This is a genomic window from Streptomyces sp. HSS9-12 (genome assembly GCF_054963655.1).
On sequence record NZ_JBUEGC010000001.1, the window covers coordinates 109668 to 167193 of the forward strand.

The 57526-nt window shown below is 68.7% G+C and carries 53 protein-coding genes, 2 tRNA genes and 1 pseudogene (2 of these 56 only partly in view); 34 read left to right on the forward strand and 22 right to left on the reverse strand.

Going from position 1 to position 57526, the window contains the following annotated elements; translation table 11 throughout:
• Window positions 1-16, reverse strand: the start of a protein-coding gene (dnaB, locus tag ACY34J_RS00595) for a replicative DNA helicase (RefSeq protein ID WP_462724368.1). The gene continues 1460 nt to the left of window position 1, outside the view; only the first 16 of its 1476 coding nucleotides appear in the window; it begins with the start codon at window positions 14-16; its stop codon lies beyond the left edge, outside the window.
• A gap of 525 nt (window positions 17-541) precedes the next feature.
• On the opposite strand from dnaB, the gene ACY34J_RS00600 reads away from it, so the two are divergent.
• A complete protein-coding gene (locus ACY34J_RS00600) occupies window positions 542-1882 on the forward strand; it encodes an MATE family efflux transporter (protein WP_462724265.1) in 1341 nt (446 codons plus the stop codon).
• Between the two features lie 274 nt (window positions 1883-2156).
• Here ACY34J_RS00600 and rplI read toward each other — a convergent pair whose 3' ends face one another.
• The 4 genes from rplI to rpsF form a co-directional block, all read right to left on the reverse strand.
• Window positions 2157-2603: a 50S ribosomal protein L9 gene (gene rplI / locus ACY34J_RS00605; protein ID WP_462724266.1), complete on the reverse strand. Its 447-nt coding sequence runs from the start codon at window positions 2601-2603 to the stop codon at window positions 2157-2159.
• Between the two features lie 16 nt (window positions 2604-2619).
• Complete coding sequence (gene rpsR, locus ACY34J_RS00610) at window positions 2620-2856, reverse strand: 30S ribosomal protein S18 (protein WP_003978893.1); 237 nt, start codon at window positions 2854-2856, stop codon at window positions 2620-2622.
• A 63-nt stretch (window positions 2857-2919) separates the two neighbouring features.
• Window positions 2920-3489: a single-stranded DNA-binding protein gene (locus tag ACY34J_RS00615; protein WP_462724267.1), complete on the reverse strand. Its 570-nt coding sequence runs from the start codon at window positions 3487-3489 to the stop codon at window positions 2920-2922.
• A 71-nt stretch (window positions 3490-3560) separates the two neighbouring features.
• A complete protein-coding gene (gene rpsF, locus ACY34J_RS00620; RefSeq protein ID WP_462724268.1) occupies window positions 3561-3851 on the reverse strand; it encodes a 30S ribosomal protein S6 in 291 nt (96 codons plus the stop codon).
• 264 nt (window positions 3852-4115) lie between these two features.
• Between rpsF and ACY34J_RS00625 the strand changes: the two genes are divergently transcribed.
• From ACY34J_RS00625 to ACY34J_RS00635, 3 genes are all read left to right on the forward strand, one after another.
• A complete protein-coding gene (locus ACY34J_RS00625; RefSeq protein WP_462724269.1) occupies window positions 4116-4463 on the forward strand; it encodes a hypothetical protein in 348 nt (115 codons plus the stop codon).
• A 126-nt stretch (window positions 4464-4589) separates the two neighbouring features.
• The gene (locus ACY34J_RS00630) at window positions 4590-5708 is read left to right on the forward strand and encodes a lipid II:glycine glycyltransferase FemX (protein ID WP_462724270.1); all 1119 of its coding nucleotides are present in this window, start codon (window positions 4590-4592) and stop codon (window positions 5706-5708) included.
• 85 nt (window positions 5709-5793) lie between these two features.
• Entirely contained in the window at window positions 5794-6825 is a 1032-nt protein-coding gene (locus ACY34J_RS00635) for an alanine racemase (protein ID WP_462724271.1), read from the forward strand.
• 110 nt (window positions 6826-6935) lie between these two features.
• Here ACY34J_RS00635 and ACY34J_RS00640 read toward each other — a convergent pair whose 3' ends face one another.
• The 3 genes from ACY34J_RS00640 to ACY34J_RS00650 form a co-directional block, all read right to left on the reverse strand.
• Window positions 6936-7241 (reverse strand): restriction endonuclease, encoded by a 306-nt coding sequence (locus ACY34J_RS00640; protein ID WP_462724272.1) that lies wholly within the window; start codon window positions 7239-7241, stop codon window positions 6936-6938.
• A 12-nt stretch (window positions 7242-7253) separates the two neighbouring features.
• Window positions 7254-8732, reverse strand: coding sequence for a glycosyltransferase family 87 protein (locus ACY34J_RS00645; protein ID WP_462724273.1), 1479 nt, complete (start codon window positions 8730-8732; stop codon window positions 7254-7256).
• Between the two features lie 99 nt (window positions 8733-8831).
• Window positions 8832-11486: a transglycosylase domain-containing protein gene (locus ACY34J_RS00650; protein ID WP_462724274.1), complete on the reverse strand. Its 2655-nt coding sequence runs from the start codon at window positions 11484-11486 to the stop codon at window positions 8832-8834.
• Between the two features lie 363 nt (window positions 11487-11849).
• On the opposite strand from ACY34J_RS00650, the gene ACY34J_RS00655 reads away from it, so the two are divergent.
• The 3 genes from ACY34J_RS00655 (at window position 11850) to ACY34J_RS00665 (ending at window position 15168) form a co-directional block, all read left to right on the forward strand.
• Complete coding sequence (locus tag ACY34J_RS00655; protein ID WP_462724275.1) at window positions 11850-12605, forward strand: PadR family transcriptional regulator; 756 nt, start codon at window positions 11850-11852, stop codon at window positions 12603-12605.
• 50 nt (window positions 12606-12655) lie between these two features.
• Window positions 12656-13738 carry an inositol-3-phosphate synthase gene (locus ACY34J_RS00660; RefSeq protein WP_462724276.1) on the forward strand — a complete coding sequence of 361 codons (1083 nt, stop codon included), beginning with the start codon at window positions 12656-12658 and terminating at the stop codon, window positions 13736-13738.
• A 113-nt stretch (window positions 13739-13851) separates the two neighbouring features.
• On the forward strand, window positions 13852-15168 hold the full coding sequence (locus tag ACY34J_RS00665; RefSeq protein ID WP_462724277.1) for an MFS transporter: 1317 nt from the start codon (window positions 13852-13854) through the stop codon (window positions 15166-15168).
• A 49-nt stretch (window positions 15169-15217) separates the two neighbouring features.
• Here the strand turns inward: ACY34J_RS00665 and ACY34J_RS00670 are convergent, their stop codons facing one another.
• On the reverse strand, window positions 15218-16681 hold the full coding sequence (locus ACY34J_RS00670; RefSeq protein WP_462724278.1) for a CCA tRNA nucleotidyltransferase: 1464 nt from the start codon (window positions 16679-16681) through the stop codon (window positions 15218-15220).
• 179 nt (window positions 16682-16860) lie between these two features.
• On the opposite strand from ACY34J_RS00670, the gene ACY34J_RS00675 reads away from it, so the two are divergent.
• The 7 genes from ACY34J_RS00675 to trxA all read left to right on the forward strand — a co-directional run bounded on the left by ACY34J_RS00675 (window position 16861) and on the right by trxA (window position 26319).
• Window positions 16861-19200: a DUF6049 family protein gene (locus ACY34J_RS00675; protein WP_462724279.1), complete on the forward strand. Its 2340-nt coding sequence runs from the start codon at window positions 16861-16863 to the stop codon at window positions 19198-19200.
• A 45-nt stretch (window positions 19201-19245) separates the two neighbouring features.
• Window positions 19246-21351, forward strand: coding sequence for a murein biosynthesis integral membrane protein MurJ (gene murJ, locus ACY34J_RS00680; RefSeq protein ID WP_462724280.1), 2106 nt, complete (start codon window positions 19246-19248; stop codon window positions 21349-21351).
• Window positions 21352-21463: 112 nt separating this feature from the next.
• Window positions 21464-23200 (forward strand): protein kinase family protein, encoded by a 1737-nt coding sequence (locus tag ACY34J_RS00685; RefSeq protein ID WP_462724281.1) that lies wholly within the window; start codon window positions 21464-21466, stop codon window positions 23198-23200.
• Between the two features lie 37 nt (window positions 23201-23237).
• On the forward strand, window positions 23238-23927 hold the full coding sequence (gene sigM / locus ACY34J_RS00690; protein ID WP_462724282.1) for an RNA polymerase sigma factor SigM: 690 nt from the start codon (window positions 23238-23240) through the stop codon (window positions 23925-23927).
• Entirely contained in the window at window positions 23924-24841 is a 918-nt protein-coding gene (locus ACY34J_RS00695) for an anti-sigma factor (RefSeq protein WP_462724283.1), read from the forward strand. The genes sigM and ACY34J_RS00695 overlap by 4 nt, the downstream gene beginning before the upstream one ends.
• Window positions 24842-24974: 133 nt before the next feature.
• Window positions 24975-25949 carry a thioredoxin-disulfide reductase gene (trxB, locus tag ACY34J_RS00700; protein ID WP_462724284.1) on the forward strand — a complete coding sequence of 325 codons (975 nt, stop codon included), beginning with the start codon at window positions 24975-24977 and terminating at the stop codon, window positions 25947-25949.
• A 40-nt stretch (window positions 25950-25989) separates the two neighbouring features.
• Window positions 25990-26319 (forward strand): thioredoxin, encoded by a 330-nt coding sequence (gene trxA, locus ACY34J_RS00705; protein WP_462724285.1) that lies wholly within the window; start codon window positions 25990-25992, stop codon window positions 26317-26319.
• 80 nt (window positions 26320-26399) lie between these two features.
• On the opposite strand, the gene ACY34J_RS00710 is transcribed toward trxA, so the two are convergent.
• The 9 genes from ACY34J_RS00710 to rpmH form a co-directional block, all read right to left on the reverse strand.
• Window positions 26400-27017 (reverse strand): GNAT family N-acetyltransferase, encoded by a 618-nt coding sequence (locus ACY34J_RS00710; protein WP_462724286.1) that lies wholly within the window; start codon window positions 27015-27017, stop codon window positions 26400-26402.
• A 306-nt stretch (window positions 27018-27323) separates the two neighbouring features.
• Window positions 27324-28433 carry a ParB/RepB/Spo0J family partition protein gene (locus ACY34J_RS00715; RefSeq protein WP_462724287.1) on the reverse strand — a complete coding sequence of 370 codons (1110 nt, stop codon included), beginning with the start codon at window positions 28431-28433 and terminating at the stop codon, window positions 27324-27326.
• On the reverse strand, window positions 28430-29548 hold the full coding sequence (locus ACY34J_RS00720) for a ParA family protein (protein WP_462724369.1): 1119 nt from the start codon (window positions 29546-29548) through the stop codon (window positions 28430-28432). The genes ACY34J_RS00715 and ACY34J_RS00720 overlap by 4 nt, the downstream gene beginning before the upstream one ends.
• A 305-nt stretch (window positions 29549-29853) precedes the next feature.
• On the reverse strand, window positions 29854-30582 hold the full coding sequence (gene rsmG, locus ACY34J_RS00725; protein WP_462724288.1) for a 16S rRNA (guanine(527)-N(7))-methyltransferase RsmG: 729 nt from the start codon (window positions 30580-30582) through the stop codon (window positions 29854-29856).
• 101 nt (window positions 30583-30683) lie between these two features.
• Window positions 30684-31193, reverse strand: coding sequence for a Jag family protein (locus ACY34J_RS00730; protein ID WP_462724289.1), 510 nt, complete (start codon window positions 31191-31193; stop codon window positions 30684-30686).
• A 12-nt stretch (window positions 31194-31205) separates the two neighbouring features.
• A complete protein-coding gene (yidC, locus tag ACY34J_RS00735) occupies window positions 31206-32309 on the reverse strand; it encodes a membrane protein insertase YidC (RefSeq protein ID WP_462724290.1) in 1104 nt (367 codons plus the stop codon).
• Window positions 32310-32312: 3 nt separating this feature from the next.
• The gene (gene yidD, locus ACY34J_RS00740; protein ID WP_462724291.1) at window positions 32313-32630 is read right to left on the reverse strand and encodes a membrane protein insertion efficiency factor YidD; all 318 of its coding nucleotides are present in this window, start codon (window positions 32628-32630) and stop codon (window positions 32313-32315) included.
• Window positions 32627-33091 carry a ribonuclease P protein component gene (gene rnpA, locus ACY34J_RS00745; protein WP_462724292.1) on the reverse strand — a complete coding sequence of 155 codons (465 nt, stop codon included), beginning with the start codon at window positions 33089-33091 and terminating at the stop codon, window positions 32627-32629. The genes yidD and rnpA overlap by 4 nt, the downstream gene beginning before the upstream one ends.
• A 24-nt stretch (window positions 33092-33115) precedes the next feature.
• On the reverse strand, window positions 33116-33253 hold the full coding sequence (gene rpmH / locus ACY34J_RS00750) for a 50S ribosomal protein L34 (protein ID WP_003956500.1): 138 nt from the start codon (window positions 33251-33253) through the stop codon (window positions 33116-33118).
• A gap of 438 nt (window positions 33254-33691) precedes the next feature.
• Here rpmH and dnaA point away from each other — a divergent pair, with 438 nt between their 5' ends.
• From dnaA to ACY34J_RS00805, 11 genes are all read left to right on the forward strand, one after another.
• Complete coding sequence (gene dnaA, locus ACY34J_RS00755; RefSeq protein ID WP_462724293.1) at window positions 33692-35581, forward strand: chromosomal replication initiator protein DnaA; 1890 nt, start codon at window positions 33692-33694, stop codon at window positions 35579-35581.
• Between the two features lie 851 nt (window positions 35582-36432).
• Window positions 36433-37563, forward strand: coding sequence for a DNA polymerase III subunit beta (dnaN, locus tag ACY34J_RS00760; protein WP_462724294.1), 1131 nt, complete (start codon window positions 36433-36435; stop codon window positions 37561-37563).
• A 104-nt stretch (window positions 37564-37667) separates the two neighbouring features.
• Window positions 37668-38546, forward strand: coding sequence for a phosphogluconate dehydrogenase (NAD(+)-dependent, decarboxylating) (gnd, locus tag ACY34J_RS00765; RefSeq protein ID WP_462724295.1), 879 nt, complete (start codon window positions 37668-37670; stop codon window positions 38544-38546).
• Between the two features lie 48 nt (window positions 38547-38594).
• On the forward strand, window positions 38595-39731 hold the full coding sequence (gene recF, locus ACY34J_RS00770; protein WP_462724296.1) for a DNA replication/repair protein RecF: 1137 nt from the start codon (window positions 38595-38597) through the stop codon (window positions 39729-39731).
• Complete coding sequence (locus ACY34J_RS00775) at window positions 39728-40294, forward strand: DciA family protein (RefSeq protein ID WP_462724297.1); 567 nt, start codon at window positions 39728-39730, stop codon at window positions 40292-40294. The genes recF and ACY34J_RS00775 overlap by 4 nt, the downstream gene beginning before the upstream one ends.
• Before the next feature lie 292 nt (window positions 40295-40586).
• A complete protein-coding gene (gyrB, locus tag ACY34J_RS00780; RefSeq protein WP_462724370.1) occupies window positions 40587-42647 on the forward strand; it encodes a DNA topoisomerase (ATP-hydrolyzing) subunit B in 2061 nt (686 codons plus the stop codon).
• A gap of 66 nt (window positions 42648-42713) precedes the next feature.
• Window positions 42714-45347, forward strand: a complete 2634-nt coding sequence (gene gyrA, locus ACY34J_RS00785) for a DNA gyrase subunit A (RefSeq protein ID WP_462724298.1) — start codon at window positions 42714-42716, stop codon at window positions 45345-45347.
• 11 nt (window positions 45348-45358) lie between these two features.
• Window positions 45359-46090: a DUF3566 domain-containing protein gene (locus ACY34J_RS00790; protein WP_462724299.1), complete on the forward strand. Its 732-nt coding sequence runs from the start codon at window positions 45359-45361 to the stop codon at window positions 46088-46090.
• 73 nt (window positions 46091-46163) lie between these two features.
• Window positions 46164-46237 (forward strand) — tRNA-Ile (locus ACY34J_RS00795).
• A gap of 153 nt (window positions 46238-46390) precedes the next feature.
• On the forward strand, window positions 46391-46525 hold the full coding sequence (locus ACY34J_RS00800; protein WP_003958712.1) for a DLW-39 family protein: 135 nt from the start codon (window positions 46391-46393) through the stop codon (window positions 46523-46525).
• A gap of 226 nt (window positions 46526-46751) precedes the next feature.
• Complete coding sequence (locus ACY34J_RS00805; RefSeq protein WP_462724300.1) at window positions 46752-48170, forward strand: hypothetical protein; 1419 nt, start codon at window positions 46752-46754, stop codon at window positions 48168-48170.
• Between the two features lies 1 nt (window position 48171).
• Here ACY34J_RS00805 and ACY34J_RS00810 read toward each other — a convergent pair whose 3' ends face one another.
• Both ACY34J_RS00810 and ACY34J_RS00815 read right to left on the reverse strand, forming a co-directional pair.
• Window positions 48172-49521 (reverse strand): serine/threonine-protein kinase, encoded by a 1350-nt coding sequence (locus ACY34J_RS00810; RefSeq protein WP_462724301.1) that lies wholly within the window; start codon window positions 49519-49521, stop codon window positions 48172-48174.
• Window positions 49522-49545: 24 nt separating this feature from the next.
• A complete protein-coding gene (locus ACY34J_RS00815; protein WP_462724302.1) occupies window positions 49546-50094 on the reverse strand; it encodes a helix-turn-helix domain-containing protein in 549 nt (182 codons plus the stop codon).
• Between the two features lie 170 nt (window positions 50095-50264).
• Here ACY34J_RS00815 and ACY34J_RS00820 point away from each other — a divergent pair.
• A tRNA-Ala gene (locus tag ACY34J_RS00820) sits at window positions 50265-50337 on the forward strand.
• A 76-nt stretch (window positions 50338-50413) separates the two neighbouring features.
• Here ACY34J_RS00820 and ACY34J_RS00825 read toward each other — a convergent pair.
• Complete coding sequence (locus tag ACY34J_RS00825; protein WP_462724303.1) at window positions 50414-51121, reverse strand: DUF5324 family protein; 708 nt, start codon at window positions 51119-51121, stop codon at window positions 50414-50416.
• Between the two features lie 271 nt (window positions 51122-51392).
• Here ACY34J_RS00825 and ACY34J_RS00830 point away from each other — a divergent pair, with 271 nt between their 5' ends.
• Both ACY34J_RS00830 and ACY34J_RS00835 read left to right on the forward strand, forming a co-directional pair.
• Entirely contained in the window at window positions 51393-51920 is a 528-nt protein-coding gene (locus ACY34J_RS00830; RefSeq protein ID WP_462724304.1) for a peptidylprolyl isomerase, read from the forward strand.
• Between the two features lie 172 nt (window positions 51921-52092).
• On the forward strand, window positions 52093-52992 hold the full coding sequence (locus tag ACY34J_RS00835; RefSeq protein ID WP_462724305.1) for a rhomboid family intramembrane serine protease: 900 nt from the start codon (window positions 52093-52095) through the stop codon (window positions 52990-52992).
• A 287-nt stretch (window positions 52993-53279) separates the two neighbouring features.
• Here ACY34J_RS00835 and crgA read toward each other — a convergent pair whose 3' ends face one another.
• Complete coding sequence (gene crgA, locus ACY34J_RS00840) at window positions 53280-53531, reverse strand: cell division protein CrgA (RefSeq protein WP_462724306.1); 252 nt, start codon at window positions 53529-53531, stop codon at window positions 53280-53282.
• Window positions 53532-53672: 141 nt separating this feature from the next.
• On the opposite strand from crgA, the gene ACY34J_RS00845 reads away from it, so the two are divergent.
• The 6 genes and pseudogenes from ACY34J_RS00845 to ACY34J_RS00870 form a co-directional block, all read left to right on the forward strand.
• Window positions 53673-54452, forward strand: coding sequence for a DUF881 domain-containing protein (locus ACY34J_RS00845; RefSeq protein ID WP_462724307.1), 780 nt, complete (start codon window positions 53673-53675; stop codon window positions 54450-54452).
• A gap of 187 nt (window positions 54453-54639) precedes the next feature.
• Window positions 54640-54871: pseudogene (locus tag ACY34J_RS00850) on the forward strand (class E sortase); the annotation flags it as partial.
• A gap of 73 nt (window positions 54872-54944) precedes the next feature.
• On the forward strand, window positions 54945-55118 hold the full coding sequence (locus ACY34J_RS00855) for a hypothetical protein (protein WP_462724308.1): 174 nt from the start codon (window positions 54945-54947) through the stop codon (window positions 55116-55118).
• Entirely contained in the window at window positions 55118-55756 is a 639-nt protein-coding gene (locus tag ACY34J_RS00860) for an aminodeoxychorismate/anthranilate synthase component II (RefSeq protein WP_462724309.1), read from the forward strand. The genes ACY34J_RS00855 and ACY34J_RS00860 overlap by 1 nt, the downstream gene beginning before the upstream one ends.
• On the forward strand, window positions 55753-57102 hold the full coding sequence (locus ACY34J_RS00865) for a class E sortase (RefSeq protein WP_462724310.1): 1350 nt from the start codon (window positions 55753-55755) through the stop codon (window positions 57100-57102). Before ACY34J_RS00860 ends, ACY34J_RS00865 begins: the two co-directional genes overlap by 4 nt.
• Before the next feature lie 122 nt (window positions 57103-57224).
• On the forward strand, window positions 57225-57526 hold the 5' end (the start) of the coding sequence (locus ACY34J_RS00870; RefSeq protein WP_462724311.1) for a class E sortase. The gene runs 445 nt beyond the window's last position; 302 of the gene's 747 nt are visible here — the first part of the coding sequence; it begins with the start codon at window positions 57225-57227; its stop codon lies off the right edge, out of view.

Sequence of the window (57526 nt, forward strand, 5' to 3'; positions counted from 1 at the left end):
CCCAGGGGTCGCCCATGTCCATGTCCTGCTGGCTCACCCCGGCCCCTCCTCTCGCCCGCAACGCGGGCCCATCGGGCCCCGGCGCATCCGCTTGACGTGCCTAACTAACGTTCTACGGCACGGCTCTGACACATCAGAGCGCCCGACTCCGCTTATGGCGCCTCGGCTGAGGCCGGGGAGCTGTCCCCGGAAGGCACGACGAGACCGGAACTGGAGGGCAGGCGCCGGACAACGGTAGGCCCGGCGGGGGCATCCGCCAATTTGGTTATCCACAGGCCGTGTGGACGGTGCGCCCCAACCTGTGGAGAAGCTGGCCCAACCTGTGCACAGGGCGGGGGAAAGCGCTGTGGACAAACACACAATCGCCTCGCGATCACTGTCGCGACCTGCGGTTTCGGCATCCACCGGCTGTGCAGAAGAAAAACTTCCCCAGCCGAACCAAGATCGCGACAAACGGCACAGAGGAGAGCGTGCCACCAGGCGGTTGGTAAGGACTGCAATGGGCTTGCATCTCTTACCTGTGGACGATTAGATTGCGTGCATGAGTCAGGCTCCCGTGACCGCCAAGCGCAGCATGCGCCGCCACGACCGCGAGATCCTCGCACTCGCCCTGCCGGCGTTCGGCGCACTGGTCGCGGAGCCCCTCTTCGTCATGGTCGACAGCGCCATCGTCGGCCACCTCGGCACTCCGCAGCTGGCGGGCCTCGGCGTCGCGGCCGCGCTGCTGCTGACGAGTGTCAACGTCTTCGTCTTCCTGGCTTATGCCACTACCGCCGCCGTGGCCCGCCGCGTCGGCGCGGGCGATCCGCAGGCCGCAATCCGCCAGGGCATGGACGGCGTCTGGCTGGCCCTGCTGCTCGGCGCGGCAGTCGCCGCCGTCGCCCTGCCCACCGCGCCCGCGCTCGTCGGTCTCTTCGGCGCCTCCGACACGGCGGCTCCGTACGCGGTGACGTATCTGCGGATCAGCGCGCTCGGCATACCGGCGATGCTGGTCGTGCTCGCCGCCACCGGCGTTCTGCGGGGTCTGCAGGACACCCGCACCCCTCTGTATGTCGCCATCGGCGGCTTCTCCGCCAACGCGCTCCTCAACGCAGGGCTCGTCTACGGCGCCGGGTTCGGCATCGCCGGCTCGGCCTGGGGCACGGTGATCGCCCAGTGCGGCATGGCCACCGTCTATCTGATGGTGGTCGTCCGGGGAGCGCGCCGGCACGGCGCCTCGCTGCGCCCGGACGCGGCCGGCATCCGGGCCTGCGCCCAGGCCGGAGTGCCGCTCCTGGTGCGTACGCTCTCGCTGCGCGCCATCTTGATGATCGCCACCGCGGTGGCGGCCCGGCTCGGCGACGCCAATGTCGCCGCTCACCAGATCATCCTGAGCCTCTGGACGCTCCTCGCCTTGGCGCTGGACGCCATCGCCATCGCCGGACAGGCCATCATCGGGCGCTATCTCGGTGCCGAGAACGTCGCCGAAGCGAAGGCGGCCTGTCGGCGTATGACGCAGTGGGGGATCGCGGCGGGGGTCGTGCTGGGCCTGCTGGTGGTGGTCGGCCGGCCCATGATCCTGCCGCTCTTCAGCAGCGACCCGTCCGTGCATGAGCTGCTGCTGCCGGCGCTGCTGGTGGTTGCGGTCACCCAGCCGGTCGCCGGCGTGGTCTTCGTCCTGGACGGCGTGCTGATGGGCGCGGGCGATGGCCCGTATCTGGCATGGGCGATGCTCGCGACCCTGGCGGTGTTCGCGCCGGTGGCATTCGCCGTCCCCGCTCTGGGCGGCGGGCTCACCGCGCTGTGGTGGGCGATGGGCCTGATGATGGCGCTCCGCCTGCTCACCCTCTGGTGGCGGGCCCGCTCCGGCCGCTGGATCGTCACGGGCGCGATCCGGGCCTGACTCTGCCCAAAAGCACAGCCGCGCCGGCGGCGCCGCCGTACGCAAGCGCCGTCGCCGTCCACGCCGCCTGGTCCAAGGACGGATGGCGCTCCCCACGACCTTCAAGGGGCTGCCACCACGCGGGCGCTCCCGGCAACACCGACGAGCGCAGGCGGAGGCGCCACGCAGCCAGGCGGGGCCGTGTGGGCCGTGTGGAAGCTTCCCGGGCCCACCAGCGCGAAGGGCCGCACCCACGGGGTACGACCCTTCGTCATGCTCTGCCGAGTGCAGCGGATCAGGCAGCGACAACCTCGACGCCGACCTTGGCGGCGACATCGGCGTGCAGACGCACGGACACCTGGTGCGAGCCCAGGGTCTTGATCGGCGCGCCCAGCTCGATACGGCGCTTGTCCACGTCCGGACCACCGGCGGACTTGATCGCCGAGGCGACGTCAGCCGGGGTGACGGAGCCGAACAGGCGGCCGGCCTCGCCGGCACGCGTGCTCAGGCGGACCTTCAGACCCTCGAGCTGGCCCTTGACCTCGTTGGCCTGCTCGATCGAGGCGATCTCGCGGATCTTGCGGGCACGGCGGATCTGCTCGACGTCCTTCTCGCCACCCTTGGTCCAGCGGATCGCGAAACCACGCGGGATCAGGTAGTTCCGGGCATAGCCGTCCTTGACCTCGACGACATCGCCCGCGGCACCGAGGCCGGAGACCTCTTGGGTGAGGATGATCTTCATGACTCGGTCACCCTCCTTAGCGAGCGGTCGACGTGTAGGGCAGCAGCGCCATCTCACGGCTGTTCTTCACGGCCGTGGCGACGTCACGCTGGTGCTGGGTGCAGTTGCCGGTGACCCGGCGGGCGCGGATCTTGCCGCGGTCGGAAATGAACTTCCGCAGCAGGTTCGTGTCCTTGTAGTCGACGTAGGAGATCTTCTCCTTGCAGAACACGCAAACCTTCTTCTTAGGCTTGCGAGCAGGCGGCTTCGCCATTGTCTCTCTCCAGTGTGATCAAGAAGTTTGTGCTGGTCGCCCGGACCAGGCCGCGGAAGCGGCCTAGAAGGGCGGCTCGTCCGAGTAGCCGCCGCCGGAGCCGCCGCCCCAGCCACCGCCGCCCTGCTGGGCGCCGCCGGCCGGTGGTGCGCTGGTGGCCCAGGGGTCGTCGGCGGGAGCGCCGCCCCCGCCCTGCTGGCCGCCGGAGCCACCGCCCCAGCCACCGCCACCCTGGCCACCGCCGCCGTAGCCGCCCTGGCCACCGCGGCCCGTGGTCTTGGTGACCTTGGCCGTGGCGTTGCGCAGGCTGGCGCCGACCTCGTCGACATCCAGCTCGTAGACCGTGCGCTTCACGCCTTCGCGGTCCTCGTACGACCGCTGCTTCAGGCGGCCCTGCACGATCACGCGGGTACCGCGCGTGAGGGACTCGGCGACGTTCTCGGCCGCCTGACGCCACACCGAGCAGGTCAGGAACAGGCTCTCGCCGTCCTTCCACTCGTTGGTCTGGCGGTCGAAGGTGCGGGGAGTGGACGCGACACGGAACTTCGCGACCGCCGCACCGGACGGGGTGAAGCGCAGCTCGGGGTCGTCGACGAGATTGCCGACGACCGTGATGACGGTCTCGCCTGCCATGGGTGAACCTCTCGGCGGGTGTGCTGCTGGCTGCTTGCTACTCGAACCCGATTACCGCTGAACCGTCAGGCTCAGTGGGTGTCGGGGCGAAGGACCTTGGTCCGGAGGACCGACTCGTTCAGGTTCATCTGACGGTCGAGCTCCTTGACGACCCCAGGCTCGGCCTGCAGGTCGATGACCGAGTAGATGCCCTCGGGCTTCTTGTTGATCTCGTAAGCGAGACGACGACGGCCCCAGGTGTCGACCTTCTCGACCTTGCCGTTGCCCTCACGGACGACGGAAAGGAAGTTCTCGATCAGCGGGGAGACAGAACGCTCCTCGAGATCGGGGTCGAGGATGACCATCACCTCGTAGTGACGCATGTGGAACCCACCTCCTCTGGACTCAGCGGCCACGGTCTCTCCGTGGCAGGAGGGTCGAATGCGCTGCAACGTTATCGGCTGCCACTGACAAACGGGCCGCTTCCGGGTCGGGGACCCTCGCGGCCTGGGCAGCCACCGATGCAGACCGTCCACAGTACTCGCACCACGCCTTCCGGTTGAAATCCGGGCGGTGATGGGCCCAATCTGTACACATCGGGTGTGTGCGGCGCTACAGTGCGCCGCTTTCTCGCCAGGAGGTGCCTCATGGCACAGGCAGTCCGACAGCGCCGTGGCCGACAGCATCGCGGCCCCGTCTCCGCCCTCACCTCTGTCCTCAACAGCGACGGCAAGACTCATCCGGTCGAGAACAGCTTTGTCGCGGCGACGATGGTGCTCGGCGTGGTCGCCTTCATCACAGCGCTCGTCTCGCCCGGACTCCACCTGATCAGCTCGTGGACCGGTCTGTTCGGCGTCATCTCCGGCGCATGGGGCCAGATGATCTCGGCCACCACCGGCGAGCGCTTCCTTCTGGTCATCGGGCTTGGCGCAGCCGGCGTCGGGTTCTTCCTCGGCATGGCACACGGCGGGCTCTTCGGCGGCGTACTGGGCTAGCGACGCACCGCGGGGCGCTCCGGTGAAGGGCCCGTCCCCGGGAGGGCACGAGCCTTGGCGCAGTAGGCTTCCCGGCGAGAGCCGGAGCCCCGACCCTGGGGACACACCTGCCGAGGAGCGCCCCGCATGAGCTTGACCCTGAGGACCATCAGCCGTGAGCAGCATCTGGCGTACATCCAGAGCCTGCCCTCGGCGAGCCACATGCAGGTCCCGGCGTGGGCGGATGTCAAGGCGGAATGGCGCTCGGAGAACCTGGGCTGGTTCGACAAGAACGACGAGCTCGTCGGCGTCGGCCTGGTCCTCTACCGGCAGCTGCCCAAGATCAAGCGCTATCTGGCCTATCTGCCCGAGGGCCCTGTGATCAACTGGTTCTCGCCCAACCTCGAGGGCTGGCTCCAGCCGATGCTGGCGCACCTCAAGCAGCAGGGCGCCTTCTCCGTGAAGATGGGCCCGCCGGTCGTCATCCGGCGGTGGGACGCCGCCGCGATCAAGGGGGGCATCCAGAACCCCGACGTGAAGCGGCTGCGCGATGTGGAGGCAACCCATATCGAGCCGCGCGCCTTCGAGGTCGCCGACCGGCTGCGCCGCATGGGCTGGCAGCAGGGCGAGGACGGCGGGGCCGGCTTCGGCGATGTGCAGCCGCGGTACGTGTTCCAGGTGCCGCTGGAGAACCGCTCCCTCGAAGACGTCCACAAGGGCTTCAACCAGCTGTGGCGCCGCAACATCAAGAAGGCGGAGAAGGCGGGCGTCGAAGTCGTCCAGGGCGGCTACGACGACCTCGCCGAGTGGCAGCGGCTGTACGAGATCACCGCCGAGCGGGACCACTTCCGGCCCCGGCCGCTCTCCTACTTCCAGCGCATGTGGCAGGCCCTGAACGCCGAGGACTCCAACCGGATGCGGCTGTACTTCGCCAAGCACGAGGGTGAGGCGGTCGCCGCCGCCACCATGCTGATCGTCGGCGGCCACGTCTGGTACTCCTATGGTGCTTCGGCCAACCACAAGCGCGAGGTCCGGCCGTCGAACGCGATGCAGTGGCGGATGCTGCGCGACGCCTACGCTCTCGGCGCGAGCGTGTACGACCTGCGCGGCATCAGCGACTCGCTCGACGAGAACGACCACCTCTTCGGCCTGATCCAGTTCAAGGTCGGCACCGGTGGACAGGCGGCCGAGTACCTCGGTGAGTGGGACTTCCCGCTGAACAAGCTGCTGCACAAGGCGCTCGACATCTACATGTCGCGACGCTGACGGCCCCGACCGCCCCGAAGACTGCCCCCGAATCTGCTTCATACCTTCAATACACCGCAGACACGAGAGAGGTTCCGGACCGGCTATGGCGCTCACCCTGTACGTCGATACCGCTCGCTGGCGGGCGCATCACAAGTCGGTGATCCAGCAGTTCCCAGGGCTCGTCCCGGTCTGCAAGGGCAACGGCTATGGCTTCGGTCACGAGCGCCTGGCCGAGGAGGTCAGCCAGTTCGGTTCGGACGTCATCGCGGTCGGAACGACGTACGAAGCCGCCCGGATGAAGGACTTCTTCGGCGGCGACCTGCTGGTCCTCACCCCCTTCCGGCGCGGTGAGGAACCGGTGCCGCTGCCCGACCGCGTGATCCGCTCCGTCTCGTCCGTCGAGGGCACGCACGCCCTGGTCGGCGCGCGCGTCGTGATCGAGGTCATGAGCAGCATGAAGCGGCACGGCGTGAGCGAGCGGGAGCTGCCGCTGCTGCACGCCGCCATCGAGGACGTACGGCTGGAGGGCTTCGCCCTGCACCTGCCGCTGGACCGTACGGACGGCTCCGACGCGGTCGAGGAGGTCATCGCCTGGATGGACCGCCTGCGTGCCGCCCGGCTGCCGCTGCACACCATGTTCGTCAGCCACCTCAGTGCCGATGAGCTCGCCCGCCTGCAGCAGCAGTTCCCGCAGACCCGATTCCGGGCCCGGATCGGCACCCGGCTGTGGCTCGGCGACCATGACGCGACCGAGTACCGCGGCTCGGTCCTGGATGTCACCCGGGTCGCGAAGGGCGACCGCTTCGGCTACCGGCAGCAGAAGGCGGCCTCCGACGGCTATCTGGTGGTCGTCGCCGGCGGTACGTCCCACGGCGTGGGCCTGGAGGCGCCAAAGGCCCTGCACGGTGTGATGCCCCGCGCCAAGGGCGTGGCCCGCGCCGGTCTGGCGACGGTCAACCGCAACCTTTCGCCCTTCGTCTGGGCCGGTAAGCAGCGCTGGTTCGCCGAGCCTCCGCACATGCAGGTCTCGATCCTGTTCGTGCCGAGCGACGCGCCGGAGCCCAAGGTGGGCGACGAGCTGGTGGCCCACCTGCGGCACACGACAACGCAGTACGACCGCCTGGTCGACCGCTGAGCGGCGTCATCTGGCCTCGTCGAGGAGGTCGGTCAACGAGCCGGGCCCGAAGCCGCAACTTCTCCTTGCGACTTCGGGCCCTTTCCTGTCCTCGTACGACGTGCGTGTCGCTACCGAAGAACCTGAAATTTCGCTCCCGCGCTCCACGCCTCCAGAAGAGCACGGTGGACCGCAGTGGCCCCGTGCTGCGCCGCGATGCCGCGCGCCTCCCGGGTGAACGTGCACGTTGCTACGAACAGGGCGACCTCAGCCTCGTGCTGCGCCTTTGCCGCGCCAAGGAACTTCTGCATCCCTCCACTCCACACTGAGCGATGCGGCGCATAGTTCTTGCACTGCACGACGAGTCGACGGCCGTCCTCGGTGAAGCCGCTGATGTCTGCACCTCGATCACCCATTTCCCGGCCAGAACACGGCATGCGGGTCCGCTGTCACTCGCGCACCATGCCCCACTGCACGCGCGGTCCCTCGAAGTGGGCCGCGTGCCGCGCATGCTGGTGCTGACCGAGGACGAACGCATCAGGCGTCCCGTCCAGCACGCCGCCCGACGGGTCGTCCGCGCCGTCGCGCCGGACCACGTCCCGCTCCGGTAGCAGTACGTCCCGTATCACCACGGCGCACAGGTACAGCGTCCCGAGCAAGTGCAGCAGGATCGCCAGCTGGTAGCCCTCGGGAGGCAGCCCCTGGTGCTTGTCGCCGCCGGAGGTGTAGGCGAGGTACATCCAGATGCCGATGAAGTACATGACCTCGGCGGCCTGCCAGATGAGGAAGTCCCGCCACCGCGGGCGCGCGAGCGCGGCCAGCGGGATCAGCCACAGCACGTACTGCGGCGAGTAGACCTTGTTGACGAGGATGAAGACGGCGACGACCAGGAAGGCCAGCTGCGCGAAGCGCGGGCGACGCGGCGCGTACAGCGCGAGGAGACCGATACCGGCGCACAGCAGCAGCGTGAGCGCCGTCGCCCACGTGTTCGCGCCGTCCATGGCGTTGCCGGTCCGCTGGGAGATGATCAGCCAGAAGGAACCGAAGTCGACCGGTCGCTCCTGGCTGAAGGCGTAGAACTTCTTCCACCCCTCCGGCGCGAGCGCCATCACCGGGATGTTCACCACAAGCCAGGACGTGATGGCCCCGCCGGCCACCGCGCCGAAATCACGCAGCCGCCCGGCGCGCAGGCACAGCACCAGCAGTGGCCCGAGCAGCAGCACCGGATAGAGCTTCGCGGCAGTCGCCAAGCCGATCAGCACACCGGCGGCGACCGGGCGGCTGCGCGACCACATCAGCATCGCGGCCGCGGTGAGCGCCACCGCCAGCAGATCCCAGTTGATCGTGGCGGTAAGCGCGAAGGCGGGCGCCAGCGCGACGAACAGCGCGTCCCAGGGGCGGCGCCGGTTCGTGCGGGCGACGCAGACGGCGATGACCGCGGTGCAGATCATCAGCATGCCGGCGTTGACCAGCCAGTAGATCTGCTCGCGCTCCTGGAGGCTGCCGCCGTGCGGGGTGAACCAGGAGGCGACTTCCATGAACAGCCCGGTGAGCACCGGATACTCCAGGTACTCCATGTCCCCGGGGAGCCGGTCGAAGTACGGCACGAGGTCGGCGGCGAAGCCGCGGGCGCTGTACAGGTGCGGGATGTCGGAGTAGCACGCGTGCGCGTACTGGCTGGTCGCCCCGTAGAACCAGGCGCCGTTGTAGCACGGCAGCTTCTGGACCATGCCCAGCGCGAACATCCCGAGAGCGATGAGCACGACGATCCGCACTGGCGTCCACCAGCTGCCGCCCAGCAGCGCCCGGCGGCCGATGGGCCCGCCGATCACCTCACTGCCCGCCGCGGCCACCTCGTCCTGCAGCGTGGGCCGTACGGGCCTCTGCGCGACGGAGCCGCTGGTGTCGGAGTCTCGCACGCTCGTCATGGCCCACATCCTGCCGTACGAGGCGGTACGGCGAAGCCCCCGCCCGGAAGGACCGGGCGGGGGCTTCGCTGGGTGCAGGTGCGGGTGACGCTTACGAGGTCACGGGCTCTGCCTGCTGGTCGGGCCTCCGAAGAGTCCGCCGTTGCTGCCGTTACCACCGCCGCCGTTACTGCCGGGCGGCGACGGTGAGCTGGTGGTACCGCCGTCGGTGGTGCCTCCGTCGGTACCGCTGGTGGTGCCGCCGGCGTCCTTGCACTTCGGGTCGAAGATGCCACAGGTCGGGCCAGTCGACGGAGACGCATCAGGCGACTCGGACGGAATCTCCGACGGGCTCGCCGAGGGGTTCTCCGACGGAGTGTCGGACGGCGTCGGGGTGGGTGTGGGGCTGGCCGCGCCGCCGCCGTAGACGACCTCGCCGAGCGGTTCCGGCGCGGGGAAGGGCACCGGCGGAGTTCCCTTGAGCGCCTCGCCCATGTAGTCGTGCCAGATCTGGGCTGGGAACGACGCACCGTGGATCTTCTTCTGGCCACCGGTGCCGAACATGTCGAGGAACTTGCGGTCCTTCGCCTTGGCGTCGTCGTTCATGCGCCACATGCCGATGGACGTCGACAACTGCGGGGTGTAGCCCATGAACCACGCCGACTTGTTGCCGTCCGTGGTACCGGTCTTGCCCGCGACCTGACGGCCGGGAAGCTGAGCCGAGGTACCGGTGCCCTTCTCGACCACGTTCTTCAGCACATCGGTGACGTTGTCGGCGACGGCTTGGTCGAAGGCCTCCGTCGTCTTCTTCTCATGCTTGTAGACGGAGACACCATCCTTCTTGACCTCTGTGACGGAGTACGGATCGTGCTGCTGACCGCGCGCGGCGAAGGTGGCGTACGCGCCGGCCATGCGGATCGCGCTGGGCGAAGAGGTACCGATCGAGAAGGACGGGGTGTCGGCGGACCTGGCCAGACTGCTCTCCCGGAGGCCGGCGCGGACCGCCGCCTCCTTCACCTTGGCCGTGCCGATGTCCATACCGAGCTGGACGTACGGGGAGTTGGCCGACACGCGCATCGCCTCGCGGAGGCTGATGTCGCCGTAGGACTCACCGCCGTCGTTGGTCTGCAGCCACTCCTTGCCCTCCTCGTTCTGCCAGACGGAGCCGTCGTAGTTCTTGATCTTCAGCTTGTTCTTGCCGCTGTAGAGGCTCTTCGGGGAGACCTTCTTCCGGTCGGTGTCGGCCTGGTCTGGCGGCAGGTCGGAGTTGCGCACACCCCACTGCATCCCGGCGGCCAGCACAAACGGCTTGAAGGTCGAACCGACCTGGGCGCCGGTTTCATCGGCGTTGTTGGTGAAGTGCTTCGACCAGTCGGAGCCGCCGTAGATCGCGACGATCGAGCCGTCCTTGGGGCTCACCGAAGCCCCGCCGAACTGCACGTACTTGTCGAGTTCGCGCTGCTTCGGCTTGATGTTGGCTTTCTCGATCTTGCTGACGGCAGCCTTGAGCTCATTCACCTTCTTCTTGTCGAAGGTGGTGTGGATCTCATAGCCACCCTTCGCCAGTTGTTCAGCGGTGATGCCCTGCTTGTTGTTGTTGATGAAGTAGCTCTTGGCGAGGTCCACCAGGTAGCCGGTCTGCCCGCTCAGCTCAGCGCTCTTCTTGGGCTTGATCGGCATGGGGTACGTGGTCCACTTGGCCCGCTCGGCCGCGGTCATGTTCTTGTCGATGACCTCGCGGTCGAGGATCCACTTCCAGCGCTCAGCGGAGCGCTTCTTGTTCGCCTCCGGCGTTGCGGCGGGGTCGATGTCGGTCGCGCCCGCGGGGTCGTAGTACGTCGAGCCCTTGAGCAGAGAGGCGAGGAAGGCGCACTCGCTCGGATTCAGCTTTTCGGCGTCCTTGCCGTAGTAGGCCTGCGCCGCTGCCTGGATGCCGTACGCGCCACGGCCGTAGTACGACGTGTTGAGGTAGCCCTCCATGATCTGGCGCTTGTCGAACTGAGCTCCGACCTTGATCGAGATGAAGAGCTCCCTGACCTTACGGGTGACCGTCTGATCCTGCTCGAGGAAGTAGTTCTTCACGTACTGCTGAGTGATCGTGGAGCCACCCTGGGTCTGGCCGCCCGTCGCCATGTTGAACACCGCACGCGCAATGCCCATGGGGTCGATGCCGGAGTCGTGCCAGAAGGTCTTGTTCTCCGCGGAGACAACCGCCTCCTGCATCGCCCTGGGGATCTTCTCAATGCCCAGATTCTGGCGATTGACCTCGCCACCGGTCGCGACCATGCGCGAGCCGTCCGCCCAGTAGTAGACGTTGTTCTGGGCCGTGGCCGCCGCGTTCGGGTCGCTCGGCACGTCCACCAAGGCATACGCGGCACCGGCTCCGAGCACGATCATGCCGAAGAAACCAATGACGCCCCCGGCGATCTGCTTCACCGACGGCACCCAGCGCCCCATGCCGTACCGGTCGGAGCGCGGATAGTCGATCAGCCGCTTCTTGTCCGGGTAGCCACCGCGCGCCGCCCGTCGGCCGCCGCCCGCGGCGGCCGCCGCCGCGGGACCCGCGGCTCTCCGCCGGCCACCACCGCCTCGCTGCGCCGCACGCCGCGCCTCCGCGCGGCCTCCGTACGGGCGCTCCTCGCTCACCGGGCCGGGGGGGTACTCGGCGGCGCCGCGCGGGGCGGCGCGGCGACCTGGCGGCTGCTGCGCTGCGCGCCGGGCCGCAGCGCGGCCACCGCCCTGTGGATGCGGTGGTTTGCGACGGTGCTCGCTCATGGAACAGCTACTCCTCGGGCAGGCGCTATCGCCTGAAAGCGACAGTTGACTTCAGGTCCCCCCGAAGTGCGGGCCAGCCCTTCCCAGTGGCGGGCCGCACTGCACCCTGGACGAGGACGCCACACGGTGCGTCGTGGTTCCCGGTGGTCTGCATGGCGGACAGACTACGCACGCCCAAAAACCGCTAAACCATCGCTTTGCTGTCGAATCAGTCAAGTTGATTACGACGAATCGGTGATGTGACACCGGTCACCGTGGCCCCTCTTGTCGCAACCGGAGGGCCGTTCTATCGTCTGGATGTATCGCGCCGATACATCAGCACGACATAAAGGCACCGGGCGGACAGAGGGAGGCGAAGGCAGGATGAGCAGGCGTTCCGGCATCCTCGAGTTCGCCGTCCTCGGCCTGCTGCGCGAGTCCCCCATGCACGGCTACGAGTTGCGGAAGCGGCTCAACACCTCACTCGGGGTCTTCCGAGCCTTCAGCTACGGCAGCCTCTATCCATGCTTGAAAACCCTGGTCGCCAACGGCTGGCTGATCGAGGAGCCGGGGAGCCCCCCGGAGGCTCCCTCCCCGTCCGGCCGGGGATACCCACAGGCCGCATCGCTCGCCGGGCGCAGGGCGAAGATCGTCTACCGGCTGACGGCAGAGGGCAAGGAGCACTTCGAGGAGCTGCTCGCCAACTCCGGCCCCGACGCATGGGAGGACGAGCACTTCGGCGTCCGCTTCGCCTTCTTCGGGCAGACGTCGCGGGATGTACGGATGCGGGTACTGGAGGGGCGCCGCAGCCGGCTGGAGGAGCGCCTTGAGAGGATGCGCGTCTCCTTGGCACGCACGCGCGAACGGCTGGATGACTACACCCTCGAGCTCCAGCGCCACGGATTGGAGTCGGTGGAGCGCGAGGTCCGCTGGCTGAACGAGCTGATCGAGAGCGAGCGGGCGGGGCGTGATCAGCTCCGGTCCGCTTCTGGGATCGATGGGTCCGCTGCGTCCCCGACCCCCGGGCGATCCGCCGGGGACAGCGCCTCGCGAGAATCACAGGAGTCACAGACCACGGGCGGCCTGCCCCGGGACCGGGGTAGTTCCCGGCCGGATCCGTCCGACGACACCGCCAACTGAGGCCCTGCATCCCGCAGGGCTTCGTCGAGTACACACAGGGAGCAACCGGAATGGGTTCGGTTCGCGTAGCCATCGTCGGCGTAGGCAACTGCGCCGCCTCGCTGGTGCAGGGCGTCGAGTACTACAAGGACGCCGACCCGGACAGCCGCGTGCCGGGACTGATGCACGTGCAGTTCGGCGATTACCACGTGGGTGACGTCGAGTTCGTGGCTGCTTTCGATGTGGACGCGAAGAAGGTCGGTCTCGACCTCGCGGACGCCATCGGTGCCAGCGAGAACAACACGATCAAGATCTGCGACGTGCCGTCGACCGGGGTCCTGGTGCAGCGCGGCCACACCCTCGACGGCCTCGGCAAGTACTACCGCCAGACCATCGAGGAATCCGCCGAGGACCCGGTCGACGTCGTCCAGGTACTCAAGGACAAGAAGGTCGATGTCCTGGTCTGTTATCTGCCGGTCGGCTCCGAGGAGGCGGCGAAGTACTACGCGCAGTGCGCCATCGACGCCAAGGTCGCCTTCGTCAACGCCCTGCCGGTCTTCATCGCGGGCACCAAGGAGTGGGCAGACAAGTTCACCGAGGCGGGTGTCCCCATCGTCGGTGACGACATCAAGTCGCAGGTCGGCGCCACCATCACGCACCGTGTGCTGGCCAAGCTGTTCGAGGACCGGGGCGTCATCCTGGACCGCACGATGCAGCTGAACGTCGGCGGCAACATGGACTTCAAGAACATGCTCGAGCGCGAGCGCCTGGAGTCCAAGAAGATCTCCAAGACCCAGGCCGTCACCTCGCAGATCCCGGACCGCGAGCTGGGCGAGGAGAACGTCCACATCGGCCCCTCGGACTACGTGGCCTGGCTGGACGACCGTAAGTGGGCCTATGTACGCCTGGAGGGCCGCGCGTTCGGCGACGTCCCGCTGAACCTGGAGTACAAGCTCGAGGTGTGGGACTCCCCGAACTCCGCGGGTGTCATCATCGACGCGCTGCGCGCCGCGAAGATCGCCAAGGACCGCGGCATCGGCGGCCCGATCCTCTCGGCCTCCTCATACTTCATGAAGTCGCCGCCGGTGCAGTACTTCGACGACGAGGCGCGCGAGAACGTCGAGAAGTTCATCAGGGGTGAGGTCGAGCGCTGACTCGACACGACGCGGCGCGGCCGGTCCACGGACCAGCCGCCGGCTCGGCTCCTTGGTCGCAGGCCTCTGGGCAATCCGCCCAGAGGCCTGCGCGCTGTGTGAGGCTGTCGTCCATGGCTGTTGTGCGTGATCTGCGCGTGCTGCTGCGGCTGCGTGACTTCCGCCGCCTGCTGGCCGTCCGTCTGCTCTCCCAGTCGGCGGACGGTATCTACCAGGTCGCGCTCGCCACCTATGTCGTCTTCTCCCCCGAGAAGCAGACCTCCCCTGCCGCCATTGCCTACGCCATGGCGGTCCTGCTGCTGCCGTACTCCGTGATCGGACCGTTCGCGGGCGTCCTCCTCGACCGCTGGCGGCGCCGCCAGGTCCTGCTGTACGGCAATCTCCTCCGGGCCGCCCTCGCCTCCGTAACCGCACTGCTGATCATGGCGGGGGTGCCCGACTGGCTGTTCTACGTCTCGGCGCTCTCGGTGACAGCCATCAACCGGTTCATCCTCGCCGGGCTCTCCGCCGCTCTGCCGCGCGTGGTCGACGACGAGCAGCGGCTGGTCATGGCCAACTCGCTGTCCCCGACCGCCGGAACCCTCGCCGCCTCCGCAGGCGGCGGTCTGGCCTTCGCCGTACGCCTGGCGGGCTCGGACTCGGATGCGGTCACCGTCCTGCTCGGCGCCGGGGTGTATCTGTGCGCTGCCCTGGTCTCGCTGCGGATGGGGCGGGACCTGCTCGGCCCGGATCCGGAACTCATTCAGCCCGCGCTGGGAGCGGCCCTCGTCAGTACGGCGCGCGGACTGGCCGCCGGCCTACGCCATCTCGCCGAACGGCGCCCGGCCGCGTTCGTCCTGATCGGCATGACGCTTATGCGCTTCTGCTACGGGGCGCTGACCGTGATGGTGCTGATGCTCTGCCGCTACGCCTGGTTCGACAGCCAGGTCGGCGGGCTCGCGCTGCTCGGCGTCGCCCTCGGCTTCTCGGCCGCCGGCTTCTTCGCCGCAGCGGTCCTGACCCCCTGGGCCGTGGGGCGTCTGGGCCCGTTCGGCTGGATCATCACCTGCGCGGCTTCCGCGGCCGTCCTCGAGCCCGGTCTCGGCCTGCCCTTCCAGCCGACGCCGATGCTGATCGCCGCCTTCGTTCTGGGCCTCACCACCCAGGCAGCCAAGATCACGACGGACACCGTGGTCCAGGCGTCCGTGGACGACATGTTCCGCGGGCGCGTCTTCTCCCTCTACGACATGCTGTTCAACGTCGCCTTTGTGAGCGCCGCTGGGGTGGCAGCCCTGATGCTTCCACCGGACGGACGGTCGCCCGTCCTGGTCGTCACGGTGAGCCTGCTCTATGCAATGGTCGCTGTGATCATGAGTAGGTTCCGGTGCCGGCCGGCGTGCCGCGATGTTTCACGTGAAACAGGACAGGGCCGGTCCGACACCCCGACATGACGGACGGGCTCGATGTTTCACGTGAAACATCGAGCCCGTCCACGCGGGGTCACTTCTGTTCCTGTGCCGCCCACCACTCCTTGAGCGCGGCCACGGCCGCGTCATGCTCCATCGGACCGTGCTCCAGGCGCAGCTCCAGGAGGTGCTTGTACGCCTTGCCGACCACAGGCCCCGGCGGCACACCGAGGATCTCCATGATCTGGTTACCGTCCAGGTCGGGCCGGATCGAGTCCAGCTCCTCCTGCTCCTTCAGCTGGGCGATTCGCTCCTCGAGCCCGTCATACGCCCGCCCGAGCGCCTGGGCCTTCCGCTTGTTCCGCGTGGTGCAGTCGGAGCGGGTCAGCTTGTGCAGCCGGTCCAGCAGATGCCCCGCGTCCCGTACGTACCGGCGCACCGCCGAGTCGGTCCACTCACCGGTCCCGTAGCCGTGGAACCGCAGATGCAGTTCCACCAGCCGCGCGACGTCCTTCACCAGGTCGTTGGAGTACTTCAGCTTCGTCATGCGCGACTTGGTCATCTTCGCTCCGACGACCTCATGGTGGTGGAACGAGACCCGGCCGTCCTTCTCGAAGCGCCGCGTCTTGGGCTTGCCGATGTCATGCAGCAGGGCAGCCAGCCGCAGAACGAGATCCGGCCCCTGGTCCTCCAGGTCGATGGCCTGGTCCAGCACCGTCAGCGAGTGCTCGTAGACGTCCTTGTGCCGGTGGTGCTCGTCACGCTCCAGCCGCAGCGCCGGAAGCTCCGGCAGCACGTGGTCCGCAAGGCCCGTGTCGACCAGCAAATGCAGTCCCTTGCGAGGGTTCGGCGCAAGGATCAGCTTGTTGAGCTCATCACGCACCCGCTCCGCGGAGACGATCTCGATGCGGCTTGCCATCGCCTTCATGGCGCTGACGACCTCCGGCGCAACGTCGAAGTCGAGCTGCGCGGCGAAGCGCGCGGCGCGCATCATCCGCAGGGGGTCATCGGAAAAGGAGTCTTCGGGGGCGCCAGGCGTACGCAGCACCCGGGCCGCGAGATCCTGCAGACCGCCGTGCGGATCGATGAACTCCTTCTCCGGAAGAGCCACCGCCATCGCATTGACGGTGAAATCACGGCGAACAAGGTCATCCTGGATCGAATCACCGTAGGAGACCTCCGGCTTCCGGGAAGACCGGTCGTACGCCTCCGACCGGTAGGTCGTCACCTCAATCTGGAAGTCGCCCTTGCGGCAGCCGACCGTGCCGAAAACGATGCCGACCTCCCACACGGTGTCCGCCCACGGCCGCACGATATGCAGTACGTCCTCGGGACGGGCGTCCGTCGTGAAGTCCAGGTCATTGCCGAGTCGCCCGAGCAACGCATCCCGCACCGAGCCGCCGACCAGGGCGAGGGAGTAGCCCGCCCTCTGGAAACGACGGGCGAGATCATCGGCGACAGGAGAGACGCGCAGCAGCTCGCTCACGGCTTGGCGCTGCGCCTGGCTCAGCGCATTCGTCGGCTGCTGTGTGAGGCTGTGATGGTTGGCATTCGGCACAACAGAACAGGGTACGTGCCCCGGACGACGGAAGCGTCCTCGTCTCACACCAGCTCCGGCAGTCCCGTGCCGATCATGTGGAGCAGTCCCCACCACTTCGTCACAGCGGGCCTCGTTACCATTCGGGGACGCACATCCGACGACCACCACTGACGACGACGATGAGGACGGGCGAGCGCGTGGCCGAGGCGGCACACTTCCAGGGGACGCGATCCGCTCCTGCCCGCCGGTGGCTGCGGCGGACCGTCGCCGTACTGGCAGGGGCGCCACTTCTTGCGGGGTTGCTGCAGGCGCCCGCAGCCTTCCCGGCGCAGGCCGCGAGCAAGGCCACCGGGTCACAGACCGCCGACGTTTCCATCGACTCGATGATGCCGACCGCCCCGACGGAGAGCGACACCGTCACCATCAGCGGTGTCGTCACCAACAACGGCGACTCCACGATCACCGACGCCCACGTCGGCCTGCGCCTCGGCCCGGCTCTCAGCAGCCGCAGCGCGATCGACAGCGCCGCCGGGCGCACGGGCTTTTCCTACGCTGCCGACGGACGCGAGGTCGGAGGCAAGCACACCGTCGAGATCGACCGGCTGCCGTCCGGCATGTCCCGCGACTTCACCCTCAGCGTGCCCGTGAAGGACCTGCATCTCGGCAAGGAGGGCGTCTACCAGCTCGGCGTCTCCCTCACCGGACAGTCGCAAAGCCAGCGGTTTCAGCAGGTGCTGGGCATCGAGCGGACTTTCCTGCCCTGGCAGCCGTCGACTCTCGGCAAGAAGACGCAGCTCACCTTCGTGTGGCCGCTGATCTCCACCACCCACCTGACCGCGGAGACGGACTCCGACCCTCAGCGGACACCGGTGTTCCGGGATGACTCGCTCGCCGACGAGCTGGCCCCCGGCGGCCGCCTGCAGCAGCTCGTCGCGCTGGGAAAGGACCTCCCGGTGACCTGGGTGGTCGACCCGGACCTCCTCGCCACCGTCGAAGCGATGACCAAGGACTACAAGGTCGAGCGCAGCGACGGCAGCACCAGGCCGGGCAAGCAGCAGGACGCCGCCAAGCGGTGGCTCAATGATCTCCAGCAAGCCGTGGACGGCCGTGAGGTCGTGGCCCTGCCGTTCGCCGACCCAGACCTCGCCTCCCTCGCCCACCGTGGCAAGGACGTCTCAGGAGCGCTGGGACACCTCAAGCCGGCCACCGACCTGTCGTCGGGGACCGTTGAGACAATTCTCGGCACAAAGCCCCGCACAGACTTCGCCTGGCCCGTCGAAGGCGCCGTCGACTCATCCGTGGTCGATGTCGCTACGTCCGCCGGCGCACACAACGTCATCAGCCGCAGCGACAGCCTTCGCGAGACCAGCCACCTGCCCTACACCCCCACGGCGGCCCGCCCGATCGGTGGCGGCAACACGGCCGTGGTCGCCGATGCGCGACTGTCGGCCGCTTTCCGGGGCGACATGCTCCATGCGGAGAACTCGGCACTCGCCGTGCAGCAGTTCCTCGCTCAGACCCTCATGATCACCAAGCAGGCGCCGGACAAGCAGCGGAGCATCGTGGTTACTCCGCAGCGCATGCCCTCGGCCAGCCAGGCACAGGCCATGGCGGCGGCGCTGCGGGGACTGGCGGACGACCGTTGGACGGAGTCGCTGGACCTGGGAGAAGCGGCCAAGGCGAAACCGGACCCGGCCGCGACGACCCAGCTGCCGGGCCCCGGTTCCTATCCGCAAGCGCTGCGCAAGCGCGAACTGCCGACGAGCGCCTTCCGTGACGTCCAGCGGGCGCAGAGCTCGCTGGAGCGCTTCCAGGTGATCCTGTCCCAGCCGGAACGGGTAGTGACCCCGTTCGGCAGCGCGATCATGCGCGAGACGTCCACCTCCTGGCGCGGCAACGCCGCTGGAGCGACCTCCTTCCGCACTTCCGTGCACAGCCGCCTCGCCGGCCTCACCAAGGAAGTGCAGCTCGTCCAGAAGTCGACGCAGATGCTCTCCGGGCGGAGCGCGACGATCCCGGTGACCGTGCAGAACAACCTGCTCCAGGGCATCGAGGGGCTGAAGCTGGTCCTCACATCCAGCCAGCCCAACCGCCTCGCCATCGACAATGAGCAGCCCGTCAAGGTCGACGGCGGGCACAGCCAGTCGGTGAAGTTCAACACCACGGCCAACGCGAACGGCACCGTGCAGGTGAAGGCACAGCTGTTCACCGAGGACGGCACGCCCTACGGAGCCCCCATGACGTTCCCCGTGAACGTCACGGAGATCACCTCCACGGTGATGCTCGTCATCGCCGGCGGCGTGCTGCTGCTCGTTCTCGCCGGGATCCGCATGTACACGCAGCGCAAGCGGGCCGCTGCCCGGGAGGCCGCCGAGGAAGCCGCGACCACCGAATCCCCGGAGCCGGGTGCCGAACAGCCCGATTCGGTGGATCCGGACGCGGCTGAGAAGCGTCCCGAGCAGCAGGGTGACATGACCACGGACACCGGACCCGAAAGCGGCGAGGCGTCCGGCGCGGGTGAGAAGGTGGACCGTTGAGCGATGTCAGGGCCTGCTGGTCGGGGACGATGAGGTGGAGTGGCGATGAACGCGCCATACGACGGTGACCGCGGCCGCGGCCCGGGCGGTGACCCGGCTGGCCACGCGCCAGCGGCGTCCTGGACGCACGACCCGTACGTCCAGGACGCCTACGCGGGCGACCCGTACCGCAGCCAGGATCCCGCCGCGCACGACCCGGTGACCGAGGCGCTCTACAACAGCGCCGCTCACCCGTCGCAGCCCGAGCCCGACGGCCCGTCCCACCACCTGCCGTACGGAAACGCCACCGAACCCGTGCGGTACGGCGGTGTGGACCAGCTGGTGGGTGATGGGCCCGAGGAGCGTCCCGAGCAGCGGGATGCCTTCGCGCACCTCTTCCAGGACCAGCAGCAGTCGGCCAATCGGCAGTCGTACGAGCAGCAGCCCCCGCCACGGGTCACCCCGCCGCACGCGGCGGCGGCGCCCACATCCGCCCCGGAACCAGCCGCAGCGCCCGCACCGATGCGGTCCGGCGGCCGGGTCTCCGGCCTGCTGAAGTCCAGCGCGGTCATGGCCGCGGGCACCCTGGTGTCCCGGCTCACCGGATTCCTGCGCACACTGGTCATGGCCGCGGCGATCGGCGTCGGCACGCTCAACGACACCTACCAGGTCGCCAACACCCTCCCGACGATGATCTACATCCTCGTCGGTGGCGGCGCGCTCAACGCGGTCTTCATCCCGCAGCTGGTGCGCGCGATGAAGAACGACGAGGACGGCGGCGAGGCGTACGCCAACCGCCTCCTCACCCTCGTCGTCGTCCTGCTTGCGGCCGTCACCACGGTGTGTGTGCTGGCCGCTCCGGTGTTCATCCGGATGATGTCGGCGCCGATCGCCTCCGACCCGGCGAAGATGGAGGTCGCGGTCGCCTTCGCCCGTTACTGCCTGCCGACCATGTTCTTCATGGGCGTGCACGTCGTCCTGGGCCAGATCCTCAACGCCCGTGGCCGCTTCGGCGCGATGATGTGGACCCCGGTCCTCAACAACATCGTCATCATCGCCACCTTTGGCGCCTTCATCTGGGCCTTCGGCAGCTTCACCACGTCCGGCGTCAACGCCGCCACCGTCACGCCCGAAGGTGTCCGGCTGCTGGGTATCGGCACCCTGCTCGGCCTCGCTGTCCAGGCCCTCGCCATGGTCCCGTACCTGCGCGAAGCAGGATTCCGTATCCGTCCCCGCTTCGACTGGCGCGGGCACGGGCTCGGCAAGGCCATCAGGCTGGCCAAGTGGACGTTCTTCTTCGTCCTCGCCAACCAGCTGGGCATGGTCGTCGTCACCCAGCTCGCCACCTGGGCCGGCTCGATCGCCGAGCGCAAGGGCCACACCGGCACCGGCATCACCGCGTTCAACTACGCCCTGCTGCTGTGGCAGATGCCGCAGGCCATCATCACCGTCTCGGTGATGACCGCCGTCCTGCCCCGCATCTCGCGGGCAGCTCACGACGGAGACCCCGGCGCCGTCCGCGACGACCTCTCCTACGGTCTGCGCACCTCGGCCGTTGCCATCGTCCCGTGCGCGTTCGCGTTCCTCGCCCTCGGTGTCCCCATCGCCACCCTGCTGTACGCCGGCTCCGGTGAGGCCGGGGCCCGCAACATCGGCTACGTCCTGATGGCCTTCGGGCTCGGCCTGATCCCGTACTCGGTGCAGTACGTCGTTCTGCGCGGCTTCTACGCCTATGAGGACACCCGGACGCCCTTCTACAACACGGTGATCGTCGCTGCGGCGAACGCCGCCGGCTCAGGGCTGTGCTTCGTGGCGCTGCCCGCCCGCTGGGCCGTGGTCGGCATGGCGGCCTCCTACGGCCTGGCGTACGCGGTGGGCGTCACCGTCGCCTGGCGCCGTCTTCGCAAGCGCCTGGGCGGGGATCTGGACGGAGCACATGTCGTCCGCACCTACGCCCGCCTGACCGGCGCCGGACTGCCTGCCGCGGTCGCCGGCGGTGCCGCCGCCTTCGGCATCACCCAGGCCGCTGGAAGCGGTGTGCTGGGCTCGCTGGCGGCCCTGGTCGGCGGCGGGATCGTACTGCTGGGAGTGTTCTACGTGGCCGCCAAGCGGATGCGTATCGAGGAGCTGACCGCCATGGTCGGAATGGTCCGTGGCCGCCTCGGCCGCTGACCGAAGCACAACCATCGTCAGCCGCCGTGTGTCGTGCACAGCGGCGGACTGTGGGCACAATTGTCTTTGCTGTGGTGCAGAGCGTGCAACGGATGGGGAGGCAGGAACGACGGTGGCGGAACGGAGCACGGCTGCCGTCGACGTGGCCGACAGCAGCGGCGATGAGCCGCTGGCCGCACAGGCGGACAAGGCCATGACCGACGGGGTGGACACCCAGGACAAGCCAGGCGTGGACGCGGACACCACGCGCACCGGAACGGAGCAGACCGACGACAGGGGCTCTGTCACCGATGTCGAACCCCCGGAGCTGCACAGCGGCCACAAGCTCGCCAGACGCTACCGCCTCGAGGAGTGCGTCACCCGTCTGGACGGATTCAGCAGCTGGCGAGCCGTCGACGAGAAACTCCGCCGCGCTGTCGGTGTGCATGTGCTGCCCGCCGATCATCCGCGGGCGCGTCCAGTGCTCGCGGCCGCCCGCTCCGCCGCGCTGCTCGGCGACCCCCGTTTCGTCCAGGTCCTCGACGCTGTAGAAGAGAACGACCTGGTCTACGTCGTCCACGAGTGGCTGCCGGACGCGACCGAACTCACCACAGTCCTCGCCTCCGGACTGCTGGAGCCACACGAGGCGTACCAGCTCGTGAGCCAGGTCTCCCAGGCCATGGCCGCCGCCCACCGCGAGGGTCTGGCCCATCTGCGGCTGACTCCCAGCTCCGTTCTGCGCACCGAATCCGGCCAGTACCGCATCCGCGGTCTCGCTGTCATGGCCGCCCTGCGCGGCATCAAGACCGACCACCCGCAGCGCACGGACACCGAGGCGATCGGTGCCCTGCTGTATGCGGCGCTCACCCAGCGCTGGCCGTACGAGGACGACGCCTACGGCCTGTCCGGGCTGCCGAAGGGCGTGGGCCTGATCGCCCCCGACCAGGTACGCGCGGGCGTCCACCGTGGACTCGCGGAGCTCGCGATGCGCGCACTGGTGAACAACGGCGCCACCCCGTCTCGGCATGAGCAGCCCTGCACCACCCCCGAGGAGCTGGCCAAAGCGGTAGCGGCACTGCCGCGCATCCGGCCGCCGGAGCCGTCATTCGCCACACCCACCTACCAGCCCACGGCCTACCAGCAGGGCACGTACGGCCAGTCGGCCGGCCGGAACGGCTCAGGCACGTCCGCCACACGTCCGGTTGCGCCGCCTCCGCCGCCGCTGCAGAGCCGCACCGGCAAGGCCCTCAAGTGGACGGTCTCGGCGCTGTTGATCGCCGCACTGGGTCTGGGGAGCTGGCAGCTGGCGGACGCGCTCATGGACCGTGTCGCCGGGAGCGACGGCCCCAGCAACGCCGACGCCCACAGGAAAGACGCCGACGCCGGCAAGAAGAAGGAACCCGGCAAGCCCTTGCAGATCCAGGACGCCACCGAGTTCTCCCCGCTGGCCGATCCGGTCGCCCCGCAGAAAGTTCCCAACGCTGTCGACGGCGACGCCGGCACCGCATGGGTGACGCCGCACTACGTGGGCTACCCCAACTTCGGCAACCTCCCGGAACGCAAGCAGGGCAGCGGCCTCATCGTCGACCTCGGAAGCGTCAAGGAAGTCTCCGGGCTGGAGATGGATCTCTACCGCCCCGGCCAGACCGTGGAGGTGCTCGCGGCCGACCCGTCCGCCTCGAGCCATGCCGCCCTCGAGGACTTCTCCCAGCGCATCACCAAACCCGGGAAGGTCGGCGGCAAGCTGCAGACAACCCTCGACAAGCCGGTGCGCACCCAATACGTACTGATCCACATCACCGAGCTGCCATTCGACGGAACCTCGGGCGGATACCGCGGAGGGGTCTCGGAGATCAGGTTCACCGGCTGACCGGCGAACACTTCGGACAAGGGGAGGGGGCCCGACGTTGGACGACGCCACGCGCGGCGCAGAAAGCGATCAGGACCTCCTCGCCCGGCATGTCGCGGGCGACCCCGAGGCCTTCGGGGAGATCGTCAGGCGCCACCGTGACCGGCTGTGGGCTGTGGCGCTCCGGACTCTCGGCGACCGGGAGGAGGCCGCGGACGCGGTGCAGGACGCGCTGGTCTCCGCCTACCGAGCGGCACACACCTTCCGGGGGCAGTCAGCCGTCACGACCTGGCTGCACCGCATCACGGTCAACGCCTGCCTCGACCGGGCCCGTAAGGCGGCCTCCCGCCGCACCTCCCCAGTCGCCGAGACCGAGCACCTTGAGCAGCTCCTTGAACCCCACGAGTCAGCCGCTGCCCCCGCTGAGCGAAGCGACCTGCACCGCGAACTGCTGAGGGCTCTGAGCACACTCCCCGCCGAGCAGCGCGCGGCCCTGGTCCTGGTGGACATGCAGGGCTATCCAGTGGCCGAAGCAGCCCGCATCCTCGATGTTCCCAGTGGGACGGTGAAGAGCCGCTGCGCTCGCGGCCGGGCGCGACTCCTGCCGATGCTCACCCATCTGCGCACCGACGAGGGGGATAGGTCCGGCACCAGCGGGGGAAGGAACCGGACGCAGCAGACATCCGTCCCAGAGACGGCAGGACCGAGGGACACAGATGCCGTGAAGGGCGGAGGTGGGCGAGCGTGACATCCTCGACCAACACGGACCAGCACCCGGACGTGGCGGAGATCTCCGCCCTCACCGAGGGCATTCTGCCTCCCGACCGCATCGCCGACGTTCGCGACCACCTGGCAGGCTGCCCCCTCTGCGACGATGTCCGTGCGTCGCTCGAAGAGATCCGGGGACTGCTGGGCACCCTCCCAGGGCCGGCACGCATGCCTGCAGACGTCGCCGGCCGTATCGACGCCGCTCTTGCAGCCGGGGCGCTGCTGGACTCGACGACCCCTGTCGCTGTTTCACGTGAAACGGGCGCCAGCGTGGAGGCCGAGTCGGACCATGTTTCACGTGAAACGAGCGTCCCCGCCAAGGGCCGCGCGGCCGACCGCCCAGAAGGGCGCCCCCGCGCCTCGACCGGACCCGGCCGCGGTCGCGGCCCCCGCTCCCGTTGGCGGGTAACCGTGCTCGGCGCGGCGTGTGCCCTTGCGGCGATCGGCATTGGCGGTGCTCTCGTCCAGTCGTCCCTCAGCCTCACTGCCGACAAGAGCTCCGGCGCACAGTCCGCCGCGGAGAAATCCGACCGGTCCGGGGATCGGCCCGCTTTCTCCACAACTGGGCTGCAGACACGTGTGCAGGCTCTGGTTTCCGAGGCCGGGGCGGCTCCCTCGGGAGATGTCAGCTCCCAGTCCAGCCCTTCCACTATCCCGATGCGGGGATTCGGCCCCTCCGTACCGTCCTGCGTACGCGAAGGCATCGGTCGTTCGGAGACGCCCATCGCCGCCGAGCGGGACATGTTCGGGGGTACCGATGCCTTCCTCGTCGTTCTGCCGCACCCTCCGGGGGCCGCACGCGTTGATGCCTATGTGGTGGACGCCTCATGCACCAGCACCACCCCATCCCAGCCCGGGGACGTTCTGCTGAAGCACACCTATCCGCGGGGCTGAGCCGCAGGGGCGCTGTGCGCTGTGCGCTGTGCGCTGTCGGGAATGCTCGCCCCGTAGGATCCGTTGGGTGGGGTGGGAGTTCTCAATGACCCCAGGCCTGTAGTCGAGTCGGCAGAGACGAGGGAAGACACCCGTGAGCGACGTCCGTAATGTGATCATCATCGGCTCCGGGCCGGCGGGATACACCGCGGCGCTGTACACCGCCCGTGCCTCTCTGAAGCCGCTCGTCTTCGAGGGCGCCGTCACGGCAGGCGGCGCGCTGATGAACACGACCGATGTGGAGAACTACCCCGGCTTCCGCGACGGCATCCTGGGCCCGGACCTGATGGACCAGATGCGGGCGCAAGCCGAGCGATTCGGGGCTGAGCTCGTGCCGGACGATGTCGTCGCCGTCGACCTCACCAACGAGATCAAGACCGTCACCGACTCGGCTGGCACGCTCCACCGTGCCAAGGCCGTGATCGTCGCCACCGGCTCGCAGCACCGCAAGCTGGGCCTGCCGCGCGAGGACGAGCTCTCCGGCCGCGGCGTCTCCTGGTGCGCCACCTGTGATGGGTTCTTCTTCAAGGACCAGGACATCGCGGTGGTCGGCGGTGGCGACACGGCGATGGAGGAGGCCACCTTCCTCTCCCGCTTCGCCAAGTCCGTGACCGTGGTACACCGCCGGGACACGCTCCGGGCCTCCAAGGCCATGCAGGAGCGGGCGTTCGCCGACCCGAAGATCTCGTTCGTCTGGGACAGCGAGGTTGTCGCGCTCAACGGCGAGCAGAAGCTCTCCGGTGTGACTCTGCGGAACAACAAGACCGGTGAGACGCATGAGCTGCCAGTGACCGGCCTGTTCATCGCCGTCGGCCACGACCCCCGCACCGAGCTCTTCAAGGGCCAGCTGGAGCTGGACGACGAGGGCTACCTCAAGGTCGACGCCCCCTCGACCCGCACCAACATCAAGGGCGTCTTCGCCGCCGGTGACGTGGTCGACCACACCTACCGTCAGGCCGTCACGGCCGCCGGCACCGGCTGCTCCGCTGCCCTGGACGCCGAGCGGTACCTGTCCGCCCTGAACCATGCTCGGCCTGCGGAGCCTGAGAAGGCCGCGGCCGCGCTCTGACATTCCCCCTCTCCACGCATCAACGAAACAGGAGACCGCCATGGCCGGTGCCCTCAAGAACGTGACCGACGACTCCTTCGAGGAGGACGTCCTCAAGAGCGACAAGCCCGTCCTCGTCGACTTCTGGGCCGCCTGGTGCGGCCCGTGCCGCCAGATCGCCCCCTCCCTGGAGGCCATCGCCGCCGAGCACGGCGAGAAGATTGAGATCGTCAAGCTCAACATCGACGAGAACCCGGCCACCGCAGCGAAGTACGGCGTCATGTCCATCCCGACGCTGAACGTCTACCAGAACGGTGAGGTCGCCAAGACCATCGTCGGCGCCAAGCCCAAGGCCGCGATCCTCCGCGACCTCGAGGACTTCATCGGCTGACAGACAGCTCACGCGCCGTTTCACGTGAAACTGGCCCGCCCCCACATCCGGGGGCGGGCCGGTTTCATGTCTACAGACGGCTACAGCGGCCGCAGGGCGGGCTCCTTCTGGACGGCACCCAGCAAGCGGTCGAGAGCCAGCTCGACGTCCTCCTTCCAGGAGAGCGTCGACCTCAGCTCCAGCCGCAGCCGCGGGTACCGATGGTGCGGCCGTACGGTCTTGAATCCCACGGCCAGCAGGTGCTCTGCGGGAAGCACGCACGCCGGCTCCTTCCAGCGAGCATCGCCGAATGCCTCGATCGCCTTGAACCCTCGCCGCAGCAGATCCTTGGCCACCGTCTGCACTATCACCCTGCCCAGGCCCTGCCCCTGGTAGCCGGGCGTGATCCATCCCGTCATCAGCTGCACAGCATCAGGCGACACCGGGCTCGTGGGAAAGGCGGTGGACCGTGGCACATAGGCGGGCGGGGCGTACAGCACGAACCCGACGGGCACCTCATCCACGTAAACGACCCGTCCGCAGGATCCCCACTCCAACAGGACCGCCGAGATCCAGGCTTCCTTCTCCAGCTCCGGACGCCCCGCTTTTACCGCGGCTTCACCACTGACCGGATCCAGTTCCCAGAAGACGCACGAGCGGCAGCGCTTGGGAATGTCCGGAAGGTTGTCCAACGTGAGTGGTACGAGCCGACGCCCCATGCAGCCAGTTCCTCACTTCCGTCACCTGCAGCCGCACGACGGGCGGCTACCAGAGCTCCGTGTTCTCGGAGAAGACTGCCGACGAATCCGCCGACTGCTCCCAGACTCAATCCTGCAGCTACCAGCCCGGTTCGGCTCACCGATCGCATGGCCTGTCCCTCCAAAAAGAGGTGCCTCCAGTGGATGCGCCATACCCGAACGCATCGTATCGACCCGGCCATTGCACCGATACCGCGATAAAGCAAAGGGGCGGGCCGTTCCCTCCGCTGGAATCGCGCCCGCCCCCGGTTCAAAGAGGAGATCCGGTCACTCCTCGTTGTCTTCTGCGACTTCCTCGGAGAGCCTCTGCTCCAGCACTCGCCCCTCACCCGGAGCCATAGCGCCCAGGATGCGGTCCAGATCTTCTATCGAGGCGAACTCGACGACGATCTTTCCCTTCTTCTGGCCAAGATCGACCTTAACCCGCGTCTCGAACCGGTCCGACAGCCTGGAGGCGAGATCCGTAAGCGCCGGCGACACACGAGCACCCGCCCGAGGGCCCTTGGGCTTCGGGGTCGCGCTCGCCCTCGAACCCATCAGGGTCACGATCTCCTCGACCGCCCGCACCGACAGACCCTCGGCCACAATCCGATGCGCGAGACGGTCCTGCTCCTCCGAGTCGTCGACCGACAGCAAGGCACGGGCATGCCCGGCCGAGAGCACCCCGGCCGCCACCCGTCGCTGGACGGCAGGTGAGAGCTTGAGCAGCCGGAGGGTGTTGGACACCTGAGGCCGTGACCGCCCGATGCGGTCGGCCAGCTGATCGTGCGTGCAGTTGAAGTCCTTGAGCAGCTGGTCGTAGGCCGCCGCCTCCTCCAGCGGATTCAGCTGCGCGCGGTGCAGGTTCTCCAGCAGAGCGTCGAGAAGGAGCTTCTCGTCGTCCGTCGCGCGGACGATAGCGGGGATGCGGTCCAGTCCCGCCTCGCGGCACGCCCGCCACCGCCGCTCGCCCATGATGAGCTCGTACCGCGCAGGCCCCAACTGCCGTACCACCACCGGCTGGAGCAGGCCCACCTCCTGGATGGAGGTGACCAGTTCCGCCATGGCGTCCTCATCGAAGACCTCGCGAGGCTGCCGTGGATTGGGCGTGATGGCCTCGAGAGGAAGCTCGGCGAAGTGGGCCCCGCTGAGCTGTTCCCCTTCCTCATGGGCGCTCGGTTCGTCACGATGCACCGCATCCGTTTCACGTGAAACACCATTCGGCGGCAGGGTGGTCACCTTGGCCGCCGCCACGCCGCGTTCCGGCGCGAGCACCGGCACTGCCGACGGGGAGGTGGCCCCCGTGGCCGACGCCGCGGCGGCGCCGTCCGCTCCCTGCGGAGCCGCGGGGATCAGCGCACCGAGTCCGCGGCCCAGTCCTCGACGTCGTTCACTCACTGCATCCCCTCCGACATGCTGTGCTGCTCCTGCTGTGTGTTCTGACCCGCCAGGTGCGCATGCTCCGCGTCGTACTGCACGCCCACGCCCCGCAGCGCAATCTCACGAGCCGCCTCAAGGTAGGACAGCGCCCCGCTCGAACCCGGATCGTAAGTGAGGACCGTCTGCCCGTAGCTGGGCGCCTCCGAGATACGCACCGAGCGCGGGATGCTGGTCCGCAACACCTCGCTGCCGAAGTGGGTGCGCACCTCCTCCGCCACCTGAGAGGCGAGCCGCGTACGGCCGTCGTACATCGTGAGCAGAATCGTGGAGACGTGCAGCTTGGGATTGAGGTGCCCACGCACAAGATCGACGTTACGCAGCAACTGCCCCAGGCCTTCCAGCGCGTAGTACTCGCACTGGATCGGGATCAGCACCTCCGCGCCGGCAACCAGAGCGTTGACCGTCAGCAGACCGAGCGAGGGCGGGCAGTCGATAAGGATGTAGTCCAGAGGCTGCTCGTAGGACTGGATCGCCCGCTCCAGCCTGCTCTCCCTTGCCACCAGCGAGACCAGTTCAATCTCGGCGCCCGCGAGATCGATCGTGGCAGGCGCGCAGAACAGCCCCTCCACATCCGGCACCGGCTGGACGACGTCCGAGAGCGGCTTACTCTCGACCAGGACGTCATAAATCGACGGGACCTCGGCGTGGTGATCGATCCCCAGGGCCGTCGATGCGTTGCCCTGCGGGTCGAGGTCGATCACCAGCACCCTGGCGCCATGCAGAGCGAGCGAGGCGGCGAGATTGACTGTCGTGGTGGTCTTGCCGACGCCGCCCTTCTGGTTGGCCACCACAATCACCCGGGTCTGTTCCGGCCGAGGCAGCCCTTCACCCGCTCGCCCCAGCGCTTCTACGGCCAGCTGGGCGGCACGGCCGATGGGGGTGTCATCCATGGGAGGCGGGGTTTCACGTGAAACATCCCGCCCCTCTGTTGGGGGGCCGGAGGTCACCCCCCGGTCGGGTTCGGCGGTACGGGGACCGGGGACCGGGTCGGTCATCGGGCCCGCGGTGTTGGCGTCGGACCGCACGGATTCACTCTCCTCGGCTTCAGGCTCGCGATGAACAGAGCCTGCCATGCTTTCGGGGTCACGAACCAGCGAGGCCGGTTCTCCTGTGGATGAATCCGCTTCGGAAGACTCTTTTGGCGGCTCGAAGGACGACCTCTTAGAGGGTGCGGTGTGAGAGCGCGGCGCGGCAGCCGCGCGGCTGCGGCTGATGATTCCATGCAGCAGGGAGCGACGTTTCACGTGAAACACGATGCATGGACTACCGCGCCCAACCGCCGCGACACTCCGAAATGTCTAAGTTTGGCAGCTTGTGTGGAGCACTGCCCGTCGATGCGAAGACGGCCACACGCCCACCAGTGTGATCGGCCAGCCGGTCAGCGCCGCCGGCGCGGTCCCTTCGCTGACCGTCCAGCCCGCGCCGCCTTGGCCCTCTTGGCCGCGAACCGAACCCCGCCGGGGCTTTCGCCCACCTCCACCCGCACCACCGTGGACAGCGGATCGACAACGCCGGCCCCGACGTGCAGCACCGATGTCTTGACCACGCCCAGCTTGCCGAGAGCGGCCTTCGCCGAGCGCAGCTCCTCCTCTGCGGTGTCGCCCTTGAGCGCCAGCATCTCTCCGTACGGACGCAGCAGCGGCACACCCCAGCCGGCCAGCCGGTCCAGCGGCGCAACCGCCCGCGCCGTAACCACATGGACCGGCGGCAGCGTCCCCAGCACTTCCTCGGCACGGCCCCGCACCACCGTGACGTGCTCGAGCCCAAGCAGCTCTACCACTTCCAGCAGGAAATTCGTACGGCGCAGCAGCGGCTCCAGCAGCGTGATCTGCAGATCCGGCCGGACCAGAGCCAGAGGGATACCCGGAAGCCCGGCCCCGGAACCAACATCGCAGACCGTGACCCCTTTGGGTACAGCCTCTGAGAGCACCGCGCAGTTCAGCAGGTGCCGTTCCCACAGCCGGGGCACCTCGCGGGGCCCGATCAGGCCACGCCTGACCCCCGCATCAGCGAGCAGCTCGGCGTAGCGGACGGCCTCCGGGAAGCGCTCACCGAATACCGCCTGTGCCGCCTTCGGCGCCGGAGGGAGTTCCGATGCTTCCGTCACAAGGACCGTCCTTCCGTATCAGGTTGTTGACTAGCAGGCTGACAAATGCGGCCCCGCCTGCGAGCAGGCGGGGCCGGAACAGGTCGGAACCGAACCGTGGTTCAGGCCGGGAGCACGACGACGCAGCGCTGGGGCTCCTCGCCCTCGGACTCGCTGCGCAGCCCCGCCGCCGCCACCGCGTCGTGAACCACCTTGCGCTCGAAAGGCGTCATCGGCCGGAGCTTCACCGGCTCGCCGCTGCCCTTCACATCCTCGACAGCCTTGACGCCCAGCTCCGTCAGCTCCTCGCGCTTGCGGGCGCGGTAGCCGGCGATGTCCAGCATCAGGCGGCTGCGGTCGCCGGTCTCACGGTGCACCGCGAGCCGGGTCAGCTCCTGGAGCGCCTCCAGCACCTCACCGTCACGGCCGACCAGCTTCTGCAGGTCACGGCTGGTCGTGTCACTGATGATCGAAACCGATGCCCGGTCGGCCTCGACGTCCATGTCGATGTCACCGTCCAGGTCGGCGATATCCAGCAGCCCCTCGAGGTAGTCGGCCGCGATCTCACCCTCCTGCTCAAGGCGGGTCAGGGTGTCGCCACCCTCGGTGGCAGAGGTCGTGCCTTCCGTCACTGGATGGCCTCCTTACTTCTTGGACGGGTGCTTGGGGCGCTGCTGGCCCTTGCGCTGCCCGGACTTGGCGGTACGAGAGGGGCTATCGCCCTGCTTGGCCTTGGCCTCCTCCGGCTGCTTCTTCTGCAGCGACGGCTGACCGGCCGTGCTCTGCGAAGGCGACGCCTTGGCCGGCGCCTGTGCGCCGCCGGACTGCCGCTTGGCCTTGCTCTGGCGCTTCGGCTGCTGCCGGGTCGCCCGGGCCGCGGAGGCGGCCTCACGAGCCTCGACCTCGGCCGGCTCTTCCTTCAGCTTGCCCTTGGCGCGCAGCCGCTCCTGGCGCTCCTTGTAGGCGAGGCTGCCGGGAGTGGGGTTCCGGTGGATCACATACATCTGCTGGCCCATCGTCCACACGTTGGTGGTCAGCCAGTAGACGAGGACACCGACCGGGAAGTTGATACCGAAGACGGCGAACATGATCGGGAAGACGTACATCAGCATCTTCTGCTGCTGCATGAACGGGGTCTTCACCGACAGGTCGACGTTCTTCGTCATCAGCTGGCGCTGTGTGTAGAACTGCGACAGCGACATCAGGACGATCATGATGACCGTGACCACGCGGACGTCGGTCAGGGTCGCGCCCAGCGCCTCGACCCGTTCGGCGCTGTCCATGAACTTGGACGCGATCGGGGCGCCGAAGATGTGGGCGCTTCGGGCGCTGTCGACCAGCTGCTGGTCCATGACGCCGACGGGGTGGTCACCGGCGATCTTGTTCAGCACCTGGTAGAGCGCGATGAAGAACGGCGACTGGGCCAGAATCGGGAGACAGCTCGAGAGCGGGTTGGTGCCCGTCTCCTTGTAGAGCTTCATCATCTCTTCGGACTGGCGCTGCCGGTCGTTCTTGTAGCGCTCCTGGATCGCCTTCATCTTGGGCTGGAGCGCCTGCATGTTCCGAGTCGCCTTGATCTGCTTCACAAAGAGCGGGATCAGGCAGATACGGATCAGGACCACCAGCGACACGATGGACAGACCCCAGGCCCAGCCGCTGTCCTTGTCGAAGACAAGGCTGTACAGCGAGTGGAACTGGACGATGATCCAGGAAACAGCGGTATAGAGAGGACCGAGGATCGTGTCCACGAATCAGGCTCCTTGGGCGTTGGGCTGAGTCTCGGGCTGTCCCCCCGGCGTCCCTGCGGACTGGCGGTTCCACCGACTCCGCAGACGTTGGTGCCAGACCGGGTGCTTCCGGGGAGGAACGTGGTCGACGCCACCGAGCGACCACGGGTTGCAGCGCAGGATGCGCCAGGCGGTCAAGGCTGTCCCCTTGACCGCGCCGTGCCGGTCAATGGCCGTGTAGCCGTAATGCGAGCACGACGGGTAGTACTTGCAGACCGGCCCGAGCATCGGACTGATGGTCCACTGGTACAGCTTGATCAACCACAGCAAGGGGTACTTCATCGCGGCGGCCTTCCCTCGGCGTCGCCATTGGGGTCCCGGGTACCGGTGGGAGCGCCTCCGCCGAGGCCAGAGGAAGCCGGGCGAGCGACCCCCAGCCGCTGCAGCGCAGCGTCCAGGTCGCGAGCCAGCTGGTCATGACTGGCCTCGCCGGCACCGGGCAGAGCCCGTATGACAACCAGGCTACCGGCGGGCAGCGAGGAGAGCCGATCTCGCATCAAGTGGCGCAGTCTTCGCTTCACCAGGTTTCGCACTACGGCTCCGCCCACGGCCTTGCTCACGACGAAACCCGCACGTGCCGGGGGAGCGTTCTCCCCTGGCGCGTGCGGGCCCGGACCCCTCTGCTCGCCAGAAGGGGCGCTACGCAGATGTACGACGAGAAGAGGGCGCCCGGCCCTGCGTCCTCGGCGTACCGCGGCCGCGAAGTCCTCGCGCCGCCTCAGCCGATGCTCGGTAGGCAGCACGACATGGACCTTGAGTCAGGCTGCTCAGGCCGACAGGCGCGCGCGACCCTTGCTACGGCGGGACGCGAGAATCGCGCGGCCGGCGCGGGTGCGCATGCGCAGCCGGAAGCCGTGGGTCTTCGCGCGGCGACGGTTGTTCGGCTGGAAGGTGCGCTTGCTCACTCGGGGGCTCCAGGAATGCTCGGTGTCTCATCCGAGACGTGTGTGGGGCGTCGCATGGCTGTCACCGTGCGCCCACGAGTAGCTCGCAATACGCCCGAGTGCACCGCTTTCTTGATCACTCGACGCGATCATTGCCCATCGGAGGCAGGCGGCAGCAGCCATCGACAACTCGACCTGGTTACGGTACGCGGGGCTCCGCCATCCGGTCAAACCGGCAGCCACCTGGAGACACGAGTACGTCCAAGGGCGGACCGGGGCGACCACCCGGCCACCCCTCATGGCACATTTATACACACCCTGTGGACAACGACTTGAACCACGCGCGTCGCCCTGACTACCGTGGCTGAACTCCGATTCCTTCCCGCCCGTCCCGAGAACCACACATTCGTGGGACCTGCCGGCGCCACCCCCCACCCAGCGAGTGAGAGAGCGTGCCCTGTGGCTGACGTACCTGCCGATCTTGCCGCAGTGTGGCCACGCGTGCTCGACCAGCTCCTCGGTGATGGCAGCGAGGGGGGCATCGAAGCCAAAGACCAGCGCTGGCTCAAGGACTGCCAGCCCCTGGTGCTGGTCGCCGGCACCGCCGTACTCGCCGTACCCAACGAGTACGCCAAGGGCGTCCTGGAGGGCCGTCTCTCTCCGCTGATCAGCGAGGCGCTGAGCCGCGAATGCGGCCAGCCCGTCCGGCTGGCGATCACCGTGAGCGCAGCCGACCCGGGGCCGCCCGCTCCGCAGAGCCCCGCCGCGCAGACGCCGGCCCCGGCCGCGCAGCAGCCCCAGCCGCAGCACCGCTACGAGGAGCGCCGACGTCCCGAGCCGCCGCGCGACTCCTACGACAGCTACGAGAACTACGACCCCTACGCGCGCACGGCGGACTCGCTGCCGACCGCCCGTCCCGCCTACCCCGACTACCAGCAGTCCCGGCCCGAGCCCGGCGCCTGGCCTCCCCTCACGCCCGGCGGGGGCCCGCATGGCGACGGCCGGGGGCGGGGCCCCGGGCATGACGACTACGGCTGGCAGCAGCAGCGGCTCGGCGGCTTCCCCGAGCGCGACCCTTACGCATCACCGCACAGCGACCCGCAGCAGGGCCGTCCCCCGCGCTACGACGACCCGCAGCGCGCGCAGAACGACTACCGGTCCCCCGCCGGCGACCGCCCGCCGTACGAGCAGCGCCGCGACCTGCCCGAGCAGTCGTCCGCCCGGCCGCACGGCGGCCAGGGCGGCCTCCCCGCGCCCAGTGGCGCGCCGGGTCCGCTGGCCGCACAGCCCGCCCCCGCCACGGGCCCCGGCGAACCCACCGCGCGCCTGAACCCCAAGTACCTCTTCGACACCTTCGTCATCGGCGCCTCCAACCGCTTCGCGCACGCCGCTGCGGTCGCAGTCGCCGAAGCGCCGGCCAAGGCGTACAACCCCCTGTTCATCTATGGGGAATCGGGCCTGGGCAAGACGCACCTGTTGCACGCCATCGGCCACTACGCGCGCAGCCTCTACCCGGGCACGCGCGTGCGGTACGTGAGCTCTGAGGAGTTCACGAACGAGTTCATCAACTCCATCCGCGACGGCAAGGCGGACGCGTTCCGCAAGCGCTACCGCGACATGGACATCCTGCTGGTCGACGACATCCAGTTCCTCGCGAGCAAGGAGTCGACGCAGGAGGAGTTCTTCCACACCTTCAACACCCTCCACAACGCCAACAAGCAGATCGTGCTGTCCTCCGACCGGCCGCCCAAGCAGCTGGTGACCCTGGAGGACCGGCTCCGCAACCGCTTCGAGTGGGGCCTGATCACGGATGTGCAGCCGCCCGAGCTGGAGACGCGGATCGCGATCCTGAGGAAGAAGGCGGTACAGGAGCAGCTGAACGCCCCGCCGGAGGTGCTGGAGTTCATCGCCTCCCGCATCTCGCGCAACATCCGCGAGCTGGAGGGCGCGCTGATCCGCGTCACGGCGTTCGCCAGCCTCAACCGGCAGCCGGTGGATCTCGGGCTCACCGAGATCGTGCTGAAGGACCTCATCCCCGGCGGCGAGGACGCGGCCCCGGAGATCACGGCGACGGCCATCATGGCCGAGACCGCCCAGTACTTCGGGCTGACCGTCGACGACCTCTGCGGCTCCTCCCGCAGCCGTGTCCTGGTGACCGCGCGGCAGATCGCGATGTACCTGTGCCGCGAGCTGACCGACCTGTCGCTACCGAAGATCGGCGCACAGTTCGGCGGCAGGGACCACACGACCGTCATGCACGCCGACCGCAAGATCCGTGCGCTGATGGCCGAGCGGCGCTCCATCTACAACCAGGTCACCGAACTCACGAACCGGATCAAGAACGGCTGACACGAGACGGACGGGCGCCTGTTGGCGCCGCGAAGGGCGCTTCGGGAGACGAACTCCCGGAGCGTCCTTCGTCGTTCAGCGTCCCGGTTGTTCGAGTGCGCGCCTCCGAGTGATCCTTTCTCCACAACTCCTCGGCAGACGAGCCGTCCACATCCTGGGGACCGCCGAGTTGTCCAGACTGTCTCCACAGGGACCGGCCGCCCGATGCCGTTCCCCAAGGTCAGCAGGGTGTGGAATTGTGGTCGGCGGAACTCCACAGACTGTGGACGACCGAACCGCCCACAGGGCTGCGCGGGGTTGTCCACTGCCCGCCCACAGCATTGCGTCCGTTGTGCACAGCTTCTCCACACCGTTGTCCACTGTTCGGCAACACAACACCCGCACTCACTGGGCCGAGTGAAAGGCGTCACACCAACGAGGTTGGTTGGGCTGGGGAGAAGGTGGGTAAACCTGGGGACGGTGCTGGGGAGAACGGGGCCCCTGCTGTGCACCGCATGTGCAGAACTCGGCGCCGTCCACAGCTGCGCCGAGTTGTCCACGGACGGCGCCCACAGCCCCCGTGGACAAAAAAGCTGCGTTGACCTGTACCGAAGCGGTTATCCACGGTTTCCACAAGGCCTACTACTACGACCACGTAGATCTACCGGAAAACTCGCTCGGAAACGGGCCCTGTGCACAACTCGGGCCCGGGGCGCCCGGTCCCTCTCGCACTGACTTGACCCCGAGCGGCACCGACTGTCCGTGCCGTGCGTCAGACTGGTCTCCGGCAACGTTCCCTGCCGTCGGCAGGGAGACCCCAGCCGACGAGAAGACCAGCAGGGCAAGCCAGCAACAGCAGGAGGCGGCTTACGGTGAAGATCCGGGTGGAGCGCGATGTACTCGCGGAGGCGGTGGCCTGGGCGGCCCGTAGCCTTCCGGCCCGTCCGCCGGTGCCTGTCCTCGCGGGCCTGCTGCTGAAGGCCGAGGAGAGCACGCTCAGCCTCTCCGGCTTCGACTACGAGGTCTCGGCCCGCGTCTCGGTGGAGGCGGACGTGGAGGCGGACGGCACCGTCCTGGTCTCCGGCCGGCTGCTCGCCGACATCTGCCGTGCCCTCCCCAACCGGCCGGTGGAGATCTCCACAGACGGTGTACGGGTCACCGTGCTCTGTGGCTCCTCCCGCTTCACCCTCCACACCATGCCTGTGGAGGAGTACCCGGCGCTGCCGCAGATGCCGACCGCCACCGGCACCGTCCCCGGTGAGGTCTTCGCCGCCGCGGCCGCCCAGGTCGCCATCGCCGCCGGCCGAGACGACACCCTCCCGGTGCTCACGGGCGTCCGGATCGAGATCGAGGGCGACACCGTCACGCTGGCCGCCACCGACCGCTACCGCTTCGCGGTCCGCGAGTTCCTGTGGAAGCCGGAGACCCCGGATGTCTCCGCGGTCGCCCTGGTGCCCGCCAAGACCCTCCTCGACACCGCCAAGTCGCTGACCAGCGGCGACTCGATCAGCATCGCCCTGGCCGGCTCGGGTGCGGGCGAGGGCCTGATCGGCTTCGAGGGCGCCGGCCGCCGGACGACCACCCGCCTGCTGGAGGGCGACCTCCCGAAGTACCGCACGCTCTTCCCGACCGAGTTCAACTCGGTGGCGGTGATCGAGACCGCGCCCTTCGTCGACGCCGTCAAGCGCGTGGCGCTCGTCGCCGAGCGGAACACCCCGGTCCGGCTGAGCTTCGAGCAGGGTGTGCTCACCCTCGAGGCCGGCTCGAGCGACGATGCACAGGCTGTGGAGCGGGTGGACGCCCAGCTGGAGGGCGACGACATCTCGATCGCCTTCAACCCGGGCTTCCTGCTCGAGGGCCTGAGCGCCATCGACTCCCCGGTCGCCCAGCTGTCCTTCACCACGTCCACCAAGCCCGCGCTGCTGGGCGGCAAGCCCGCGATGGACGCCGAGGCGGACGACTCGTACAAGTACCTGATCATGCCCGTCCGGCTGTCGGGCTGACGGCGCGCGCCCGAGGCCGTCGACTGAGCGCCGGGAGCCCACAGGTGAGCGCCGGACCTCCGGCGTAGGCTCGGCCACAGGTACAACGCAACGAAGGGGCACCCATGGAGCTCGGTCTCGTCGGTCTCGGCAAGATGGGCGGCAACATGCGCGAGCGCATTCGCCGCGCGGGCCACACCGTCATCGGATACGACCGCAACCCGGACCTCTCGGATGTCCACAACCTTGCGGAGCTTGTGGACAAGCTCAAGGGCCCGCGGGTCGTCTGGGTCATGGTCCCGGCCGGGGCGGCGACCCAGACGACCATCGATGAGCTCGGTGAACTGCTGTCCCCGGGGGACGTCGTCGTCGACGGCGGCAACTCCCGCTGGACGGACGACGAAAAGCACGCCGCGGAGCTCGCGGCCAAGGGGATCGGCTTCGTCGACTGCGGTGTCTCCGGCGGTGTGTGGGGCCTGGAGTACGGCTACGCGCTGATGTACGGCGGCGACGCCGAGCATGTGGCGAAGGTGCAGCCGATCTTCGACGCCCTCAAGCCCGAAGGCGAGTTCGGCTCCGTCCACGCCGGGAAGGTCGGCGCGGGCCACTTCGCGAAGATGGTCCACAACGGCATCGAGTACGGCATGATGCAGGCCTTCGCCGAGGGCTGGGAGCTGCTGGAGGCCGCGGACTCCGTCACCGATGTCCGCGAGGTCTTCCGCTCGTGGCAGGAGGGCACGGTCATCCGTTCCTGGCTGCTCGACCTGGCCGTCCGCGCCCTGGACGAGGACGAGCACCTGGAGAAGCTGCGCGGCTACGCGGAGGACTCCGGCGAGGGCCGCTGGACGGTCGAGGCGGCGATCGACCACGCCGTGCCGCTGCCCGCGATCACCGCGTCCCTGTTCGCGCGCTTCGCCTCCCGCCAGGACGACTCGCCGCAGATGAAGATGGTCGCCGCGCTGCGCAAGCAGTTCGGTGGTCACGCGGTCGAGACCAAGAAGTAACCACCACGCACGTTCAGGGAGGCCGGCGGCGCCCCGCCGCAGCGTGACATGCACGTATCGCATCTGTCGCTCGCCGACTTCCGCTCGTACGCCCGGGTCGAGGTCCCGCTCGACCCGGGCGTCACGGCTTTCGTCGGCCCCAACGGCGAGGGCAAGACCAACCTGGTCGAGGCGGTCGGCTACCTCGCGACACTCGGCAGCCACCGGGTCGCCTCGGACGCTCCGCTGGTGCGGATGGGGGCCGAGCGCGCGATCATCCGGGCGGCGGTCGTGCACGGGGACCGGCAGCAGCTCATCGAACTCGAGCTCAATCCGGGCCGGGCGAACCGGGCCCGGATCAACCGCTCCTCCCAGGTCAGGCCGCGTGATGTCCTCGGCATCGTCCGGACGGTCCTCTTCGCCCCCGAGGACCTCGCCCTGGTCAAGGGCGACCCCGGCGAGCGCCGCCGTCTCCTCGATGAGCTGATCACCGCCCGCGCGCCCCGGATGGCCGGAGTGCGCTCGGACTACGACCGCGTGCTCAAGCAGCGCAACACCCTGCTCAAGAGCGCCGCGATGGCCCGACGCCACGGCGGCCGTTCCATGGATTTGTCCACCCTCGACGTATGGGACCAGCACCTCGCCCGAGCCGGAGCCGAGCTGCTCGCCCAGCGCCTGCACCTCATAGCCGCGCTCCAGCCGCTCGCCGACAAGGCATACGCACAGCTGGCGCCGGGCGGTGGGCCGGTCGCGTTCGACTACCGGGGATCCGTAGGCGAGCGGCTCGCCGAGGCGAGCACCCGTGAGGAGCTGTACGCGCTGCTGCTCGAGGCGCTCACCGACGCGCGCAAGCAGGAGATCGAGCGCGGAGTGACGCTGGTCGGCCCGCACCGCGACGACCTGGTGCTCAAGCTGGGCCAGCTGCCGGCGAAGGGGTACGCGAGCCACGGCGAGTCCTGGTCGTACGCGCTGGCGCTGCGCCTGGCGTCGTACGACATGCTGCGCGCCGAGGGTGCCGAGCCGGTGCTCGTACTGGACGACGTCTTCGCCGAGCTGGACGCGCGGCGCCGCGAGCGGCTGGCCGAGCTGGTCGCGCCCGGCGAGCAGGTGCTGGTCACGGCCGCGGTGGAGGAGGACGTGCCGGACGTGTTGGCCGGGGCCCGCTATGCGGTATCGGGCGGCGTGGTGGAGAGGGGGGCCGTGTGAACGGGCCGAGCGAGCCGCCCACCGAGGCCGGCCGGCAGCCGGAGCCTGCCGCGAAGCCGGGGGACGGGCCCTCAGGCGTGGATCTGGCGCGGGTCGCGCTGCGCGCCGCCAAAGAGCAGGCGCGGGCGCGCGGCGCCGCTGCCCAGCAGAAGAAGCAGGCCCGCCGCGGAGGCCTGCGATCCGGTGCCCGAGCGGACGGTCGTGATCCGCTCCCGCTGGGCGCGGCGATCAGCCGATTGATCACGGAGCGGGGATGGGAGACCCCGGCGGCGGTCGGCGGGGTGATGGGCCGCTGGCCGCAGCTGGTGGGACCTGAGATCGCGCAGCACTGCGCGCCGCAGCGGTACGACGAGGACGCGCGGGTGCTGACCGTCCAGTGCGATTCGACGGCGTGGGCGACGCAGCTGCGACTGCTGGCGCCGCAGCTGGTGGCCAGGCTCAATGCCGATCTCGGTCAGGGCACCGTGAAGCTGATCAAGGTGCTGGGGCCGGGCGCCCCGCAGCGCCGTTTCGGTCCTCTGCGCGCCCCTGGCAGCAGGGGCCCCGGCGATACCTACGGGTGATGGAGCCGCACCTAAGGGTGACCGGGCTGCCCTCAGGCGAGCAAACACAAAAGGGACGTTCCTCACCGTAGCGAAGAGTTGACGCTCGGAAGCGCTGAACGCCGCTGTGAGGCTCCTGGAGCCCTGGCCCGCATATAGGGATGCGGCGGATGCCGGTTCAGGGCGGCACATGCGGACTCAGGCGCCTGCAAACCCCTATTCATGTCGGCGCTACCGGTAGACTGGTACCAATCCCGCCCACTCGCGGAACATGTCGAACGACGCAGCCGCTCCGGATGACCGGAGACGGCTCGTGCTGTGCCAGAAAGGGCGCTTCGTGGCCGATTCCGGCAACCCCAACGAGAACATCACCGCTTCCAGCACCGAGGGAGCCGCTGTCGGCTCCGCCGAGGGCTCTGCGACGACGGACAAGTCGTCGTACGACGCCAGCGCGATCACCGTCCTCGAGGGTCTGGACGCGGTCCGCAAGCGGCCCGGCATGTACATCGGTTCGACCGGTGAGCGGGGCCTGCACCACCTTGTGTACGAGGTCGTCGACAACTCCGTCGACGAGGCCCTGGCCGGGTATGCGGACACCATCGACGTCACGATCCTCCCCGATGGCGGGGTGCGTGTGGTCGACAACGGCCGCGGTATCCCCGTGGGCATTGTCCCCTCCGAGGGGAAGCCCGCCGTCGAGGTCGTGCTGACCGTCCTGCACGCCGGCGGCAAGTTCGGCGGCGGCGGCTACGCCGTGTCCGGTGGTCTGCACGGCGTCGGTGTCTCCGTCGTCAATGCGCTGTCCACCAAGGTGGCCGTCGAGGTCAAGCGGGACGGTTACCGCTGGACGCAGGACTACAAGATGGGCGTGCCGACGGCTCCGCTGCAGCGGAACGAGCCCGTCGACACCACCGGGACCAGCGTGACCTTCTGGGCCGACCCGGACATCTTCGAGACCACCGAGTACTCCTTCGAGACGCTGTCCCGGCGTTTCCAGGAGATGGCGTTCCTGAACAAGGGGCTGACCATCTCGCTGACCGACGAGCGCCCCGACCACGTCGACGAGGACGGCAGGCCGCTGTCGGTCCGGTACCACTACGAGGGCGGCATCGTCGACTTCGTGAAGTACCTGAACTCGCGCAAGGGCGAGCTGGTGCACCCCTCGGTCATCAGCATCGAGGCCGAGGACCGGGAGCGGATGCTCTCGCTCGAGATCGCGATGCAGTGGAACTCGCAGTACAGCGAGGGTGTCTACAGCTTCGCGAACACGATCCACACGCACGAGGGCGGTACCCACGAGGAAGGCTTCCGCGCCGCGCTGACCAGCCTGATCAACCGCTATGCGCGCGACAAGAAGCTGCTCCGGGAGAAGGACGACAACCTCACGGGTGAGGACATCCGCGAGGGCCTGACGGCGATCATCTCGATCAAGCTCGGCGAGCCCCAGTTCGAGGGCCAGACGAAGACCAAGCTGGGCAACACCGAGGCGAAGACGTTCGTGCAGAAGATCGTGCACGAGCACCTCAGCGACTGGCTGGACCGCAACCCGAACGAGGCCGCGGACATCATCCGCAAGGGCATCCAGGCCGCGACGGCCCGGGTGGCGGCCCGCAAGGCGCGGGACCTGACCCGCCGCAAGGGCCTGCTGGAGACCGCGTCGCTGCCGGGCAAGCTGTCGGACTGCCAGTCCAACGACCCGTCCAAGTGCGAGATCTTCATCGTCGAGGGTGACTCCGCAGGCGGCTCGGCGAAGTCGGGACGTGACCCCGAGTACCAGGCGATCCTGCCGATCCGTGGCAAGATCCTGAACGTCGAGAAGGCGCGGGTCGACAAGATCCTGCAGAACCAGGAGATCCAGGCGCTGATCTCGGCCTTCGGCACCGGCGTGCACGAGGACTTCGATATCTCCAAGCTCCGCTATCACAAGATCATCCTGATGGCGGACGCCGATGTCGACGGTCAGCACATCAACACACTGCTGCTGACGTTCTTGTTCCGCTTCATGCGGCCGCTGGTCGAGGCCGGTCACGTGTACCTGTCCCGCCCGCCGCTGTACAAGATCAAGTGGAGCAAGGACGACTTCGAGTACGCCTACTCCGACCGCGAGCGCGACGCCCTGATCGAGCTCGGCCGGCAGAACGGCAAGCGGATCAAGGATGACTCGGTCCAGCGCTTCAAGGGTCTGGGTGAGATGAACGCCGAGGAGCTGCGCGTCACCACCATGGACATCGACCACCGCGTCCTCGGCCAGGTGACCCTGGACGACGCGGCCCAGGCCGACGACCTGTTCTCGGTGCTGATGGGTGAGGACGTCGAGGCACGGCGCTCGTTCATCCAGCGCAACGCCAAGGACGTCCGCTTCCTCGACATCTGAGTCGGCCCTCCCCCGCGCTTCGGCCGGGGGACTCAAGCCGCACCTCGAAAGGATTTTTGACCAGCCATGGCCGACGAGACGCCCAACATTCCCGAGGGCCCTGCCATCCCGACGCCCGTCACACCCGAGGGCGAGCCCGCTTCTGTCGAAGGCGTGGGCCTTCGGGTCGAGTCGGTGGGCCTCGAGACGGAGATGCAGCGCAGCTATCTCGACTACGCGATGTCCGTCATCGTGTCGCGTGCGCTGCCCGATGTCCGTGACGGTCTCAAGCCCGTGCACCGCCGGGTGCTGTACGCGATGTACGACGGCGGTTACCGGCCCGAGCGGGGCTTCTACAAGTGCGCCCGCGTGGTCGGCGACGTCATGGGTACCTACCACCCGCACGGTGACGCCTCGATCTACGACGCCCTGGTCCGCCTGGCCCAGCCGTGGTCGATGCGGATGCCGCTGGTCGACAGCAACGGCAACTTCGGCTCCCCGGGCAACGACCCGGCGGCGGCCATGCGCTACACCGAGTGCAAGATGGCGCCGCTGTCGATGGAGATGCTCCGGGACATCGACGAGGAGACCGTCGATTTCCAGGACAACTACGACGGCCGTAACCAGGAGCCGACGGTTCTGCCGTCGCGCTTCCCGAACCTGCTGATCAACGGCTCGGCCGGAATCGCGGTCGGTATGGCCACCAACATCCCGCCGCACAACCTGCGGGAGGTGGCCGCCGGTGCCCAGTGGTACCTGGACCACCCCGACGCCTCGCACGAGGAGCTGCTCGAGGCCCTGATCGAGCGGATCAAGGGCCCGGACTTCCCCACCGGTGCGCTCGTCGTGGGCCGCAAGGGCATCGAGGAGGCGTACCGCACCGGGCGCGGCTCGATCACCATGCGGGCCGTGGTCGAGGTCGAGGAGATCCAGAACCGGCAGTGCCTGGTGGTCACCGAGCTGCCGTACCAGGTCAACCCGGACAACCTCGCGCAGAAGATCGCCGACCTGGTGAAGGAAGGCAAGATCGGCGGCATCGCCGACGTCCGGGACGAGACCTCCTCGCGTACGGGCCAGCGTCTGGTGATCGTGCTCAAGCGGGACGCCGTCGCCAAGGTCGTCCTGAACAACCTCTACAAGCACACCGATCTGCAGACCAACTTCGGCGCGAACATGCTCGCGCTGGTCGACGGGGTGCCGCGCACGCTGTCGCTGGACGCGTTCATCCGGAACTGGGTGACGCACCAGATCGAGGTCATCGTCCGGCGGACGAAGTTCCGGCTGCGCAAGGCCGAGGAGCGGGCCCACATCCTGCGCGGTCTGCTCAAGGCCCTGGATGCCATCGACGAGGTCATCGCGCTGATCCGGCGCAGTGAAACGGTCGAGATCGCGCGCGGTGGCCTGATGGACCTGCTGGACATCGTCGAAATCCAGGCGAACGCGATCCTCGAGATGCAGCTGCGCCGGCTGGCGGCTCTGGAGCGGCAGAAGATCCTCCAGGAGCACGACGAGCTGCAGGCGAAGATCCAGGAGTACAACGCGATCCTCGCCTCGCCTCAGCTGCAGCGGCAGATCATCAGTCAGGAGCTGACGGCGATCGTCGAGAAGTTCGGCGACGACCGGCGCAGCAAGCTGGTGCCCTTCGACGGCGACATGTCCATGGAGGACCTGATCGCCGAGGAGGACATCGTCGTCACCGTCACGCGTGGCGGCTATGTGAAGCGCACCAAGACGGACGACTACCGTTCGCAGAAGCGCGGCGGCAAGGGCGTACGCGGCACGAAGCTGAAGCAGGACGACATCGTCGACCACTTCTTCGTGTCCACCACGCACCACTGGCTGCTGTTCTTCACCAACAAGGGCCGGGTCTACCGGGTCAAGGCCTACGAGCTGCCGGACGCGGGCCGCGACGCGCGCGGTCAGCACGTCGCGAATCTGCTGGCCTTCCAGCCGGATGAGCAGATCGCGCAGATCCTGGCGATCCGGGACTACGAGGCGGCCCCGTATCTGGTGCTGGCCACGAAGTCCGGCCTGGTGAAGAAGACGCCGCTGAAGGACTATGACTCGCCGCGCTCGGGCGGTGTCATCGCCATCAACCTGCGGGAGATGGAGGACGGCCGCGAGGATGAGCTGATCGGTGCGGAGCTGGTCTCGGCGGCGGACGATCTGCTGCTGATCAGCAGGAAGGCGCAGTCGATCCGGTTCACCGCGTCCGATGAGGCACTGCGGCCGATGGGCCGCGCGACCTCCGGTGTGAAGGGCATGAGCTTCCGAGACGGTGACGAACTCCTCTCGATGAATGTCGTCCGGCCCGGTACGTTCGTGTTCACCGCCACCGACGGTGGATACGCCAAGCGGACGAACGTCGACGAGTACCGCGTCCAGGGCCGTGGCGGCCTCGGTATCAAGGCCGCCAAGATCGTGGAGGACCGTGGTTCGCTGGTCGGCGCTCTGGTTGTCGAGGAAGGTGATGAGATCCTCGCGATCACGCTGAGCGGTGGTGTGATCCGGACACGGGTCAACGAGATCAGGGAGACGGGCCGTGACACCATGGGCGTCCAGCTGATCAACCTGGGCAAGCGCGATGCCGTGGTCGGCATCGCCCGGAACGCCGAGGCCGGCCGTGAGGCTGAAGAGGTCGAGGAAATGGCCGACGCAGCAGCAGAAGCCCAGGCCGAGGCCGAGGCGGCCGAGGGCACGGAGCCCGCGGCCGAGATCTGAGGGAGTAGACCGTGAGTGGAGCCACGGGCACCGAGTCGGGCGGACCGGCAGCCGAGGGGAACTACCCCTCGGGGTCTCCGGCCATGACAGGGAGCGCCCGTGGCTCCGCCGGCGCGGGCGGCGCGCCGCAGGACGGTGCACGTCAAGGTGATTCCCAAGGTGGGGGGACGACGGTGACGGACATGCGTCAGCCACAGCCACAGCCATATCCGCAGCAGCCGCCGTATCCGCAGGCGCAGCCCGCGCAGCCGTACCACCCGCCGCAGGCCTACCCGGCGCCGGGGAGCGGTGCACAGGACACCGGCGGGCAGGCGGCCGGGCAGATTCCCCAGCAGGCGGTGCGACGGCCGCGTACGGGCGCCGGTACGACGCCGCGTACGCGCAAGGCGCGGCTGCGGGTGGCCAAGGCGGACCCGTGGTCGGTGATGAAGGTCAGCTTTCTGCTCTCCATAGCGCTGGGGATCTGCACGATCGTGGCGGTCGCGGTGCTGTGGATGGTGATGGACGCCATGGGTGTGTTCAGCACTGTCGGCGGGACCATCAGCCAAGCGACCGGGTCGAATGCAGGCGGTTTCGATCTGGAGCAGTTCCTGTCGCTGCCGCGGGTGCTGATGTTCACGTCGATCATCGCGGTGATCGACATTGTCCTGGCCACCGCGCTGGCGACGTTGGGTGCCTTCATCTACAACTTCTCGGCAGGCTTCGTGGGTGGCGTGGAGCTCACGTTGGCCGAGGACGAGTAGGCCCCTACCAGGAGCGCTCGTTAGCGCGATTTTGGGACCTGGGCGAGTGTGCGCTAACCTTTCGGTGCAGCGCGGGGCTATAGCTCAGACGGTTAGAGCGCTTCCCTGATAAGGAAGAGGCCACAGGTTCAAGTCCTGTTAGCCCCACCGCGGTGATCGGCCCGGATGGAGATTCTCTGTCCGGGCCGATTCGTTTGTCCGTTCAGGCAGTTGCCGCCGCATAGGTCACCAATCGGTATCGGCCGGTGTGTATAGTCGGGCGCCAGAGGTCTCCTAGTCACAGAAAGACGAGGTCGCGCGGTGAAGAAGCTTCTCCTGGTCGCACTGGCCGCCATCGGCGGGCTCCTCGTGTACCGCCAGATCCAGGCGGATCGCGCCGAGCAGGATCTGTGGACGGAGGCGACCGACTCCGTGCCCGCAGGTTCTGGTGTGTGAGACGAACAGTCCTTGACGGGCCCCGGCTGCTGTGCGGCCGGGGCTTCGTGCTGTCGCGGGGCCGAGCGGGCTCCTGAATTCGCGTTAGCACTGCATTTCCTTGCGGAAGCAAAGTTTTGTCGCAGTGTCTGGAGCGCACGGGCGACCAGCTGTGAGGGCGGACTACGCCGGAGGCCTTCCGGCAGGATGGACCGGCCCGGGGGCCGATGACGACGAGGGGGCGTGCATGGGGCGGCGCAGCAGGGCGTGGACCGGCTTTGCCGCAGTGGCGGCGATATGCCTGCTGGCGGCGTTTCCGGGGCCGGCGCCGGCCGCGGCTGAGGACGGCTCGCAGGGCTTGCCGGCATACAAGACTGCCCCCGATGCGAAGGCTGTGCCCGGCGCGAAGAGCAGGGCCGACGCCGAAAACCTGGTCCCCGGCATCTACACCGGCACCATCGGCCCCGGAGACACGCTGTTCTACGGCATTGCCCTGGACGCGCACTCCAGCGCCTTCGTGTCGGCTGTGGCCGCGCCGGAGCCGGGCAGCTCGGTCGACTACGCCGACAGCATCTCCGTGTCCTTGCAGAGCAGGAACGGAATCAGATGCGACATCGGCGCCGCGACGTTCGGTGTGAGCAGGCAGGCGCGGCCGATCGCCGACTACGCCGCTCGTGTCGTCCGTCCCCGTGCGAACTGCCGGCAGGCGGGCCAGTACTACGTGCGGGTGGAGCGTAAGAGCGATATGACATCCGACCACCGCCGCTGGCGCATCGAACTGCGCTATATGTCCGAGCCGGGGGTGCTGGGCGGGTCGACGGCGCCGCCGGGCCCGGACTGGAACTCCGCGCCCCCGACCCCGCCGAGGGGCGAGGGGCAGCTCCGCCGTGGCGGAACCGGCTTCAACGACGCCCGGGCGCTGAAGGCCGGGGCGTGGAGGGACAGGCTGAGGCCGGGTGAGACCCGGTTCTACAAAGTGCCGCTCGACTGGGGCCAGCAGCTGACCGTCACCGGCGAGCTGGCCGAGGCGGCGAAGACCGGGAGCCGTGGGTTCGCGATCAACGGCATGGGGCTCGAGCTGTACAACACCGCGCGCGGACTCGTCGACGGGCGCTCCCTCGGATACGACGGCCGGCGGAAAGCCGTCTCCCTGGGGCCGACGGCCCCCGTCGCGTACAACAACCGGTTCGTCGTCTCCGCCAAGGTCAGCGGGATGCGCTTCAGCGGCTGGTACTACCTCGCGGTGAGCCTCCATCCGGACGTCGCCAAGTTCACGAACGGAACCGTGCCGCTGACCCTGCGGCTCAATGTCACGGGCACGCCGAAGCAGGGGCCTCGATACGACGGCAATGCGGAAGCGGCCGGGTTCGGCGTCACCGAGGGAGACAGGGAGGCGGCGCAGAAGGGGCATACCGCCGCGGACAGCGCCCACAGCAACGCGCTGCGGATCGTCGCCGCGGCGGCGTTCGGGGCCGGTACGGCCCTGCTGCTCGGGCTGGGAGTGTGGGCGCTGCTCGCGCGGCGACGTGCGTCGGCCGCCGGGGCCGCCGTGCCCCAACAGCCCTGGCCGTCGGCTCAGGACGAACAACCCTCGTACAGCGGGGAGTCGCGGCGCGACCGGCAGCCGCAACAGGATCCACGGTACGGGCCGCCGCCCGGCTGGTGACTCAGCTCGCCGCCAGCGCCCAGAAGCCGACCGCGAAGCACAGCAGCGCCACGACCAGCACCGGGACGGCCACCTTGGGGGGTGGTCCCGGTCGGCGATGCCGGGCGCCGGAGCGCGCCAAGCCGGGGGCGGGAACCTGCGGGTCTCCAGCGGTGTATGGACGAGTGGAAGCGTCATCGCGCTGCGCCACGGACGCCGGAGTGGGGGGACCGGCGGAATCCGGCGCGGCTATGGGGATGGGGGCGGACGGATGCGATGTCTGGGGCGTGTGGGCCGGTGGTGGGGGAGTCTGCGGAGCGGGGGTGGGCGTGTGTGTCGGCGCGTACGGGGGTGGCGTCGGGGTGCTCGGGTGTTCGGGCTGTGGCATCGGGCGCTGCGCGGGAGGAGCGAGGGGGAAGCTTCCCGTGTCCGACATCGACGGCTCGTACGGCGCGGGCGGGGCCGTGTAACCGTCACTGACCGGTCGGCCGGAGGTCGGACCGTCCGGGCCGAAGCCTTCGGGAAGCGGCCCGAGGTGGTCGAACACCTCGACCGCCTCCTCCTCGATGGTGGTGTCGGGCAGCATCTCGGCTGCGGCGGCGAGGGCCTTGCGGGCTCCCGTGGCGGTACGGAAACGCATCAGCGGGTCCGGCTGCAGAAGGCCGGCCAGCACCTGCCACAGCGGCTCCGCGATGCCCTCGGGCGCGCTTGGCACACCATGCAGCTCGAAGTGGTCGACCAGCGCCTGGGCGTCGGGTTTGGAGCCGGTCAGCAGATACAGGGCGACCAGGCCCACGGCGAACAGGTCCGCCGGGAAGTCCGGCTCCATGCCGGTCAGCTGCTCGGGAGCGAAGTAACCAGGTGTTCCCACCACATGGTTGGCGTCGGTGAGCCGGGGCTCACCCTTGCGCATCGCGATACCGAAGTCGGACAGCCGCAGATGCGGCCGTGCGGTTCCGGTGGCCTCCAGAAGGATGTTGGCGGGCTTGATGTCACGGTGCACCACTCCCTCGGAGTGCACCGCGGTGAGACCGGCCAGCAGCTGGTCCAGCAGCGTGCAGACGAAGCGGGGCGGGAGTGGACCGTAGTCCCCGATGAGGTGCGCGAGCGAGCCGCCCCTCACCAGGTCCATGGTGAACAACACCTTGTCGTCGTCCGCGGCCCAGCTCGCCGGGGCCAGGACGTGCGGATGGTCGATACGCAGAGCCTGCTCGCGCACGAACCGCAGCAGCGAGTGCGCATCGCTCTGCTGAAGGACCTTGGCGGCGACATAGCGCTGCCGCCGGTGGTCCCAGGCTCGCCAGACGGCGCCCACCCCGCCGCGGCCGATCGGGTCGACCAGCTCGTACCTGCCGGCGAAGACCTCACCCATCGCGCCGCGCCCGCCCCCTGCCGCTCAGCTCTGGTGCGCCTCGTAGTGGGCCACCGCCTCCGCGGTCCGCCCGGCGCCGTACACCCTGAGGAACTCTGCCAGTTCCGGCTGGGCCCCGGCGAGTACGTCCGCCGCTTCGAGAATGTCCCCGGCGGACGCCACCGACCGCAGCAGCGACTGGATCTCGCGGACCACACGCCGCACGGTGGGCGCACCGGAGCTGGAGGTGGTCTGGGAGCCCGTGCTGAGCACGGATCCGCCCGAGCTCCTCTTGATCTCCTCCATGCGGTCCGCAGCCTCGGCCGCGCTGACGCTCCCGTCCGCGACCTGGCCGGCCAGGTCCTGGAGCGCCTGGACCCGCTGTACGACCGCCGGATTGCCGATCTTCGCCCGCTGGCCGCTCATCAGCTGCGACAGCATCGGAGCCGACAGGCCGAGCACCGCGGCCAGGCGTGCCTGGTTCAGCCCCAGGTCGTCGATCAGGCGGCGGAAGAGGGCCCCCAGGGGCTCGCCGTACCAGCTGCGCTGCAGCTCCCGGGCTCTTGCGGTGGCTTCCTGCTGCGCTGCATCCATGGCGACTCCCCTTCGCTGCTGCTTCGCTGCTGCGAACCTCGCGCGACATCCTATGGAGCGCGACAGCCGATCGGGAGTCTTATCCTTTTGCGAGATCCACGCGGATACCCGGTACTCTGGTCTGCGGCAAACGCCGGTCAGCATGCTGCACCGGCGGATCCACCATCCTCGGGGCCTTAGCTCAGTTGGTAGAGCGCTGTCTTTGCATGGCAGATGTCAGGGGTTCGACTCCCCTAGGCTCCACCCCGAAACGCCGAGCGGCGGGAGACACGAGGTCTCCCGCCGCTCGGCTTGTGCAGCTCAGCTTCGGTCCGTGAGATCAGCCCTGGTCGTCGCGGTCGCCGGACTCCGCCTGCCTGGCCTGGACCTCCGGGTCGAGTGCGGACTGCCCGCTGCCGTCCACCGAGGTGAGCGGCGGGCGGTCGCCGAGCTCGGTCGCCGCCGGGGGTTCGACCAGCCAGTCGGGGTTGGCCTGCTTGTCCCACCACTTCCAGACGGCCACGGCGGCTCCTGCCAGCGCGCTGAGCACCACAAACCGCTTGGCCGCCCGCCCCGCCCGGGCCCGGCGCCCTCGACGCTTCATGAGCTTCTTGATGTCCGCGGGCGACACCTGTCCGCGAAGGGCGGCGGCGGCAGCGGTGCCCCGCGAGATCGCCTCCTCGCGGGCGGGTCCCGCGGCGGCCTTGGCGTGCTCCAGCTTCGGACCGGTGTAGTCGGCGGCCTGCCGTGCGGCCTTGCGGGCGCGCTTGGCGGCCTGGGTCGCGGCGGCGTCGACTCTCGGCGGCAGCGCCTGGCGGGCGTGCCGGATGCGGGGTTGCAGATGCGCGTCGTACTGAACGATGGCGGTCTTACGGGCATGCCGCGCGGCGTGGGACATTTTCGGCGCAAGCCGTGCGCGGGCCCCGTGCGCATAGCGCACGGCGTGGTCCTTCGCTGTGCCGGCGTATGGCGCCACCACCTCCGCCGCGTGCAGCACGCTGTCCTTCGCGGTACCAGTCGCGGCGCGCACGCTGTCCATGCGGGTCACGGAATCCTCCTCTTCGGTGGCGGTACGGTTTTCGCCTTTCCACCCAAAACGAGATCATGCCCGCTCGCAGGGTGTACGGCATGTGCGGACAGGCATCCGGGTCATGCTCGACCAAACACACCAAAACGGCGAAACGTCGAAACAGCGTATTGGTGGCTTCTGCTGACAATGCCACGGTTGATCGCGTCGCGCGCCGCTTCCGCGGTTACGCGGCGCAAGACTGTCCATGCAAGGATCAGGAGACGTCAGTGAAAACTACGGAAGGCTGATCGTGGCTGAGCAGCTCTACGCCACCCTGAAGACCAACCACGGCGACATCGACATCCGGCTTCTGCCGAACCACGCGCCGAAGACGGTCAAGAACTTTGTCGAGCTCGCCAAGGGCGAGCGCGAGTGGACTCACCCGCAGACCGGCAAGCGGTCCACGGACAGGCTGTACGACGGCACGGTCTTCCACCGGGTGATCAGCGGCTTCATGATCCAGGGCGGCGACCCGCTCGGCAACGGCACCGGCGGCCCGGGCTACGAGTTCGCCGACGAGTTCCACCCCGACCTCGCCTTCACCAAGCCGTACCTGCTGGCCATGGCCAACGCCGGTCCGGGCACCAACGGCTCGCAGTTCTTCATCACCGTCGCGCCGACGGCGTGGCTCACCAACAAGCACAGCATCTTCGGTGAGGTCGCCGACGAGGCCAGCCAGCGTGTCGTGGACGCCATCGCGGCCACCCCGACCAATCCGCGCACCGACCGCCCGCTCGAGGACGTGGTGATCGAGTCGGTGGTCGTGGAGACCCGCTAGGGCTGACCGTACGCCCTCCCGGAGCGGCAGTAGGGCAGTACGGGAACCAACCCGCCCCGCCCGTCCGTAAAAAGGAAGGGCGGGGCGCCCGCTCGTTCGCGGGGGGACGCCGGAAGCCGGACAGGCGGGAGTATTGCCTGGAGGGGACGGCGGAGAAGACGAGGAGAGCGCGATGGATCAGGCGCCAGGAAGTCCGGAGACTCCGGCGGCCGCGGGCGGCTCGCGCGTGTGCTACCGCCACCCCGACCGCGAGACCGGCATCAGCTGCACCCGCTGCGGGCGGCCGATCTGCCCGGACTGCATGGTCGACGCGTCCGTGGGCTTCCAGTGCCCGGACTGTGTGCGGTCCGGGGCGGGCACCGGCCACGCCCCGCACGTGTCCCGGCCGCGCACCATCGCGGGCGGCACCGTCACGGCCGACCCCCGGCTGGTCACCAAGATCCTGCTGGGGCTCAATCTCGCGGTATGGTTCGCGGTGCTCGGCGTCGGCAACCGGCTCATCAACGCTCTGGACCTGGTCGGCCTGGTGCGCGACCCCATGACGATGCAGGTGGTGGGTGTCGCCGAAGGGCAGTGGTACCGCCTGCTGACCGCGATGTTCCTGCACCAGCAGGTGATGCACATCCTGTTCAACATGCTGTCGCTGTGGTGGCTCGGCCCGCCGCTGGAGGCCGCGCTCGGCCGTGTCCGCTTCCTCGCGCTCTATCTGCTCTCCGGCCTGGGCGGCAGCGCACTGTCGTACCTGCTCGCGGCACCGAACCAGCCCTCGCTCGGCGCGTCCGGTGCGATCTTCGGCCTCCTCGGCGCGACGGCCGTGCTGATGCGACGCATGCGGTACGACTTGCGGCCGGTCATCGCCCTGCTCGCACTGAATCTGCTCTTCACCTTCACCTGGCCCAACATCGCCTGGCAGGCTCACGTCGGCGGCCTGGTGGTCGGCGCCGCGGTGGCGTACGGCATGGTGCATGCCCCCCGCGAGCACCGCGCCCTCGTGCAGCCCGTGACCTGCCTGGTGGCGCTGCTGGCGATCGTCGCCATCGTGTGGGTACGGACCCTGGAACTCACCGGCTGAGCAGGCTGTATCCCCCGGGACAGCAGACTTGTCCACAGCGGGTGGCGGATCTTGTGCAGCTTGTGCTGAAGCTGTGCGGTGTATCTGGGTGCACTCGCACTGACCTGCGGTTTCGCAGTGTGCTCTATGGTCGGCAGGGGGCTTGTGGGACGTACCACCAGTCACACCGGCGTCAACCTACAAGTAGTTATCCACAGATCGTCTGACCTTTTCCCCATGTGGACAGGACCTGTGGATAACTCTGTGGGAAACCTGTGGGCAAGGCTTGCGACGGGGGCGGTACGCCGCTACTTCCACTGAGTCGAGACGACGAATCCCGCTGCGATGAAACCGAAACCCACCACGATGTTCCAGTTGCCCAGCGACCCGATCGGGAAGTCCCCGGTGGTCACGTAAAAGACGACGATCCAGGCCAGCCCGATGAGGAACATGGCCAGCATCAGCGGCGCCACCCAGCCACGGCCGCCGCCCAGGTCGATGTTCGTCTTTGCCGGCGGCGGCGTGAAGTCGGCCTTCTTGCGGATACGTGACTTCGGCACGAGGGACTCTCCTGTCGATGCGCTGCGTTACCGCGCAGGGATCTGGATCTTTCGCCGGGGCTGGGTGCGACGGGGAGCACGCCCTCACCCGGGCGTCAGTTAGCGTAGTGCTTCCGCGGCTTCGAAGGAGATAAGGGTACGGTGAGCGATTCAGCGGACGCCCCTGAGGGACGGTCCGGACAGACGCAGGCCCGCCGGTTCCGCCCGGTGCGGCTGCTGACAGCCGGGATCTTCGCGCTCGCCGGCCTGATCTTCTGGACGAGTTTCGACACCGCCCAGGGCACGAATCTGCGCACCGACGACTCGATGCTCAAGCTCTCCGACCTGATTCAGGCGCGCAGCCGCAAGAACGCCGAACTCGATGACCGGGCCGCCGCCATGCGTTCCGACGTCGACCGGCTGGCCCGGCGCGACAGCGGCGGCAGCAAGGCCCAGGACCGCAGGCTGGACGACCTGGAGCAGGCCGCGGGCACGCGGAAGCTCCGGGGCCGCGGCGTGACCGTCACGCTCACCGACGCCCCGCCGAATGCCACCGCCCGCATACCCGGCGTGCCCGAGCCCCAGCCCAATGACCTGGTCATCCACCAGCAGGACCTCCAGGCCGTGGTCAACGCGCTCTGGGAGGGCGGTGCTGAGGGCATCCGGGTCATGGACCAGCGGCTGATCTCCACCAGCGCGGTCCGGTGCGTCGGCAACACGCTGATCCTCCAGGGCCGTGTCTACTCGCCGCCCTACACGGTGACGGCGGTCGGCGACCCGGTTCGGCTGCAGCAGGCGCTCGCCGACTCCCGGACCATCCAGAACTACATGAGCTATGTCAACGCCTACGGACTCGGCTGGAACGTCGAGCAGCACAAGGCGGTGACTCTTCCCGGCTATTCCGGCACAGTGGACCTGCACTACGCGAAGCCCCAGGGCTAGAGTGCCGCGTCAGCCAGGGTTTGCCCGGTAGCGAGGTGACCTGGTGCGGTCAGCCGCAAGGCGCCGGATCGGCCTCGTAGTGGGCCTGCTCGGTCGATCGGGCAACGCAGCAGATGGCCGTGCCAGGGCGGCGAGCGGGGCAAACCCTGGCTGACGCGGCACTAGTCCGCTGGACGCGAGGGGGACCACCACCTGGTACACGTACCGCAGCGCCGCCAGGCCCTACCGCACGCTGCCCTCCGACATCGGCGTCATCGACCCCGTCCCCCGGCAGTCCGGCGTTCGCGCGGCCCGGCCGCTGTCTCGCCCTCACCACCTGCGATCCGCAGTGGGGCCACAGCCAGCGGCTGATCGCCTGGGCGCACCTGAATGCCACCCAGCCCGCCGAAAAGGGCGAACCGGCAGCTTTGCACAGCTGACCCACGTGGCCCACCCCCGGCCCCGTACTCTGGTCTCCGGCAATGGACTCGGTCATCGGCAAGTAGGGACAGCATGTACGGCTGGATCTGGCGGCGTCTGCCGGGGAACACATGGGTGCGGGCGCTGATCGCGCTCGTGCTCGTACTGGCGATTGTCTACGTGCTCTTCCAGTACGTCTTCCCGTGGGCGGAACCGATGCTGCCGTTCAACGACGTGACGGTCGACGGAGGAAGGGGAGGCAGCTGATGAGCGCGCGCATCCTCGTTGTCGACAACTACGACAGCTTTGTCTTCAACCTCGTCCAGTACCTCTACCAGCTCGGTGCGGAGTGCGAGGTGCGGCGCAACGACGAGGTCGAACTCGCCCATGCCCAGGACGGGTTCGACGGCGTCCTGCTGTCGCCCGGGCCGGGCACCCCCGAGCAGGCCGGCGTATGCGTCGACATGGTGCGGCACTGCGCGTCGACCGGGGTCCCCGTCTTCGGCGTCTGCCTGGGAATGCAGTCGATGGCGGTCGCCTACGGCGGTGTCGTGGACCGGGCGCCGGAGCTGCTGCACGGCAAGACGTCGCTGGTGACGCACGAGGGCGCCGGTGTGTTCCAGGGCCTGCCATCGCCCTTCACCGCCACCCGCTACCACTCGCTCGCGGTCGAACGGGGCACCGTGCCCGACGAGTTGCAGATCACCGCCTGGACGGAGTCCGGTATCGCGATGGGGCTGCGGCACCGCGATCTGCCGGTCGAGGGCGTGCAGTTCCACCCCGAGTCGGTGCTCACGGAGTGGGGACACCGAATGCTGGCCAACTGGCTGGTCGAGTGCGGGGATGTGTCCGCCGTGGAACGGTCGGCGGGGCTCGCGCCGGTGGTCGGCAAGGTCGGCGCGTGACGGCGCTCCGCCCCGAGCGCGATGCCGCCCGCGGTGACGGGGGCGCGTTCGAGGCGGCTGCCGGAGAGCCCCACGACCCGCTGAACGATCCGCTGCCGGGGCAGCAGAGCCGTTCGCCCTGGTTCAGCCCGCAGGCAGGGCCCGAGCAGTCGACCGGGGAGCCGACGACGTACGGCGGCAGGGCCGGGGACGCGGCCCGTGCCTACCAGGTGGCCTCCGGCGGGGACGATGTGTTCGGTGCGGGTGCCGGCCCGCAGGGCCAGTGGCCGGCGACCGGCCAGGGGACGACGGCGCAACCGTACGCACCGGCGGCGGACCCGTATGACCCTGCCGCCACCCCGCAGGGCATAGAACCGGAGCCGGGGCCCGGAACCGAAGCGGAACCGACGCTGCCGACCCTCGACGACGAGACCGTGGCGCTGCGCGTATCCAAGTCCGCAGCTGGACCCGTACGAGCCGTGGGTGGGCCGGAGGGCGGCGGACGGGCCGCGCGGCGGCGAGCGGCGCAGCAGGCCGCCCGGCGGCGTGGCGGGCATCGCGCTCGTGGGCGGCGGGCCGCCGGCCGGGGCTCCCGGGCGGCGGCCGGGACCGGCGCCGCGACCGGGGCTGCCGCGAAACCCGTTCCACGGTCCAGGGTGGAGGCCCGCCGGCTGGCACGGGCCGCCAAGGAACCGCCCGGCGTCATCGCCAGCCGCATCATCGGTGAGGCGTTCATCACGCTCGGCGTGGTGATGCTGCTCTTCGTCACCTACCAGCTGTGGTGGTCCAACGTGCTCGCCGGTCAGGAGGCGGGCGGCGCCGCGAACGACCTGCAGAAGCAGTGGGACAAGGGGGGCGAGCGCGACCCGGGGGTGTTCTCGCCGGGCCAGGGCTTCGCCATCATCTACATCCCCAAGCTGGATGTGAAGGCCCCGATCGCCGAGGGCATCGACAAGCACACCGTGCTCGACCGGGGCATGGTCGGCCACTACAGCCAGGGGCGGCTGAAGACGGCGATGCCATGGGACAAGCAGGGCAACTTCGCGCTCGCCGGGCACCGCAACACCCACGGCGAACCCTTCCGGTACATCAACCGCCTCAAGCCGGGCGACGAGATCGTCGTCGAGACGCGCAAGACCTTCTACACGTACAAGATGGCGAGCATCCTGCCGCAGACGTCGCCGTCCAATGTGTCCGTGCTGAAGCCGGTACCGCCGGGCTCGGGATTCACGGGGCCCGGCCGCTACATCACGCTGACGACCTGCACGCCGGAGTTCACCAGTACATATCGCATGATCGTCTGGGGCAGGATGGTCGACGAGCGGCCGCGCAGCAAGGGGAAACCGGACGCGCTCGTCGGCAGTTGAGGCAAGTGGCCGCCACGAGCGGCCGAGGCACGCGACTTGAAGAACAAGCGGCTCGGGTCTGCGGCTGGAGAGGCTGAAGCCGGTGGCTGAGCGGGACATGAAAAGAGAACGGGGCAGGTGCGGTGGCAGCGACGACCGAGCACGACCAGGACACCGGCACGCCCGGGTCACCACAGCCGCGGCCGCGCCGCCGCGCCCGGCATCGGATGGCCGCCGCCGTCAGCGTCCTCGGCGAACTGCTGATCACCGCAGGGCTCGTTCTCTCCCTCTTCGTCATCTACTCGCTGTGGTGGACGAACGTGCTCGCCGACCGTGAGGCGTCCAAGAAGAGCGACCGGATCCGCGACCACTGGGCGGCGCAGGGCCCCGGCAAGCTGGACACCAAGGACGGGATCGGCTTCCTGCACGTGCCGGCGATGGAGAA

Coding starts and splice junctions, on each gene's coding strand:
- ACY34J_RS00600 (WP_462724265.1), top strand. CDS start 542: ATGAGTCAGGCTCCCGTGACCGCCAAGCGCAGCATGCGCCGCCACGAC.
- rplI (WP_462724266.1), bottom strand. CDS start 2,603: ATGAAGATCATCCTCACCCAAGAGGTCTCCGGCCTCGGTGCCGCGGGC.
- rpsR (WP_003978893.1), bottom strand. CDS start 2,856: ATGGCGAAGCCGCCTGCTCGCAAGCCTAAGAAGAAGGTTTGCGTGTTC.
- ACY34J_RS00615 (WP_462724267.1), bottom strand. CDS start 3,489: ATGGCAGGCGAGACCGTCATCACGGTCGTCGGCAATCTCGTCGACGAC.
- rpsF (WP_462724268.1), bottom strand. CDS start 3,851: ATGCGTCACTACGAGGTGATGGTCATCCTCGACCCCGATCTCGAGGAG.
- ACY34J_RS00625 (WP_462724269.1), top strand. CDS start 4,116: ATGGCACAGGCAGTCCGACAGCGCCGTGGCCGACAGCATCGCGGCCCC.
- ACY34J_RS00630 (WP_462724270.1), top strand. CDS start 4,590: ATGAGCTTGACCCTGAGGACCATCAGCCGTGAGCAGCATCTGGCGTAC.
- ACY34J_RS00635 (WP_462724271.1), top strand. CDS start 5,794: ATGGCGCTCACCCTGTACGTCGATACCGCTCGCTGGCGGGCGCATCAC.
- ACY34J_RS00640 (WP_462724272.1), bottom strand. CDS start 7,241: ATGCCGTGTTCTGGCCGGGAAATGGGTGATCGAGGTGCAGACATCAGC.
- ACY34J_RS00645 (WP_462724273.1), bottom strand. CDS start 8,732: ATGACGAGCGTGCGAGACTCCGACACCAGCGGCTCCGTCGCGCAGAGG.
- ACY34J_RS00650 (WP_462724274.1), bottom strand. CDS start 11,486: ATGAGCGAGCACCGTCGCAAACCACCGCATCCACAGGGCGGTGGCCGC.
- ACY34J_RS00655 (WP_462724275.1), top strand. CDS start 11,850: ATGAGCAGGCGTTCCGGCATCCTCGAGTTCGCCGTCCTCGGCCTGCTG.
- ACY34J_RS00660 (WP_462724276.1), top strand. CDS start 12,656: ATGGGTTCGGTTCGCGTAGCCATCGTCGGCGTAGGCAACTGCGCCGCC.
- ACY34J_RS00665 (WP_462724277.1), top strand. CDS start 13,852: ATGGCTGTTGTGCGTGATCTGCGCGTGCTGCTGCGGCTGCGTGACTTC.
- murJ (WP_462724280.1), top strand. CDS start 19,246: ATGAACGCGCCATACGACGGTGACCGCGGCCGCGGCCCGGGCGGTGAC.
- trxA (WP_462724285.1), top strand. CDS start 25,990: ATGGCCGGTGCCCTCAAGAACGTGACCGACGACTCCTTCGAGGAGGAC.
- ACY34J_RS00710 (WP_462724286.1), bottom strand. CDS start 27,017: ATGGGGCGTCGGCTCGTACCACTCACGTTGGACAACCTTCCGGACATT.
- ACY34J_RS00720 (WP_462724369.1), bottom strand. CDS start 29,548: ATGGCAGGCTCTGTTCATCGCGAGCCTGAAGCCGAGGAGAGTGAATCC.
- yidD (WP_462724291.1), bottom strand. CDS start 32,630: ATGAAGTACCCCTTGCTGTGGTTGATCAAGCTGTACCAGTGGACCATC.
- gnd (WP_462724295.1), top strand. CDS start 37,668: ATGGAGCTCGGTCTCGTCGGTCTCGGCAAGATGGGCGGCAACATGCGC.
- recF (WP_462724296.1), top strand. CDS start 38,595: ATGCACGTATCGCATCTGTCGCTCGCCGACTTCCGCTCGTACGCCCGG.
- gyrA (WP_462724298.1), top strand. CDS start 42,714: ATGGCCGACGAGACGCCCAACATTCCCGAGGGCCCTGCCATCCCGACG.
- ACY34J_RS00805 (WP_462724300.1), top strand. CDS start 46,752: ATGGGGCGGCGCAGCAGGGCGTGGACCGGCTTTGCCGCAGTGGCGGCG.
- ACY34J_RS00810 (WP_462724301.1), bottom strand. CDS start 49,521: ATGGGTGAGGTCTTCGCCGGCAGGTACGAGCTGGTCGACCCGATCGGC.
- ACY34J_RS00815 (WP_462724302.1), bottom strand. CDS start 50,094: ATGGATGCAGCGCAGCAGGAAGCCACCGCAAGAGCCCGGGAGCTGCAG.
- ACY34J_RS00835 (WP_462724305.1), top strand. CDS start 52,093: ATGGATCAGGCGCCAGGAAGTCCGGAGACTCCGGCGGCCGCGGGCGGC.
- ACY34J_RS00855 (WP_462724308.1), top strand. CDS start 54,945: ATGTACGGCTGGATCTGGCGGCGTCTGCCGGGGAACACATGGGTGCGG.
- ACY34J_RS00860 (WP_462724309.1), top strand. CDS start 55,118: ATGAGCGCGCGCATCCTCGTTGTCGACAACTACGACAGCTTTGTCTTC.